Raw genomic sequence first — 54407 nt, forward strand, 5'->3', positions numbered from 1 at the left:
AACACCGGCCGGAATGAAATCGGAATGACTGGCCGGCTTCAAATCGGAATCGATGGCCGGCTTCGTCGGAATACGCATGAAACGGGAGACCGGGAAGCCGGCGATGGTGCTCATGGCGGACGACGGTCGCTATATGGGTGGTGCGTTCGTGACGTTCAAAGCCGACAAACGGCAGGCCCTATGGGACGGTGTTCAGAGCAAGGCAGGCGCTCCGCCACCGAAGGGCTTGGCGAAGGAGAAGGCCGAATGGCTAAAGCCGGGATTGGTAGGGCGGATCAAGTTCCTCAAGGGCGAGGAGAAGCTTCGACACGCGTCGCTGAAGGACTTCTGGGAAGAGTGACTTACGGGTGAGCGGGTGTCGCCGCGTTGCCGGCGCGGATCATCGCCCGTGCGATCGCCAGTTCAGGCTCGACCTTTGCGCTTTCCTTTTGCGTCATGTTGTCCGCAGCGATCAGGCGACGAAGTGACCGCATCATCTCGCCGCGTTGCCACTCAGCCTCCGGCACGCAATCCACAATGGCCTCGACGAACTTCTTGCCTGGGCTTGCATCGTCAAGCCAGACCTCAAGGCCATGGCAGAGTTAGTGAATTACGCCTGACCGAACAAAACCTATCCAAGCACCTTGGCCCGGTGTTCTCGCGCTATGTCGATGGAACAGCCAGCCGATTCTGGCCAGCAACGATACGGCGGAAGAACCACAGAATGGCTGGGCAAATCAGGAGCAAGACGGCACCGAAGTCGAGTGCGGCGCTCGCGGAGCCGATCGAGGCGGAAAGCTTTCCGCCGATCGCCGATCCAACCGGACTCCCGGCATAGAAAGCCGTATAGAATATTCCCATTCCGATCGCCCGCGTTTTCCGCTCGAGCACACGCGCTGGAAGGCTCATGATCGCACCGGCAGGCAGGCCGCAAACGGCCCCGACGGCAATGACGATAGGAAGCACCGGGCCGCTTCGCGACAGGAGAACTGTCAGCAGGGCAAAGGCGATGCACCCCGCGACAATGATGGCTTCGCCACGTTTGGTCTGATCTGTGAGGAAACCACCGAAGGGGACCGAAAGCGCTGCGAGCCAAAGCACGATACTGATCGTTGATCCAGCTGCAGCCATGGACCAGCCTCGCTCAACCAGCATCGATGGTCCGAAACTGAAAATCATCGATAAACCGATATTGTAGAGACACCAGATCGAGCTAGCAGCAATGACTGCATAGACCGTTTCCGAAGTCAGACTGCCTCGCTCGCCTTCCACGGACAGTGCCGCCTCCGGCGAGCGATAGACAAAGGCCATGAGGCCGAAGCCGATCAGTATCCATCCTGCGACGGCTAGGTTGACGAGATGAAGCCCAAACCTCGCTCCGATCCATGGCAGGAGCATGAGCGAGATTGCGATGCCCACCGGCCACGAGTTGACGAAAATGGCCATCGCGGTTGCGATTTCGCGACCGGTGAACCAGTCGGCGACCATCTTGGTCATCAGAACGCTCAAGAGAATGCCGCCAGTGCCCGCAATCAGTCGACCTGCGATCTGCATGCTCCACGATGCCGACGTCGTCATAAGCAATTCGCCAGCCAACATTGCCAGGAGCCCTGCGAGAACCGTCGCCTTGTCGCCATAGCGGCGTCCGATCGTGCCACCGGGCAGGGCAAGCAGGATGCCCGGCGCAAAATAGATTCCAATAAGGATACCGATATCAGCCAAGCTCGCACCGAGGCTTTGGCTAAGCTGTGGCGCCACGGCTCCCACACTTCCGAACTGAAATGCGAAGGCGGCACGAGCGACAAACAAAGCAGCAAGAATGGTCCAGCGGCTTCGCACTTGAATCCTCCCAACACCGCGCGGTGCGGCATCGCATTTTCTATTACATTAGCAGAGTAACATGTAATCTCGCTAGCTGGTAAGTCGTGGACCTCGATAAAGTGCCCTTACAGCGTCCCACGCATAGGCGAAGAATTTGGCGCTCGCGATTTCACAGGTGGAACTGTTGGCGAGACAGTTTGCCGACGATGCGCAGGCCGAGCGCAAGTAAGACAAGAGCACCGGTAAGCCATACCGAGTCTATCATGTGCGATCCCTGCAAGCGGTCAGCTAAACCTGTTGGTTTGTGTCGATATTGACGAAGCCGCACGGAACCAGATGTTGAAGTCGGCAATAAACCGCCGCGAGAGATGGTCAGCGATGGCTACAACCTGATGCTCGACCTTGATCATTGGAACAATATCGATTCAGTGTCAGAGCCAAGCGAGACAATCGACTTCGCCAACTGGTTTGGATCGCGCGGGCGCTTTGGGTTCTTGTCTGTGATGGGCGTGGCACCGGGCAGTAATCGAGCGTGCAAAACTGGTGGTCGTCGAGATTACGGATGGCAATCCCTATCTGCACGGCGACGCGAGTTCGCGCTGGCCGTCCGACGCATTGCGGACCACGGCGCCCGGCATGTTCGGATAGACGTCGACCGATGGCTCGAGGTTGCCAAGAATGTCACGCATCGCCTTGTCCACTGGCGGACGGCTTCCTGCGTGGTAGTGAGATTATAGAGGTTGCACATATCTAGCTCCGCAGGGCTTTGGGCACGCTGAGCGGCCCCAATTCCAGAATTCGCTCGTAGGCGCCCTGGCGCCGCCAGACGCCGAGCGCGCGACCGTCCTCGCGGTCCCTCGCCGGGTCGAACACTATGCCGCCGAAGTGGGCGCGGAAAGCCTCCGCCGCGGCGGGATCGCGAAAGCAATGCAGTCGCCATTCCTCATAGCGGCCGTCTGGCCAGATCGCTTGCACCTTGCGTATCCAATGATCGAAGCCATGATCATCGCAGAACTGGCGGATCAGCGTGTAGTTGCGTGCCGTGCAGAGGTCGTCGGGCAGAGCGATTTGATGAGGCCATTCACGATCGACGATAGTCGGCGGCGGCCGGCCTCTGCTCCGCCTGACCATCAGTGCTGCTTTTGCCGGCCGCGCACCCTCCAGGCTTCCTGCAAATGAATGTCGGTCTGGTCGCGCATCGCATCAGAAAGTGAAATCGCCAAATCCAGATCGTCCGGGTAGATCGCCATAATCCAGGCCGCTGTCAGTTCCGTAATAGCTTGCTTCTGACTGACGTCGGACAAACCGCGCAGTGGCTTGACCATCTTTGCAACAGCGCGGCGGATGTCGGGCATCTCGCGCTTCACTGTGGCGAATATCTCGGGCTGTTCGGCTTCAGTTGCACGCATCGGTTTCATGGGAATGTCTCCGTTTTGCCTGTAGTGAACAAAATAGGAACATCAGAGTCAAGAGCCCCTTGACGTCACAGGAATATGTTCCTCATTTCAGGAGATGCCCGAGCAACCTGAGAAGTGGCCGAGAGGTGCCCCCTGGACTTTGACGCATGCCCATGATGCGGGGCAGGTGGCCGGCATCCGTTGCGCGCGCTGCAATGTCACGCGCTACTACAAGCCGCTCGAGTTGCGGGAGGTGATCGGCAACGTCACGATTGACGAGGTCCGGCAGAAAGTCCGCTGCCAGAGGTGTGGTGCCGCGAGTGGATGAGTGCGCAGCTATTCCACGCTACTGGTGAACAGGCCCACACGATCCGCTTCCGACGCCTTGTCGAAATCCGGTGGGAGAAGCGGGTGATCTGGCGCGATGAGTAGGCGCGGCGGCAGACTACGGCTGAGCTTCGTCCAAAAGCTTCGCGAGAAGGCTGACGAAGGCGATAAACTCCAAGGCGCGTTCTGCATCGTCATTGATGAAGCCGTGTGCTCGGGGGTTCCGCAGACCCGAGACAGCACCACTAAATAGCTGCATGAAGCCTTTCTGTTCGTCTTTGTCGCTCTGATCCTGAAGGGCGTTGAACTTCAGTGCTGGGTTAGAGGGGTTGAACGCCCGCTCCATCAGCGTCGTGCCATCGAACTCGAGCCCGCTGCGGAGACGCACTAACCCGTTGAGTGCCTTCACCGCAGCCTCTACAGCGTTGGCATAGTGGCCATCCTGATAAAGCCGATTTGCCGCGCGCGCGATTTCGGGCTGGAGATCGAGCCCGCCGTAAGCGCGGACCGTCCTTTCTATGCTGCTTTCGCTCTCGTGACCGACTATCCGCTCTTCAAAAATTTCGATGACTGATTTCAGTTTGGAGATACCACCTCGGACTTTCTCATCGACCGTGTCGATGTTGCCCCTCAGCGAGTCGTCCATCCCTGAAAACCAGACATTAAATACCGGCTTGAATGTCTCGATTCTGAATTCTGCATATTCCAGCGTATCGGCTCCAAAAACGTCCCGAAGAGTGGAATTGATCTTGGTTGAAAAACTATCGAGGACATTCCCGCCGTCCTTTTCCGTCAAGCTAAGGAGGTCGAGCGCAGATAGCTCCTGAAGTCGCTTCTTCAGCCTAGGGAGAGCCGCGCGGAGTTGCGCGTCCGATAGGCTCGCTGAGCGTAAAGTTGGTTCCGGTCGGCGGGCCATCCTATTTCCCTTTCAAAACCATCTGGCCGGCCGATCACGCCTTCGCTTTGCTCTTGGCAGCCGTTTTCCTCATCGGCTTGGCCGACGCCTTCCGGCCGAGCCCGGCTGCCTTTGCCAGCGACGACCGCTGGGCCGCGTAGTTCGGCGCGACCGTCGGATAGTCCGACTTCAATCCCCACTTGGCCCGATACTCGTCGGGCGTCAGGCCGTAGTGCACGTCGAGATGACGCTTCAGCGATTTGAACTTTTTCCCGTCCTCGAGGCAAACGATGTAGTCGGGGAACACCGATCGCTTGGGATTGACCGCGGGAGCCTGGGCCGGTGACTCGGGTTCGACCGGTCCGCCGATCTTCGAAAGCGCCGAATTCACGCTTGCGATCAAATCTGGGAGAGAGGCAACCGGCATGGGGTTGTTGCTGACGTAGGCGGACACGATATCCGCAGTGAGCGCGATCAATTGGCTTCGGCTGTTCTCAATCTCTGTCGGCACTCAATTACTCCTATTGGTGGCGGCTATGGCTGAAATCTCTTAGCCAATTTTGGGAGAAATTCCAGCCGCGTAAGAGTTGCGTGGGTGATCGGCACCAACGCGCTACCATACAGGCAAGAGCCGCGAGTGGATGAGCGCGCCGCTATCCATGCCGCGGGCGATCAGGCCGGCACGATCGGCTATCGGCTTTCAGCGTCTAGGGGGGCTAACACAACTCGAGGGGCGAGGGGAGTTGAGGATCGAACGCGACCTTGACGCCAGTGACGAGCATTGCTCCTGGTGAAGGAACGACATGTGAAAGCAGCGGCGAGCGTATCTCGAACTTATCGACGACGTTGAGATCGTGCCAGTCGTAGCCATTTCCGCCTGACCGGTTGATTCACTCACGATGACTCACCCAACATGCAAGCTCATTTGAGACCGCAGGTGGGCGGATGCTGACAAGTCTGGCGCCCGGTCCTACGCATTAGAAATCATGGACCCGCAAGCCTACCCTGCATTCGCATACCTATCATGCTGCGCTCGACGCACTGGAAAGTATCGCCTCGAGTTTTGACGCCGGATCACCTTTCGGCCCACGCATCAAAATCATTCAGGCACTTGGCGAGATCGTCGGTATATGGCCGACGTCCTGATATATCGTGGAGGAGACGGGCCCCTCAATTTGGTCACTGCTTGGATCGGGCGCGATATACATGCACCTATATAATCCTATGGAAAACCAACAATTTCTGTGAAACATGGGTGGTCCCTTCAACCAACCTGAAAGGACAAATTACATTGATGCACCACGAGATGGCAGCCGATATCGCCAGCGACCGGCCGACTGATATCATCAACTCTCAAACCCCGATAAAAATCCTCGTGCTGAATGAAGGTGGCTGTGAAAAGTATGTCTCGTTGGCGGAGCAGGCCGCCGAGATTTTTGCGGACATGCTACGCAAGCCTGAACTTGGCTTGCTGGACGGTCGAGGCAATTGCGGCGAGATTAGTGCTATCGTCCATGGCTGCGCTAGGGCGGCGGGCTATTCCGCCCGGCTGATGGGCGGCAAAGTCTGCCGCCATGACGGAAGCTTCGACTTCGGAGACGGCGGCCATTTTTGGGTTGAGATGCCGGATGGCGTCGTAATCGACGGGGCAGGTAGTGCCAATATTCGGGTTATTCGACCGGAGTTGCTCGGCCAGCGGTTTATCCCGATCCTCGCCCGCATGGGGAAGCGACCTTCCATGAAGACGGCAAAGACGTGGCAGAAGTTCAGCCGAAGCGTTGAGGCTATGGTAAGGCGGAACCGCATTAAAGGGGAGGCCGCATAGTGGCGCCTAACCCTATGATCCGCGAGTTAGGGGCCGCTGCCGCAAACGACAACTATTGGCATGACGCCGCCGACGATTTTGGTGGCGACGGCGAATTGGATATTCTCAAGATTGTCGACACGCTGAACGACGCAGCACGGCTCGCCGGCATTGCTGATCCGATCCGGAGAGAGGCGTTTACCTACGCGGTCGGCGTCGCAGCCGCCTTCTTGCTCGATGACGACGCTTAGCCGCCGGATATTTCGACGTCAACATCCTACCGGCCCGTCAACAGCATAAAGAAACGGACGGGCAGGGATCATTCTGCTCGCCCGTTCTCTTGCGGTATAGTGCCAACCGGCGATGGTCCCGGTCTTGACGTCACCTGTCTCGCGACACCTTCGACACATCGCCGATGTGTCGACGAATCTCATGAGATGGTTGCTGTGAGTTACACCCGCTAGAGCGTTTCAAGATCTGATTGAAATCAGACGGGATTGAACGAAGCCGCTGACGCGGCATTTGGCGGGTCGGTTTGCGGTTGAGGCTTCTGTTTTGAAGGATTGCGGCTGTTGAAGCGCAATCTTGGAACAGGAGCACTGAGATGGCCGAGTTGAGCCCTCTTCGCCGGCGCATGATCGAAGACATGACGATTCGCAATCTTTCGCCTTCTACGCAATGATCCTAGGTGCACGCGGTGGCGGCAGCGGCCGCTATAGGTGCCCCTCATGCGGTGCCGTTGCGCGCGGCGACACCACGCGCAAGGATAGGCGCGAGATGGAGCAAGCCTGAGCACATGATACAGCCGACACCATCCGAAAAGCGGGCGCTGAAGGCGCTTGGTGTATTCATTGTGGGCGTATTGCTTTTTTCTTTCGCGCTGGGGCAAATCACTCGCCCTACTGCTCACATGGCAACGGCCTCAGAGATACAAAAACGTGACGAAGAGCAGGCTGCTCAAACGGAACGACAGAAGCGACACGTCGACCTTTGCAAAAGAGCCTTGCGATGCGCGAACTACGGCAAGACCCGCCAAGCCTGCGCCACCGCTGGAGACTTCCAAAACTGCATCGACGTCAAAATGGGAGATGAGGCTTGGGGGGTAAACTTCGCTTGCGCCAACGATGGCACTGCTCTTGACCCTCCGCCGGACATGCCGACGGTGTGGCAATGCATCGACGTGAGCCTCAAATCGAGCTTGCACATTCAATAGCTAAGCGCCGCCGGCCGTATCGCTGTCTTCATCAAGCGTCGAGACAGGCAGATAGGCGTTGGCAACAAACCACTCGCCTTCGATCGTATGAGAAGATCGGGTTTTAAAAGCCCCATCTCAGGTGCCGGGCTGGTGAGCGGTTCGTCGACTCTAGGGTCAAGCCATACGCTGTTGACGTTCCGGAGCAGGAGTGCGGCTTCTGCTAAGCCCGCGCCGCCTAACTCGTTGTCGGCTATGTGTGGTGCTTGATCGCAGAGAGTTACTACTTGATTGCTTCGCCGTCCATCTGATCGGAAGCAAGGCTGGTTGTCTCAGCCCAGTAGCCAGGGTCGAACGAAGAGACTCACTAGCGTCCTGCCAGTTTGCGTAACTTTAAAGTGGCAAAGGAGCGCCGAATATGTAGTCTGGAAAAAAATGGGGGAGGGCAGCTAGTGGCTCGAATGATCAAAATATCAGCAGCCTCATTGAATATCCGCCTGCATCCGCATAGCCCGGAGATCTATGAGAATTGGATAGGATCAATATTCCAAAGGAGGCTAATCGCTCCAGTCCATGGTGACAGGTATGGAATGATCTCACTTCTGGACCGACGCGAGTCAAATAGCGGAATAATTTCCGGTATTATTACAACGTTTATCAAGCTAGATAGGAGCGGAACATGGTTTAACGCGGAAATTCTTACTGACGCTACAAGAGATCAAGTAGCAACGGTTAATATACCTGAGAACCTATATCCGAATGCTTCGACGTTTTACTTTAGATTTGAGACTAAAAAACACAAAATGTATGTCCAAACCTATTCCAAGGGGAAGACCTTAACTCCAACGTCGGCTCAGCGATTTTTCAGTTCGCTTTCTAGAGACATGGAGATCATGGCTGCGTTCGGAGAAGCGCAAATATCAATCGTGCAGGATGCGGCGTCACTTGATAGAATGTTTTCTATAAGTAGAATAAAACAGATAGATATCACTATATACAAGCCGAATACAGACATATTCGACGATGATTTCGAGAAGAATATCGAGAAGCATCTAGAAGAGACAAAAAGTAAGCAAATTACGGTATCTTATAGGGCCGAAGAAAACAGCTCGATCAAACCCGACGACGATATCAAAAAAATCAGCAAGATTGCGTTAGAAAATGGGTCGGTGAACGTCAAGGGTCGTGATGGAAAGGGCGCTGTGAGTATGAATAGCACGAATTTCCCTGAAGAGTTCCACGACAAATTCGACCCCGATGCTCAAAGCGAACAGGCAGCATTTCTCGGCTTGATTTCGTTGGGCGGTCAAGTGAACAAATAGCGATGTTTGGCCAGTGGCTGACGCTATCCAGGTGGCTAAGGCGGTATTTCCGTTCATATGGCGGAATCCGTGGTGTTCTTGCGTCGCCATTTTTCGGCATCGCCATCCTCATCACCGCACTGGACTATTCGCAATGGCTTATTGAGCCGAGGTGGATTGAGAAAGTAGGAACCCTGATTCCCAACCTCCTTGGATTCAGCCTGGGAACATATGCGATCCTGTTCAGCATATTGAGTGGGCGACTAAAGGGCGCACTACGACAGGTGCAGTCACCCCAGGGGGTTAGTTACCTTGAGGCTATCAACGCCACCTTTTTTCATTTCATCTTCGTGCAGGTGACCTGCTTGACGTGGACGTTCTTATATCAGGGAAGCTGGGCGTCCGACCTGGCGAGAGTATTGGCGAGGTCCTACCCAAGGGTTGAGCTAGGCTTCCTGGCGATTTCTCGTGCGGGGTCGTTTATCGGTTGCTTCCTATTCGTCTATTCGACGTTGCTAATGGTTGCGGCTGCTCTCGCCGTTTATCGGCTAGCCTTAATCAAGGATCCCGGAGAATCGGGCGGTCAGTGAGTCCGGTTCCGGTTCTATGCCCCGGAAAACTGTTCCGGTTGGCATTTTTAAATTCCGACTGATTGCATGATTTTCTTGCGAAAAAGACATCTGGCTGGGGAACCTGGATTCGAACCTGGCCTGGTCGAGCGAGCAGGTGATTCCCACAGCCCAGAAATGCCCATTTCTTAACCCGTCACAATGTTACAAATAGCATTCCATGTGCCGACAATTACATAATAAAATCAAGTATATACAAGACAGCTAATCCAGTTCGATCCTGTGCACACCCACCAAAATCTTCTCATAAAACAAAGAGATCGGCCGTAACCCGAGACGGATCTCAGCCTACTGCGCTGTCTCGCTCAAGCTGGCCTTGAACTTGACCTTCATCGTGATTTGACCGGTCACCGTAATCGCCGAACCGCCATAGCCATCGATATTGCGGTTGCGACCATTGACGTTAGTGGTCAAGCCGGCGATCTCGCATGTGTCGGCGACAGTCTCGACCACCATGGCACAACTGCCAGCCGCGACCTTGTAGAAGGAACGCAACGCGACTTCCTGCTGCCCGGCGGCGTCCTGGTCATCCTTGACCGGAAGGGTCATCGAGAACGAGGACTGGATTCGGGCGGCTCCGTCATCTCCACGAAACGGGCGGACATATTCCTGAGACAAGGCCGGCGAAGCCGCGGCAACGGTCTCGGACCATCTACATCGGCGTCCACGGCACGCTGACGCATTCGCTGCCTACCTTTCAGGATATTGCCACCTTAAACTGAGAGCGTCCTCATCGCTCAGGAGAATCGGCAAGCCCTGGTTGAGAGGATCCACCCGGCTGACATAGTCTTCCGCCCAGGTGATCCATTCCTGAACCGCAGCTTCGTGCTTCGAACCCGGAATGAGCTTGTCTTTCACGGCAACGACGTATGCTCGCAGCCGCCCCGCTTCCTGATGGTCCGATGCTTGCTGTCTGAATATCGCGCCCCTCACTCGATCGATCGCTTCCAGCCGCTGTTGTTCCTCCCTGCGCCTGCTCTCCTCCGCCCATCGGCGATCGCGTTCCTCACGCTCGATACGCTGTTGCTTCAATGCGGCTGCAGCCTGCTCAACTCCCTCCAGGAAGCTGGTCAGGAGATCTTCGATCCGTTGGCGTTTGCCGTCAGCCCATTTCTGACGGATGCCGAGATAGGTCGCGTTTGTGATCGAAAGCTGTAAATGGCCGGACCTCACGCGATCGTGCTCAGGAATGGCGCGGCCGTAGCTCCGGTGGTCGCGAATTTCTCTGGCGGTAGGAATGTGCGTGCTGAGCGTGTATCCTTCGGACAGTTGCAGCTCGACTTTCTCACCGTCGACCGCCGCACCAGCCTTGGTATCGGCTGCGACGTTCCATGACCTCTGGGCGACGGCTGCCTTCAGACTGGCGATGAGATTGGCAGCACGAGGGATGCTATCGCGGCCGATATCGACGCGTATGAGGTCCGATTGTAAACGGACGTCGCCAGCCACCAACGATCGTCTGAGGTCCTTCTGTATCTTGACCGCCACCGGATCAGTTACCTCGACCGGAGCCGCGGCGGGGGTCGGCCTGTCGTCGGTGATCTCGTCGATTGAAGGCCCTTCCTGGTTCAACACCGGCTCCACCTGACTCCCTATCTGCACCAGCTGATTCCGCCTGAACTTGTCAGTCGGCAGCGCTCGACGTTTCGGTGGGCTGCCGTTGGCGATCATTCGCCAATAATGCGGCGGCGGAACCGGTATATCGTTTTCTCGACAGATGGCAGAGATCGTCCCGGCCGAAGCGCCCAGATCGGCGCCGACCTCCTCCGTGGATTTCGTCCAGACGAGGTTGTGGAGAGTGGTGCGGGTAACGGTGGTCATTCGGTTGTGAGCAAATGGTGACGTCGACACTTTCATCGAAGCTGTCACCCCATCCTGTCCAGAGTTCGTGCGACCCCAAAAAGAAATTTCCACCGCAAGGAGCGATCCACGAAGTGCACTCGCCCGCCACGAGCGATCGTGTCGGTCAGCCGCTGCGCCCGCAGCAACGTCACATGCTACTACGAGCCTCGCGAGTTGAGGGAGGTGATCGGGACCGTCACGATCGACGAAGTGAGAACAAGGTTCGCTGCCCTTGTGGAGATTCGATGGGAGCGGCGCGTGACATGGCGGGACGAACCTTACGATCGCCAAATGACGTAGGGTGAACCTCAGTCCAACTAGGTCTCCGCTATAATTGGACATATGCAGCGCCTTCTTACTCCAGCCGAAGCGTCAAAACTTCTCGCGATCAGCCCAAAGCACATGCGTTGGCTCACCGAAGCCGGTCAGTTGCCCTGGGTCAATATTGGTCTCGATGGTAGGCGGCCGACCCGTCGCTACAGGCAAGAAGACCTGCTGCAGTTCATCGAGCGGCGGAGCAGGAACGCGTGTCGGTATATCGAAAACACGGCAAACCAGAATATCACTACGACTTCATCTTTCACGGTCGTCGATTTTCAGGCTCCACGGGCACGAGCAACAAGCGCCAGGCGGAACGCGTCTTAGACGAGAAGCGTCGGGAAGCTCGAGAGCGGTCGAAGCAGGCGGCGGCTTTCACCGCCGAGGGACCAATGTCCCTCGAGATCGCCACCTCTCGTTTTTGGCATGAAGTCGGGCAGCACCTGGCGAATTCCGACAGCTATTTCCGCTTCCTCGGATGGCTCGTGGGCCATTTCGGCAAGCACCTAACGCTCGACCGCATTACGGATTCAAAGGTCGCAGCCATGGTGTCTAAACGTCGGGCGGATGGTGTCAGCAACGCGACCGTCAATCGGACCGCGACCGTCCCGCTGCGCGGGATCATGACTCGGGCGAAGAAAACCTGGAAGGTGCCGGTCGCCGACATCGACTGGAGCCGCCATCTGCTCAAGGAGCCGAAGGAGCGTGTCCGCGAGGCCAGCCTCGACGAGGAAAAGCGCCTGTTGACGGCTATGCGCGATGACTATGCACCCGCAGTCCGTTTCGCGATCCTCACGGGTTGCCGTCGGATGGAGATCGTGGATCTCACCTGGTCGCGGGTTGATTTCTCCGGCAAGACCATCACCGTCCTGGGCAAGGGCAACAAAACCCGGATATTGCCAATGACGGATGCAGTCCACGATCTGCTCTGGCCTCTTCGGGAGCACCATTCCGCGGCCGTCTTCACCTATGCAGCGAAGAGGACGAGCAAGCAGCTTGGCCTTGTTCGGGGCAAGCGCTATCCGATCACGATGGAGGGCTTCAAGACGGCCTGGCGCCGCTCCCGTGCTAAGTCCGGGGTTGAAAACTTCCGCTTTCATGATACGCGCCATACCGCCGCCACGCGAACTCTACGCACCGGAAATATGAAGGTCGTCCAGAGGATGCTCGGCCACGAAGACATCGCCACCACGGCGAAATACGCACATGCGATGATCGAAGATATGCGCGTTGCGATGGAGGCAGCAAATCACACCGGAAGCCACACCGGCGTCGAAGAAACGACTTCTAGCGAATTGAAAAACCAGAGGAAATCGGCCTAAGCAACCTTGACCCCCAGTCAAGTGCGCTACCGGGCTGCGCTACACTCCGGACCGGGTGGCGATGTATCGTGATAAGGCGGTGCGGGTCAACCGAATTCGGTGCCTGGCCGACCAGCCAGGCATGCTCTGTTGCGCGCCAGCGGAAATCGCTAAGGTCTCGCGATCTATCGGGGGCCAGGAGATAGCCTCAGTGTCGTTGGCGAATGGCACGGTGCCAGGAACTCCTTATCACGCGGAGCTTGCTCGCAGCGCGATTGCCCGGGTTCGCCCGCACTGGGCGCGGATGGGCATCACCAGGGTCGCCAATGTCACCGGGCTCGATCGCATAGGCATACCGGTGGTGATGGTGTGTCGCCCCAACGCCCGTTCCCTGGCTGTTTCGCAAGGCAAGGGCATCGACCTGGAATCGGCCATGGCTTCGGGACTCATGGAAGCGGCGGAACTTTACCATGCCGAGCATATCGAGCGCCCCCTGAAGCTCGGCAGCATGGCTGAACTCTCCCGGTCGCACCGATTCGCCGAGATCGAGAGGCTGCCTCGCATCACCGGCAGGGCGTTCACGAGGGACGTTGTGACGCTTTGGATAGAAGGCCGGGAGATGATCTCCGGCGAACCGCGCTGGCTGCCGTTCGAATCGGTGCGGGCCAACTTCACCGTCCCGCCGCCGCCTGGAAGCGGCTTCTTTGACTGCAGCAGCAACGGTCTCGCCTCTGGAAACACGGCCGACGAGGCGATCCATCATGGAATTTGCGAGATCGTCGAACGCGACGCGACTGCTCTCTGGAACCAACTGTCGTCCGCTCGCCGCCGGCGCACCGGTATCGACCTCGGCAGCGCGCCGGACGGCCCGAGCCGTGACGTGTTGAAGAAGCTGGAAAATGCAGACTTCGACGTTGCAGCGTGGGAAACGACCACTGACCTCGGCGTGCCGGCCTTTTTCTGCCTGATTGCCGATCGCCGGGACAGAAACAGCCACTATGGCATAGGCGCGGCTGCGCACCCGGTGCCGGAGACCGCCTTGCTGAAGGCCATCATCGAGGCCGCTCAGGTGCGCACAACCTACGTGTCCGCGGCAAGGGACGATCTGACCGCAGAGGAATATGAAGAGGAATATCGCGAGAAACGCCGCCGCCGCGCGGAAAAATTGCTGGCCGAACGTTCCGCCACGGGGCGAGTTGCCTCTGCGGCGGGGAGGGCGACGCAGGACGTTGCGCAGAATGTGGCATGGCTGATCGAACGGTTGCAGGCGGCAGGTGTCAGCGAGGTCATCACCGTCGATCTGGCCAAGGAGGATATCGGCCTGCCTGTCGTTCGCGTTGTGATACCTGGCCTTGAAGGCCCGGACGATCATGACGCCTATGTGCCGGGTGAGAGAGCTCGCCGCATGGCGCAAGAGGGACAATGAACCCGATCGTCTTCTGCGGGCCGAGTCTGCGCGCGCAAGACATTGCGCCTTACAATGGATTCGAATTCCGCCCACCGGTGCGCCAAGGCGACCTTTATGCCGCCACCCGTGGTGGCCCAGGAGCGATCGGTGTCATCGACGGCTATTTCGATGGTCAGCCAGCGGTCTTGCATAAGGAGATACTCTGGGCCCTGACGCGCGGGATCGCCGTATTTGGCGCGTCAAGCATGGGCGCGCTGCGCGCCGCGGAGTTGCATTCGTTCGGCATGCGCGGCGTCGGGCGCATTTTCGAAGCCTATCGCGACGGCGAGCTCACCGACGACGACGAGGTCGCGCTTATCCATGGCCCGCCGGAGACGGGATACGTCCATCTGAGCGAACCGATGGTCAATATCCGCGCGACGCTCGATCAGGCGGTGGCGCAAAAGGTGATCGACAGGCCAACAGGCGCGCGCTTGGCGGCGTCGTCCAAGGCCAGGTTCTACTGGGATAGAACCTGGCCCGGCGTCCTGGCAGACGTCGGCGATCCCAAAAAGGCGGAGGAACTGGGGCTCTGGCTGCGAACAGGCAAGGTCGACAGGAAGCGCGAAGACGGGTTCGAGCTGCTGAAGGAGATGGATGCGTTTATCCGCAGCGGCGCTGCGCAGGCGCCTCCCGACTTCCATTTCGAATGGACGGAAAACTGGCACAACGCGCCTTGGCGAAACGAAGCAGCTTCGATCGGTGCGAAAGCCACCCCCGAGGAGGATGCCATTCTCGACGAGCTCCGGCTGCGCGGCGACTATGCCCAGTTGCGTCGTGACGCGCTGCTTCGTCTGCTTGCCCGCGGCGAGGAAGCTGCGCCGGATCGCCAGGCGGTCAAGCGCGCGATGGGCGAGTTTCGCTCGCGGCGCGGGCTTATGCGGCAAGCCGACGTCGTCGCCTGGGCACGCGAAAACGGAACGGATCTCGCGGGGATCGAGCGCATGACGGAGGACGATGCGGTTGTCGAGACGCTCGCGCGGGAGCGCGATGCCGAGTTGCATCAAGGCATGCTCGACCGGCTGCGCGAACTCGACCTCTATCCCGGCTATCGAGACAGCGCGCTCGCCAGGCAGCGTCACCCATCGTCATTGTCCGCGCCAATGCCGCGTGCCCTGCTTGCCGCCTGGTTTTTCGAGAGACAACTCAGCCGCCCCGTCCCTCGCGACATTGCCGACTATGCCCTTTCTATCGGATTGCCGGGCACCGACAGCTTCTATGACCTGCTGGCTCATGGATATGCTCTCACGGTCCACCGACACGCGCTCGATGAGTCTGGCCTGACTGACGAAAACGGGCTAACTTGAAACCGCATTCGCCGACGATATCCTACGCAGTATGACGTGCATGCCTTTGTCCATGCGAGGGGGACAAGCGTGACATCTGGAGGGGAAAGCTCCGAATTCGAGAATGGGACGCGCTTCCGGCTGTTTGCCCAGGCGCCGATCCTGAAGGCATTTCATCGGCCCGAAACCGTGATCGTGTCGTCGCCGGCCGGGTCGGTTGGTCCGGGACCAGGCGATGATCACATGTATGTCATCGACCCCATCGGCAAGGCGTTTGCCTATGGTCTTGCGCAAAATCTGCGCGGCGACCCGCTCTATCTGATGCCGCCATGGCGCGGCGACGTTTTTCCGCCGGCGTTTCCCGATGTCGACGGACATTTCGATCACATCGACCCCGAAGAACCGGAATTCGAGGCTGCGCATCTGTTCGGCTCGGTGCGTTTCGCGCTCGACGTATGGGAGAAATACTTCGGTCATCCCATCACCTGGCATTTCCGGCGCGACCTCGACCGCCTGGAACTTGTGATACAGCGCAACCTGCTGGAAAACGCTTTCATGGGTTACGGCTTTTTGGAGGTCGGCATCCACAAGACGACGGATGGCTGGATCGAGCCCTTCACCCTGAACTTCGACGTTGTCGCGCATGAGGTCGGCCATTGCGTCATCTATTCCGTCATCGGCGTGCCCGATCCCGGGACGGCCAGCGCGGAATATTACGGCTTCCACGAATCCTCCGCCGACCTGGCGGCGCTCGTCGCGGCCCTGCATTTCGATTCCGTGATCGACGAGTTGCTGGAAACCAGCCACGGCAATCTTTACACCCGCAATCTCGTTAACCGCATCGCGGAGCTGTCCCGCAACAGCCAGATCAGGCTTGCTGCCAACCCGCTTACGATGCGTGATTTCGTTCACGGTTGGAGTGACGAGCACGCTCTCGCTCAACCGCTCACCGGCGCGATGTTCGACATTTTCGTCGACCTCTTCCACGAGGAGCTCGTGGCGCGGCGCCTGATCACCCAAAACCAAGAAGACCTGTCCGACAAATTGGAGGACAGCCCGGACTATTTTCGCGTCATCCAGCCGATGTTCGATGAAGCCTATGCCGCGTCGCCCTGGGAGTTTCGCGAAGCACTGGTCGCCTCACGCGACGAGCTCGGCATGCTTCTCGCCGAAACCTGGCGCCGGCTTTCGCCGGACGATCTGAGTTATGCCGAAGTGGGCAACACGCTGCGTGCCGTTGACGCACAGGCGGCAGGCGGACGCTGGCGCAAAATCATCGATGTCAATCTCAAACGCCGGGCGATCGATTTTATAAGTGCCGGCCCCAAGATCAAGCCGTTCGGGCCCAAAAGCCACTTCGGTTTGCCGCGGGTATTCGTGCCGGCGCGGCACGGCGCTTGTTGTGCACGGCATCTGCATGTCGCGAGACAGATGGGAACGCGAGACAGACTGGCCAGAAGCAGGGCCGGCGTTCTTTGAGTCAGATGAGGAGGAATGTCCAATGCCTTATGTCGTGACGGAAATCATGGACGACATTGAATTGTTGCAAGCCCATGTAGACAGCATATCCAAAAAGCGAGGCAGGATCGTAAGCGTATTATGGCGTGAAAGTGACCGCGCTTATGTTGTGACGCATGAGCTGGAAGCAGCTGAGAAACAAAACAAAGGGCGAAAGGCTGCATGACGCCAAGAAATCATACTGTTTAACGTCATAAACATGATCCAGAAACCGGAGGGTAGCGGCAATGGTAGAGAGTCTTCTTAGCGTGTCGGGTATTAATCTATTCGGCCATTTTGTGATCGATTTGCAGGTGGTGAACCCACTTCTAAATCCTATCGTAGCGCAGGTAGCGACTGCCAAGAACATACCGGCATTGACTGGCAACAAGGTCGTGAATGGTGTGCGTCTGGCGGATAAGAGCAAGATTGTTGTTTGGAAACAGAAGGTTCTGGATCAGATTGGCGTGTACACGGTAGGCGGCGCGGACGGTCGGTGGACCAAAGATGACACTCCTGTCGGTGCAATAATCCAGGTGACCGGCGGGGATAGCTTCGTCGGCTATTTCATGAAACTTGAGGGCGGGTTCGAATTCATCGGGCGCCGCCCAGGCGCGGCAAACCGAAGCGGGAAGAACAGGCTCCTTGAAGATCAACTGCAAAACGGCAGGTTTGCAAGGATATATGGCTTCAGCTTTGAGGGGAGCTACTACGACCTCCCAAGGCCCATAATATTCCTGGTGCACGGTGATGGGGAGCTTGTCGCGGAGGACCTCGGCACGTTCAGTCCCGCCCGTTCACCCAGTCCGACCGGACTGACAGGCCTCGCGGCCGCTGACTTCGATTTCGCCGATGGTCTGCGCGTTTGGTCGTATGACAAGGCCGACTACACGGTGCGCATGGATGTCGAAACAGGCATGTTCGAGGATGTGCTGCTTGCAGCGATACTCGGCGGCGGACCGGGCGGCATGGATTCTGCCGGAATGAGCGCGCGCGGAATGAGCGCAAGGGGGATGAGCGCAAGGGGGATGAGCGCGCGCGGCATGAGTGCAAGAGGAATGAGCGCCCGCGGCGGCGGCAACAGCGACTGATCCTTATTGAGTGCTTCCGTGGCGCGAGCAGGTGCATACCCGCTCGTGCCAAGGATTTGCGACGCTTGGGATCGGCTTTCGGATCGTCGAGTCGCTCATCGATCGCATCGATGCGGATATAACGGGCCTGATTTATACATTAGTAAGTGCTTAATTATTTAAAATCACGGCAATATTCCCTTGAGCAAGTCTCTCTTTTCTCGTCTGGGTTGGCGGTTTACGCGTGCTATGCTGAATTACGGTGATGCTGCGAACACCGGCGGGGAAGACCATGGTCACCAGCCGATACGAGATGCTTAATCGAAAGCTGTCGGCGATCGTCTACGCGGACGTGCACGGCTATAGCAGGCTCATGGATCAGGATGAGGCAGGGACGGTTGTCCGCCTGACCCGATCACTCAACCTCATACGCGGCCTAGTCAGCGACTACGGCGGTTCAGTTGTCGACACCGCCGGCGACGGCCTTGTGGCACTGTTCCCTGGTGCAGCGCTGGCTTTGCGTTTCGCGATCGAGATGCAGCGGGAAATGTCCAACGAGGCGGTATGGTCAGGCGCCGAGGAACCCATCGCCTATCGAATCGGCATCACGGTTGGAGACACGATCGCCAGCGACGGTGCGATCTATGGCCACGGCATCAATTTGGCCGCGCGGATACAGTCGCTGGCGACGCCGCGCGGCATCTGCATCGCTGAATCCGTTCGCCAGATTATCCGCAGTGAGACCGAATGTTCGTTCCGCTCGCTGGGCAAGCAGAAGCTGAAAAACATTGCTGACGAGGTGGAGGTCTTCGCAGTCGATTTCGAATTGTCGCATGCCGAGCCCAGCATTTCGGCGCTGCCCTTCGCGCCCGCGCCCGAGCGTTTCGTCCCGGAGAGTTCGCTGGCAGTTCTGCCGCTCGAGAACGTTTCTGGCGATCCGGCGGACTTTCACTTGTGCCAAGGTGTCGTGGCCGACCTGATTTCCAATCTGTGCCGGTTCCGCAACCTGATGGTGATCGCGCGGCACTCGACACTGGCCGTTGTGGCGCGGACGCAATCGCTGCGCGAGATCGCCAATCAGCTTGGCGTTCGCTATCTCCTGTCGGGAAGCCTGCGCCGTGCGGGCACTCGTCTGCGGATTGCCATGGACCTGATTGAGGCGCAGACAGAGAATACGATCTGGTCGGAACGCTACGACGGCAGCATCGAGGACATCTTTGCCTTCCAGGACGATGTGACGGCGACGACCGCGTCGCGGCTGGCCGTGCATATCGACATGGCCGAGAAGCGACGGCTGATATCGCAAAACCATCCCAACATTCATGCCTATGGCATGATCTTGCGCGGGCAGGATCTCAGCTTCCGCTTCCGTCCGGAAAGCAATTCGCATGCCCGGCGGCTTTATGAGCAGGCACGCAATCTCGATCCTCGCTATGCCCGCAGCTATGCGGCCCTGTCGCGGACGTTCAACGTCGAATGGCGTTATGCCTGGACCAAGGATCCGGAAGGCGCGCTGAACGAGGCGTTGAACCTGGCAAATCTCGCCGTCCTGCATGACGATCTCGATGCCCGCGGCTATTCCGAGATGGGTTTGGCCCACCTCTACAAAAAGCAACACGATCCGGCGATCGCCGCCTACGAACGGGCCCTGCAACTCAATCCCAACGACGCCGACCTGCTGGCCGAAATGGGCGACTGCCTTGTCTACGTTCGTCAGGCGGAGCGCTCCGTGCAGCTGCTCGAGCGGGCGATGCGGCTGAACCCTTACTATCCCGATGCCTATCTTTGGTATCTTGGCGATGCCTATTTTCAACTGGGCCAATATGAAAAGACGATAGAGACGTTGCAAAAGATGCGGGATGGCTCCGAGGGCCATCGGCTTATGGCAGCGAGCCATGCCCATCTCGGCAACGCCCGGGAAGCGGAAAAGCATGCCCATGCGTTGTTGCAGGTGCACCCGAACTTTACCACCGAGCAGTGGCGCAAAGTGCCCCCGCACAAACATCCGGAGGACACCGAGTTGCTTGTCGATGGCCTGCGAAAAGCCGGGTTAAGGTAGCACGGTCACACGGCTCTCGCGCGCGTCAGGTGGCGCGGCCACCGCCGGAACGAGCGCTTGCTCTAGCCGCAGTTCCCGCTGATGCCGGTACTCCAGCGCGATAGCGCCCCAGATCAGCCCGAGCAGCAGATAGAGGTGGCGCCAGTGGTCGATGTCGATGAAGGTGCCGAGGCCGATATTGCCGAGATAGGCGACATAGGCGCACAGCAGATAGGGCTGCCACGGCCGGTCGCGCAGAAGGATGCGGAAGCCTGCCGCAATCGTCCACAGGGTTAGCGTCAGGAACGAGACGAAGCCCAGCCAGCCATAATCCATCAGCGCCTTCAGCCAGATGTCGTGCGTGTCCTCGCCATAGATCGTGCCGAAGACCAGCGGGCCGATGCCGAACGGATGCTCCATCGCCAGTTGGAAGCCGATCGCGTAGCGGGCAAAGCGGCCGAGCCGGGCGGTGTCGTAGCTCTGCTCGAGCTGCGCGCGCTGGCTGAACATGTCCGACACGCCGGGCAGTTGCAGGATGACGATGACGGCGATGACGAGCAGCGCCATGGCCGCGATCGTCATCACCACGACCCGCAGCCGGAACATGCCGCTGGCGCTTTGCAGGAACAGGCAGGCGGTGAGCAGTACCGCCGACACCGCGAACATGCCCCAGGCGCCGCGCGAGAAGGAAAAGAAGATGCCGGCGGCGATGACGAGCAGCGGCACTGCCAAAAGCGGCATGCGTGATACCGGCCCGGTCAAGAGCCGGTAGAGCAGGTAGGTGCCGGGCAGCACCAGGAATGGCCCGAACACGTTCGGATCCTGGAAGGCGCCGGCGGCGCGATCGTATTTGGTGAACATTTCCGCGCCCGGAAAGGCGTGGAAATAGCCAGCGATGCCGAGCAGCGACGTCGCCACCGCCGACACGACATAAGCGATGAAAATCAGCCGGTAGAGGCTCGGCTGGACCGAGGTCACCGAGGCAAAAAAGACCGCGCTGAAGGCGAGAAACAGCGAGACGGCGAGATAGAGCGGCGTGTTGGCGAGGTCCGCCATCTGCGTCATGGCGACCATGCCGCCGATGTTCATCGCCACCAGCAGCACCAGCAACGGCACGATGGCGCGCGAGATTCTGAGGCCGAACAGCGCCCAGACCGCGATCAGCCCGGCCATGTAGATTTCGTAAGGCGCGGGCTCGCTGATGACGAAGCCGGAGAGCAGGATGCCGATGCCGATCGCGGCCGCCGCGATCAGCGAAATCAGCTTGGCGTTGACCGCTTTAGGCGGCAACTGGTTGACAGCCGTGGGCGGCAACTTGTTGACAGCCTGCGGTTGCAACTCATGGGCGATGGCGCTCAATAGGCGTTTTCCGTGTTGAGCAGGCGGAGCGGCGTCAGGAACAGGATGCGCAGATCGAACAGCATCGACCAGTTCTCGATGTAATAGAGGTCGTATTCGGTGCGCATGCGGATCTTTTCGTTGGTGTCCATCTCGCCGCGCCAGCCATTGATCTGCGCCCAGCCGGTGACGCCTGGCTTGACCTTGTGGCGGGCGAAGTAGCCGTCGACCACCTCGTTGTAGAGCAGGTTGTGCGACTGCGCGGCGATGGCATGCGGGCGCGGCCCGACCAGCGACAGCGAGCCGAGCAGCGAATTGAAGAACTGCGGCAATTCGTCGATCGAGGTCTTGCGGATGAAACGGCCGACGCGGGTGACGCGCGGATCGTTCTTGGTCACCGTCTGCTTGGCGGTCGGGTCGGACCTGTCGGTAAACATCGAGCGGAACTTGTAGACCTCGATGATTTCGTTGTTGAAGCCGTGCCGCTTCTGCTTGAACAGCACCGGCCCCTTGCTGTCGAGCTTGATGGCGATCGCGGTGGCGAGCATCACCGGCGAGAAGACGATGATGCCGATCAGCGAGAAGACGATGTCGAAGACGCGCTTGGCGACCGAATCCCAGTCGTTGATCGGCTTGTCGAAGATGTCGAGCATCGGCACCGAGCCGATATAGGAATAGGCGCGCGGCCGGAACTGCAGCGCGTTCGAATGCGCCGAGAGCCGGATGTCGACCGGCAGCACCCATAACTTCTTCAGAAGCTGCAAGACGCGCGATTCGGCGGTCAGCGGCAGCGATACGATCAGCATGTCGATGCGCGCGATGCGGGCGAATTCGATGAGCTCCGAGATCGTGCCGAGCTTGGGATAGCCGGCGACGATCGGCGGCGAGCGCTTGTCGCTGCGGTCGTCGAAGATGCCGCAGATGCGGATGTCGTTGTAGGGCTGCTTCTCGACCGAGCGGATCAGCTGTTCGGCCGCCTTGCCGCCGCCGACGATCAGCGCGCGGCGCTCCATGCGGCCGTCGCGCGCCCAGCGCCGGATGAGCCTCGACATCACCAGCCTGAGACCGGAGATCAGCAACAAGCCGGCAACGAACCATGTGCCGAACAGCAGGCGCGAATAGTCTCCCGACGTCTTGATGGCGAAGGCGGTGAGCGCCATCAGCGCGAAGCTGCCGGCCCAGACCAGCAGCACGCGGCCGAAATTGGCGAGCGGGCGCATCAGCGCCGCGATCTGGTAGCAGTCGGTCACGTCGAGCAGCACCACGGCCAGGAACGATGTCGCCGCGATCGCCAGAGGATATTGCCAGGCCAGATAATTGAAGAAGCCGACATAGTAGAAATAGACGCCGAGCCCGGACAGGAACAGCAGCGCGAACTCGACCATGCGCAGCACGCCGCTGACCATGATCGGCGACATTGTATCGCGCCGGTATTGCGAGGCGACCTGACGCGCCACATCGTTGATGCCGCCAGGGTTTTCACTCCCGGCGGGAGCGTCGTAATTGCGCACCGCATCAATGGAAAAGCGGCGCGCGGGGTCGATCTCATTCATGGGAACTGTCCGCCAGCTTCGCGCAACTGCATAGCAAAAGAGAGCTAAGAAAGCCTTGAAACAACCAGTGGTTTTGGAGCGGTTGAGGGCGGCCGCGGTTATTTGTTCAACGCGGCGAAATAGGCCTTCTCGATCTCGGACGCCATCACATCGGCTCCGAATCGGGCCTTCAACTCGCCGGTCTGTGGCATCAGTTTCCGATAGGCGTCGAAGTCGACGAGCGCCGTCCCCATCTTGCCGGCAAGTTCGCCGGGATCCGGCCGGATCAGGGCAGGGGAGCCTTCGCCGAAGATTTCCGGAATGCCGCCGACCGCGGTCGCGATCATCGGCATGCCGGCGGCGAGAGCCTCGAGCACGATATAGGGCATCGCCTCCGCGCGGGACGGCACGACGATCAGCTCGGCCAGCGCGAAAGCCTCTCTTGCCGGCATCGGCGGCAGGAAACGGACCTGGCGCTTGAGACCGAGCCGCTCGACCTGCGCGTGGTAGCGCGCCAGGTCGTCGCCATCGCCGACCATCACCGCGCTTAAGGGGCGCCCGAGCTCGTTGCCGGCCAAGGCCAGCGCATCGATGAAGATATCCGGGCCTTTCAGGTCGCGCATCATGCCGATGTATAAGAAATCGGCGGCATTTGCCGCCGTCACCACGGGTTCGAATTCGGCGGCGCGCAGGCCGTTATAGACCAACGCGTTGGGTATGGGTGGTTCGCCGACCTTGCGGCGATAGGTGTTGCGCTCGTAGTCGGAAACGAACAGCAGGCAGTCGGTGAAGAGCGCCATGAAGCGCTCCAGGCCGAAGAACAGCTTTCCTGTCACCGTCGTTTCGTCATAGTGGAGGGAGCCGCCATGCGGCGAATAAAGGCGGGCAACGCGAAACCTTGATACCCGCAACAGTGAGCCGAACAGCCGGGCATAGGCGCCGCCCTTGGCGCCGTGCCCGTGCAGCACGTCCGGCCGCAATTCCTGGATGATTCGGTAGGTGCGCCAGGCCGAGGCGATGTCGCCCGGCCCGACATGGCGCTGCATCGGCGTGCGATGGATGCCGAGCGCCAGGCTGTCCTTCATCGCCTCGAAAAGACGCTCCTCATAGTCGCCGCCGGTGGTCGAGTCGCAGACGATGCCCACCGCATGGCCGGCGGCGACCTGCGCCTCGGTCAGGTCGCGCACATGCCGGAAGATTCCCCCGACAGGTGAGCGAAAGCAGTGGACGATCCTAAGGGTCACCGCCACGACGGCTTTTTCAGAACAGGCGTTCGCGGACGTAGACGGTGTCGCCGGGCAGGAGTGGATCGGATGTCAGCACCCGCCCGGTCATCACCTTGCCGTTGATGTCGCGAGTGATATCGACGCTCTCCTGATTGGCGCGCGGTGTGAAGCCGCCTGCGATCGCGACCGCCTTCTGCACCGTGAGGCCCGGCACGTAGGAATACTGGCCGGCGGCGCCGACTTCGCCCATGACGAAGATCGGCCGGTAGCGGTCGATCTCGACCGAAACGTCGGGATCGCGCAGATAGCCCTGGCGCAACTTGTCGGCGATCTCCTTTTCCAGCTGCTGCGCGGTGTGGCCGCGCGCCGGAATAGCCCCGACAAGCGGGAAGGAGAGATAGCCGGACTGGTCGACGCTGTAGGTGTTGGTCAGGCCGTCCTGCTCGAACACCGTGACGCGGACGCGATCACCGGCGCCGAGTCGGTAGGGCTGGTCGAGCACTTCATGGAAGGCTGCTGGTGTCGGGCGGTAGCTCGAGCAGCCGGTGAGCAGCGACAAGGCAAGCAAAGCGCGAAAGAGGGAAGCAGTGCTTTTCATGACCGGCCAGGAACCTTCATCGCTCTTGCCGCAAGCCGCGGCCAACCCCAGGAAAGTGCGTCCGTTATCATCCTGTTAGGGTTAATGGGCGGTAAAGGAGTGCGGTTCGAGACGGCGCAGATCGGCAAAAAGCCCAATTGTTCTATTGCTTTCGCCCAATCTTCTTTGAGGGTTCTCTAATAAGCTTGCGCTCTGATCTTAACGGGTGAGTTACCATAGTTGTTTACGGTCCATCCTCGACTCATAGTTCGGAGCAGGATGCATGTCCGTTCAGTCCGCGGCCGCAGACGTCGATGTCGACCTGAGACAGCTTTTCGCCAGCCTGGGGCGGAACTGGCTGCGCATCGTTTTTGTCACGCTTCTGGTCACCGGATTGGCCTTTGCTTTCGCCTGGCTCGCGACGCCATACTATAAGGCGACGGCCAAGCTGGAAATCGGCTCGCGCGAATCGGAGTTCACCCGGCCCCCGGGCACGAACGACGACGACAAGCCGATTCTCGACGAGCAGGGGGTGGCCACCCAGGTCCAGATCATTTCCTCTCCCGACATCCTCAAGCAGGTCGCGACCAAGCTCAACCTGGACAAGTTGCCGGAGTTCGACGAGGCGCTGAAGATGTCGGCGCTCGGTCGCATCCTTGTTCTCGTCGGCTTGAAAAGCGATCCCTTCGATATCCCGCCGGATGAGCGCGTGCTGAATGCAATGCACGACAAGCTCAATGTCTTCGCCGTTGAAAAGACGCGCGCGATCGCGATCGAGTTCGCCTCGCAGGATCCCAAGCTTGCCGCTGCGATCGCGAACGGCATTGCCGAGGCCTATATCGCCTCGAAGGGCGACGCCAAGCTCGAATCGAACGCCGCCGCCACCGACTTCCTCGCGCCGGAAATCGCCGACCTGCAGAATCGCGTGAAGGACGCCGAGGCCAAGGTCGCGGCCTTCCGCGGCCAGTCGGACCTTCTGATGGGCGGCAACAATTCGGTGCTTCCGACTCAGCAGCTCTCCGAACTGTCGAGCGAATTGTCGCGAGTGCGCGCCAATCGCGCCGCCGCCGAGGCGAGCGCCGACAGTGTGCGTCGGGCGCTGCAGAATGGCGGTTCGCTGGACAGCGTGCCGGAAGTCCTGTCTTCCGACCTGATCCAGCGCCTGCGCGAGCGCCAGGTGGAGCTCAGGTCCAACATCGCCGATCTTTCCACGACCCTGCTCGACAACCATCCGCGCATCCGGGCGCTCAAGTCGCAGCTTGCCGACCTCGACGGCCAGATTCGCAACGAGGCCCAAAAGATCATCCGGGGATTGTCGGCGCAGGCCCAGACGGCCAAGGCCCGCGAGGATCAGCTGGTTGCCGACGTCAACACCCTGAAGGCCGCCTCCGCGCGCGCCGGCGAGCAGCAGGTCCAGCTGGACGCCTTGCAGCGCGACGCGAATGTTCAGCGCCAACAGCTTGAATCCTATATGGCAAGCTACAATGCGGCGGCCTCGCGCACGGATCGCAAATACCTGCCTGTCGCGGCGAGCCTGATCGCGAAAGCCCAAGTGCCGTCGCAGCCCTATTTTCCAAAGATCGGGCCGATCACCGGTGCCGCCGCCGCTGCTTCGCTGCTGCTGATGGCGATCGGCACGCTGCTCGGCGAACTGTTCTCCGGCCGCGCCATGAGTCCGGCTCCGGGTGCGCGCTTTGAGAATATAGAGCAGGTGGCGATGCCTGCCGCGCGCACCGAGCCGTTGGTCGCTGAAGCCGAGGATAATGGCGGCCCCTTTGCTCCCTACGAAGAGGTCGTGGCCAGTGAGCCTATGGTTGAGACGCCGCCTCAGAGGGCGGCAGCCATCAAGGCGAGTGAGGCAGCGCCCGTTGAGGTAACACCCAGCAGCGCAGCGGTTGCGCAACCCGAACCGCCCCCGTCGAAGCTCGGCGAGATTGATGTCGACAAGGCGGCGGAGAAGCTGATCGCTTCCGGCGCGGCGCGCGCGATCTTCGTGTCACCCGAGGGCGACGAGGCGGCCGCGTCCGCCGTGCTGGTGGCGCGCGAAGTCTCCGATGCCGGCCTGCGCGTGCTGCTGCTCGATCTTACCGCATCGGGTGCGGCGTCGCGGCCGATGCTGGACTCAAGCCTGTTTCCAGGCGTCACCAATCTTCTGGCCTCCGAGGCGCAGTTCAGCGATGTCATCCATCCCGATCTCTATTCGGATGCGCATGTCATCCCGGTTGGCACCGCCGATCCGGTCCGCGCCATGCGCGCCGCCGACCGGCTGCCGATCATCATGCAGTCGCTCACCACGGCCTATGACCTCGTCGTGGTCGAATGCGGTCCGGCCGACGCGCAAGGCATCGGCCGCCTGGTCGGCGACGGCACCGAGGTCTTCCTGTCGATGCTGGAGGCCGACGACCAGGTGACGCAAGCTGCGGTGAAGCTGATCGAAAACGGCTATCCGGACCTGACGCTGGTCACCCCGGTCGGCCACGAGCCGCCGGGAACGCCGGTGCCGGGTCGCCGTTCGGCTGCATAGGGCTGAACCAGGACATTTCTCGGCAGTTCCTGCACTTTACATCGGCAGCAGAGCACCTAGTTTTAGGGTTTCGCGCCGCGCTTTCGTGCGTGGATGATCGAGAGCGGGACCGTGAGCTCTAGGCTGGTCCCTCCAAAACTTCCAAAGGATGGCTGCTATGACACAGGCCAAGAATGGCGACACTGTACGCATTAACTATACCGGACGTCTGGCCGACGGCACCCAATTCGATTCTTCCGGCAGTGAGCCGCTGCAATTCACACTGGGTGACGGACAGGTGATTCCCGGTCTCGAAACCCATGTCGAGGGCATGGAGGTCGGCACCCAAAGCACCGTCACCGTCCCCGCCGGCGAGGCCTATGGCCCCCATCGCCCCGAAGCGGTCGTAACCATCGACCGCGCCAGCGTGCCGGAAAACATCAACGTCGATATTGGCACCCAATTGCAGGCCCGCACCCGCGAAGGACGCGCCATGCAGGTAACGGTCGTCGGCGTGGACGACGCCAGCGTCAAGCTCGACGGCAATCATCCGCTGGCCGGAAAGGACCTTGTATTCGACGTTGAACTGGTCGAGATCGTTCAGGCGGCGTAGCTGGAACTCGAAGGACCACTCAGGATCGTGGTCAAGAGCGCTACCTCCTTCAGAGGAGGGGCAGATCGCGAATTTCAAGGCGCGCGATCGATCAGGGCGTTGGATCCTTCCTGCGCGGCGCAATGCGCGCAGCAATAGATGATATCGCCCTGCTCGACGCCATGCCCGATGATCCGTGCACTGCAATGAGGGCATGTCGGCGCGAGCTTCTGGATCGCACACTCGAAGCTGTCAAACGTGTAAGTCTGCTCGCCCAGGCTCACTTGGAATGCCTTGTCGTAGTCATTGCCGCACTGGTCGCACTTGGCCATGGCCGTTCTCCTTCTGAGTGCGGAAACCTCTCGGCTGGCGATAGGTTCCGCTCAAGGCCATTTGAAGGTCTCAACCTCGACCTGCTCGACGATTTCAGTCGGGAACTCGACGGCGATTGCGCGACGTGCCGACAGGCTTTCCGGAGCTAATGCATGTCGCCCAGAAGTGTGCAGCGGTTCTGGGACAACGACATGAATCGAAACAAGCGCGTCGCCTGAATCCGTTTCAGCGCGATACGCTTTAACTGTCGTCCTCGGCAGCGGCAGGCGCTGCCGCCTGGCCGGCCGCCTTCCGGCGCAGCATCTTGGTCAGCTTCCAGACCGTCGGGTTGTTCTTGATGAAGGCCTTGGCGCGTGCGCCTTGCCGCAAGGTCGTTGCCAGCGCGCGGCCTTTCAGCGTCAGCGGCGCAAGCACCTCGAAATGCTGGATCTCGACGTCGCACCAGAGCCGCTTGTAGGGCTCATCGCCGACCGAGAAGTCGTACAAGTCGAAGCCGAGCTCGCAGGCTTCCTGGATATTGTCGAAGAACAGGAAGTCGCCGGGGCTGGTGAAAGCGAGGTCGTCCTCGGCGATGGCGCCGAACTCGCAGATCAGTCGCCTGCCTGAGCGGCTGGAGCCGGTTACCGCGCGCAGCTTTCCAGCCACCTCCAGGCCGTGCAGCAGGAAGGACGGTTTTTCCTCGGTCAGCGCACCGGCAAACAGCGCCCGGAAGAAGTCGCGTACTCGGCTGTCGCCGAACACGTTGGCGATGCCCATCTTGGCGAAACGCGACTCTTTCATCTCGAGGAAGGCGTCGAGCAGCCTGTCGACCTCCTCGCAGGTGCGGGCCTCGATGCGGCGGAAGGTGCCGACGGCCTCGAACTTGCGCGTCTGCGAGCGGTGCTTCTTGCGCTTGCGCTTGCCGCTTGCGCGCGACAGCAACGCCTCGAACCCGCCGTCGAGATCGACCGCGAGTGCAAGATTCGGACTTGGGAAATTGGGCAGCGCGGCGAGCGGGTTGGCGACGCCATCGAGGTCCGGCAGCAGCCTTTCCAGCGAGATCAGGTCGATGTCCGGCCGCGCCCTGGCGATTGCCTGGAGCATCGAGCGGATCGCCGGGCCGTCGATGGCAGGCAGGAACCGCGGGTCAGCGGCGGCGAAATTGCCGTTGGCGTGGCGTCCGCCGGCGAAGCGGGCAAGCTTGAATGGGCCACGGCGCACCACCTCCAGTGCCAGCGAAAGTGCGGGACGACCTTCAACGCTTAGCGTTCCGATGGCGATGTCCGCGCCGGTTGCCGTCGCCCAGTTGCCCACCCAGGCCGCGCTTTGTGCCGGTGCAAACAGCGCCGAGGCGCAGAAGTGCGCGTAGTCGGCAAGGCCGGTGCCGTCGCACGCGGTCGCGGTCCACCGGCCTTGATCGGCTCGCATGGGGCGCACGGAAGCTTCGTTGGCCGCGACCCGGTTGCCGTCAAATGACGCGGCGGCGTCAACCATCCCTCAATCCTTAAGACGTATTGGTTGCAACCTGGGGTTCGCATAGGCGCAACTCGTGCTTGGAATGAGCCTAGGCGAAAAAGGTGAAGGAATGATCGACGGGGGCGAGGCTATCCGGAAACTGGCGTTGAACCTTGCCCGCTACTCCGGCCTTGCGCCTCTGGCGCGGCCGTTTGTCGGCGGCATTGGCGCCATCTTGATGCTGCACCGCGTCACCGCGACTCCGGAGAAGCCCAACAGCTTCAATCGCCATCTGAACATCGCCCCTGCCTTCCTCGACCGGCTGATCGCCGACATGAAGGGACGGGGCTATGCCTTTGTGTCCCTTGATGAAGCGCTCGAACGCATCAAGGTCGGCGGCAAAGGCGGCCAGTTCGCCACGATCACCGCCGACGACGCCTATCGCGACAATATGACCGAGGCGCTGCCGGTGCTGGAAAAGCACGGGGCGCCGATCACCATCTATGTCGCGCCCGGTTTGATCGACGGTGCCGCCGACCTCTGGTGGGACGTGATCGAGGACATCGTCGACACCAGTTCGCGCCTGACGCTGAACATAGCGGGCAAGTCGACTGTCATCGATTGCTCGACGCCTGGCAGAAAGATCCAGGCTGTTGCGCGCCTGAACGCCTGGCTGACCTTGGAAGTCTCCGAGGAAGAGCAAGGCGCCGCGCTGCGCGGGCTGGCTCGTTCGAACGGGTTCGAATTTGGCTCAGGCCGCCCATGCACCTTGATGAACTGGGATGAGCTTCGCACCATGGTCGCGCACCCCCTGGTGACCATCGGCGCGCACACCGTCAATCATAGGAACCTGAAGCGGCTGCCCGAGGCCGACGCGCGCCATGAGATCGGCGACGTCCGCCGCATTCTCGCGGAAAAGCTCGGCGAGGAGCCGCGCCATCTGGCCTACCCATATGGCTATGCCAGCGCGGTCGGCTGCCGCGAGGTGGGTTTCGCCCGCGACGCCGGCTATGTTTCGGCGGTGACCACAAGGCATGGGGTGCTGCGTGCCGAGCATGCCGGCTTCCTTCATGCGCTGCCGCGCATCTCCGTCAATGGCCGCTATCAGAGCGTAGCCCATATCCGAACGATGCTGTCCGGCATCACGACGCCGCTCGCCAATGCCGGCAAGATGGTTGTCACGATTTAACTGGCATCAACACCGCGCATCACATTCGCGTTTTGAGCTTGCCTGACGCCAGCCAGGGTCAGACCTTCGGGCGCGGCTCGATGATCAGCCATTTGATGATGGCCATGGCCGGCAATACCCAGAGAAATCCGCTGAGCAGGAAGAACAGGAGATGCGCCGTGGGTCCGTATTCGGCAAGCCTGGTGACCGCGACGGCGGAGGCGATCAGCGCGTAGATGATGACCAGCGCCACCAGCAGTATGGTTCCGATCAGCTTTTTCAGGCGAATGGGCATATCGCGGTCTCGTTGATCAGCCCCGCTTAGGCCGATTGGAGCCCGCGCGCAACCGTCGCGGCCCGGCGCGACGGCGTGCCGCGCTGTGCAGTCTTGCCACAAGGCGAGCCTTGGTCCACCAATCGCGCGTTTCAACCGCCGGGAATGCGAAATGGCTGCCATCACCGCGGCTCCGTATGCCGCACGCGACCGCGACCTGCACAACCGCGCCTTGGTGCGCGGCTGGCTGTACGTCGTGGTGCTTGTGCTGTTCGCGCTGGTGCTGGTCGGCGGCGCGACGCGGCTGACCGAGTCCGGTCTGTCGATCACCGAATGGCAGCCGATTCATGGCGTCATCCCGCCGCTGAATGCTGCCGAATGGCAGGAAGAGTTCCTGCGCTACCAGCAGATCCCGCAATATGCCGAGCTCAACAAGGGCATGAGCATCGAGGCCTTCAAGTCGATCTTCTGGTGGGAATGGGCGCATCGCATTCTTGCGCGCAGCGTCGGCGCCGTCTTTGCCTTGCCGCTCCTGTTTTTCTGGGCGACGCGGCGTATCGAGCGCGGCCTCGGGCCGAAGCTCGTCGGTATCCTCCTGCTTGGCGGCCTGCAGGGCGCCATCGGCTGGTGGATGGTTGCTTCGGGTCTGGTCGACCGCGTGTCGGTCAGCCAGTACAGGCTGGCGACACATCTGACCCTTGCCGCGTTGATCTTCACCGCGACCATGGTGGTGGCGCGCGGCCTGGCGCCGCATTCCGAGCCGGCCGCCGACCGTTCGACACAACGGCTCGCCGGCTTCGTCGTGCTCCTGGCTCTGATCCAGATCTACCTTGGAGGATTGGTCGCCGGCCTCGACGCCGGCATGTCCTACAACACCTGGCCGCTGATGGACGGCAAGCTGATCCCGTCCGATCTCTTGCTGCTCGAGCCCGCCTGGCGCAATTTCTTCGAGAACCCGAAGACAGTGCAGTTCGTGCATCGCATCGGCGCCTACACGGTGTTCTTCGTGGCGCTATGGCAGATGATCGCCACATGGCGGCGTTTGCCGGGCACCACACATGCGCGCCGCGCCACGTTGCTGTTCCTGCTTGTCGTGGTGCAGGCTTCGATCGGCATCGGCACGCTGTTGATGCAGGTGCCGCTGCATATGGCGCTTACCCATCAGGGCTTTGCGCTGGTCCTGCTCGGCTTCGCCGCTGCCCATTGGCGCGGCACCAAGGGCGCTTATCCGCTGCCGACCGAGGTCAAGGTCAAAAGCTAAGGCGGACCCTGCGAACGGCGCCAGCAACGGCCAACTCCCGGTTCTCGTCGACCGCGTTTTTGTCCTCGCGATGCCACGCGGCCGACAGGCAGCCATAGGCGATGGCATGGTCGAGGATGGCGCGTGGCGGCTGTCCAAGCGTCTTGCCGAACACTTCGGCCATATGCGCGATCCGGCGCGGATCGAGGCAGAGATCGTCACGGTCGAGCGGATTGTAGAACATATTCGCCGCGTCGAAGCCGGGATCGCCGATGACGCCCTTGGGGTCGATCGCCAGCCAGCCGCGCGGCCCGAACAGGATGTTGTCGTGGTGCAGGTCGCCATGCAGTGGCCTGACGTCATGCGGGTCAAAAAGCAGGCGCTCGGCAATGTCCGCGGCGTCGACATAGAGGCTGTGTCGCCCGGCATCCCGATCGGCCTTGGCCGCTCGAAACAAGCTGACATAGCGTTCCCGCAGCGGCTGCAGGTCCGGCGGGGCAGGGTGCTGCGAGGGCGAGAAGAGTTTTGCCATCACCCCGGCCGCGATCGCGGTCGCCGCATCGTCGCCGTGCTCGGCGAGATGCCCGGAAAGCAGCTTGTCGCCGGCATATTCGAGCAGCATGCGGTTGCCGTCACGGCGGAGCAGGCGGACCGCGCCTTCGCCGCGCCGCCACACGAGGTAGTGCTCGCTGCGCAGCTCGTCCGCGACGTCGTCAAAGGGTTTCAGATCCTTGACGATTGCCGGCGAACCATCCTCTCGCGTCACTTTCCAGATCCGGCTCGAAAATGTCTCGGCAATGAACTCGGGAGCGCTGATCTTCCAGCACTCAGGAAACGCCTGCATTGTCGCTTAGAGCATGATGCCGAAAAGTGTGAAGCGGTTTTCGGACGACATCATGCCCTACTTCCTTGATTTAGAGACGGATGATTTCAGGTCGATTCGACCTGAAATCATCTCTAGTGCTTGATGCCGAGCATGAGGTCCAGGTTCTGCACGGCGGCGCCGGAAGCGCCCTTGCCGAGATTGTCATAGACGGCGAGCAACAGCGCCTGCGCCCGCTCGTCATTGGCGAACACATAGACCTTCATCCGGTTGGTGCCGTTATAGACCTCCGGATCGATTTCCGGCATGCGCTCCATATGCGTGTAAGGCGCGACCTCGACTACGCCGCCATCGATCGACGCATAGTGATCCGCGATCGCCGCGTGGAGTTCGGCGCCTGTCGGCACGCGATCGAGACCGCCGAGCTGCAGCGGCACCACCGTGATCATGCCTTGCGCGAAATTTCCCACTGCCGGCTGCATGATCGGGTCGTGCGACAGCTTCGCGTAGGTGCGGAGTTCCGGTACATGCTTGTGCTGCAGCGTCAGCCCATAGGGAAGGAATTCGGGCGCGTCCTCGCCCTTGCCGACATAGTCCTCGATCATCGGCCGGCCGCCGCCGGAATAGCCGGAAATGCCGTTGACGGTGACCGGGAAGTCGGGCGGTAGCAGGCCGGCCGCAACCAGCGGCCGCAACGTCGCGATCGGCCCTTGCGGCCAGCAGCCCGGGTTGGCGATGCGTTTCGCATCGGCGATCTTCTTCGCCTGGTCCTTGTCCATTTCGGCGAAGCCATACTCCCAGCCCGCGGCGACGCGATGAGCGGTCGAGGCGTCGATCACCTTGGTCGTGTCGTTCTCGATCAGCGACACGCTTTCCTTCGCCGCCGCATCCGGCAGGCAGAGGATCGCGACATCGGCCGCGTTGAGGAATTCGGCACGGGCGGCAGCTTCCTTGCGGCGCTCGCTCGGGATGGAAATGATCTCCAGGTCGCCGCGGTCGGCCAGCAGTGCCCTGATCTGCAGCCCTGTCGTGCCATGCTCGCCGTCAATGAAGATCTTCGGTTTCATATCTGCCAGATTCCCTGCGATTCCAATGTTATATGCCGTGCGCCTGATTTACCGCTGCATTATTGCCGTTGCTTAATTCGTAAAGCCTTGCCTTTCGCTCCGCCAGCAGGCCGAGATATTGCATGGCGATGATCGATCCGGCTATCGCCGTTATATCGGCATGATCGTAGGCCGGCGCAACCTCGACAATGTCGGCGCCGACAATGTCGATCTGGCCGAGTTGGCGCAGCGTCGACAGCATCTTGGCCGAAGACGGGCCGCCGGCGACCGGCGTGCCGGTGCCGGGCGCGAAAGCCGGATCGAGGCAGTCTATGTCGAAGGTAAGATAAGTCTTCTTGCCGCCGGTGCGCTCGACGATCGCATAGGCGATATCGGAGGCGCGCATTTCCTCGACCTCGTGGCCGTAGAGGATTTTTATGCCGAACGTGTCGGGCGCATGGGTGCGGATGCCGATCTGGATCGAGCGGTCCGGATCGATGATCCCCTCATTCACCGCGCGGGCAACGAAGGAGCCGTGATCGATGCGCTTGCCGTCATCCGGCCAGGTGTCCTGATGCGCGTCGAACTGCACCAGCGCCAGCGGCCCGTGGATGGCGGCATGCGCCTTGAGCAGCGGCCAGGTGACGAAATGATCGCCGCCGAGCGTCAGCAGGAACGCGCCTGATTTCAGGATCTTGGCTGCCTCGCGTTCGATCGTGCCGGGGGTCTTCTGGTGGTTGCCGCTGTCGAGCAGGCAATCGCCATAGTCGACCACCGAGAGGTGCTCGAACAGGTCCCGCGAGAACGGATATTGCGGATCGTTGTCGAGGATCGCCGAGGCGCGGCGAATCGCCTGCGGCCCGAAGCGGGCGCCCGGCCGGTTGGTGACGGCGGCGTCGAAAGGAATGCCCCACACGACGGCATCCGCGCCCTTCACGTCCTTCGTGTATTTGCGCCGCATGAACGACAGCGCCCCGGCATAGGTTGGCTCGAACGACGCGCCCGTCTTGGAGCGGGCGGTGAAGGCGTGGTCGATCTCTTTGTTCGCCATTACGGATCCTCGGTTCTCATCGGGGCAGCCACCACTACAGAACCGGCACGCAACATGCCAGTCACAGCTTGCGGAAACGGGGCGGCGCTCGGCGAGTGCCACGGCAACACAGGATCTGTATCATTATGGCTGAGACCGCTTTGCTCAACCTTGTACCGGCACCCGCGGCGACCCGTGTCGGCACGGCGGCCGGCGAGCGCTTCCTGGTGCTGGATTCCTGGCGCGGTATCTGCGCGCTGCTGGTGGCGCTGTTCCACTTCCCCACCACCTCGATGGTTTCGCAGAGCGCCTTTGTCGGCGGCTCCTATCTGTTCGTCGATTTCTTCTTCGTGCTCTCCGGCTTCGTCATCGCCAGCGCCTATGGCAGCCGGCTGAATGAGCAGGACGATCTTGCCCGGTTCGCGCTGGTGCGCTTCGGCCGTATCTATCCGCTGCATGTTCTGATGCTTGCCGCTTTCGCCGGCTTCGAGGCGCTGCGCCTGGTCCTGCCGGCCTTGCACGGAACGGGTCCCGCACCCTTCACCGCCGGTTTCGACCTGAAAAGCCTCGTCGCCAACCTCTTCCTCTTGCAGGGCATGGGCGTCGAGGATCATCTGAGCTGGAATGCGCCAAGCTGGAGCATTTCGGCCGAGTTCTTCACCTATCTGCTCTTTGCCGCCGTCGTCTTCACCGCCGGCCAGCGTGCCTGGATATGGTTCGTCGCCGCAGCCGTTACGGCGCCCCTTTTCCTGCTTGCGCTGTCGACGCGTCATATGGACGTGTCCTTCGATTTCGGCTTCATCCGCTGCCTCTACGGCTTCTCGCTCGGCGCGCTGCTCGCATGGTTTCAACACGATTCCATTGCAGAGGCGCGACAGGCGCTTAGCGGCGGGGCAGGGCGCCTCGCCTGGACGCTGGCCGAGCTTGCGATGATCGCGGTGATCGCGCTGTTCGTCTCGGTGGCGGGAGATAACGACACCGGCATTGCGGCGCCGGTTGTCTTCGCGCTGGCGCTCTATCTTTTCGCCCATGAAGGCGGATGGGTCAGCGCACTGCTGCGCAGCCGGCCGATGCTGTTGCTCGGCTCGCTCTCCTATTCGATCTACATGGTTCACATCTTCGTCCAGGCCCGCATGATCAATGTCGGCGGTCTGATCGAACGCAGGCTCGGGCTCGGCATCGTCGGCGACTTGATGCTGCGTGGCGACCACGCGACCGGCTTCGGCACCGGCTCGCCATGGATCGGTTTCGCGGCTTTGATCGCCATGTTGATCGCCGTCATCGTCGCGTCCTGGTTCACTTGGCGCTTCGTCGAAATGCCAGCGCTGGCCTGGTTCCGCCGTCTTTCCAAGCGGATTTGACCCGAGCAATTCCAGGAAAGTGTGAAGCGGTTAGGCTCGGCGACTTCGCCGTAGCCCTTCCGTCCGGAATTGCGCCAAAAACAAGGAGGTTGAGCGGCTCGCCGTTTCCGCGAAACCGTGAGCCGCTCTAACCGCTAGCCGGCTTCGTTCACCTGCCTGTCATGGGCGTCGCTTAACCGGGTCACGACCCGGAACGGAGCGATTCCCGATGCGAACACTCTGGCTGAGCCTTCTTCTGTCCGCCGCGCTTGCCGCAGTCTCTGGCCAAAGCTTTGCCGGCGAGACGCGCGCCGCCCAAATCCTCGACCGCTTCGAACACGCCAACCAGTGGCGCGACCATGTGATGATCGCCGCGCACCGCGCCGGCAGCATGCAGGCCGGCAAGACGCTTTACGCCGAGAATTCGCTCGCCGCGGTTGAGGGCTCGATCGCGATCGGCGCCGAGATCGTCGAGGTCGACATCAGGCGTTCGAAGGACGGCGAGCTCGTCGTCATGCATGACAGCTGGCTCGACCGCACGACGACCTGCAAGGGCGAGGTGGTGAACTATACGCTTGCCGCGCTGAAGAAGTGCCGGCTGGTGATCGAGGGCAAGGGCGCTGTCACCAGTGAGACGGTTTCGACATTGCGCGAGATGCTGCTCACCACCAGGGACAGGATCCTGATCAACCTCGACAACAAACTCGAGGTGACCGACCTGCCCGGCATGATCGCGGAGGCGCGCGATCTCGGCATGGCCGATCAGGTGATCGTCAAGGAGAACCTGTGGAACCGGCAGCGCATCGACGCTGCGAGGGCCGCGCTCACCCGGGCGGGCGGTGGCTTCCAGTTCATGCCGATCCTCGCTGACGACGCGGTGCATGACACTGCTTTTGCCCAGGAAGTAGGCCGGGCATTCTCCGTCCGCGCGGTCGAACTGATCAACTGGCGCAACGGCGCCGAGACGCCGACCGTGAATGGCGGCCAGCTGTTCACCACCCGCATGCGCGCGGAAGCGGTGCGCGGCGACTGGCATCTCTGGGCTGACACCTACGCCATCGTCAACAAGCCGGGCGGCTTCCTCGCCGGCGGTCGCGGCGATGAGCTCGCCGTCGCCGCCGGCCTGCCGCGCGAAGCCTGGGGTTTCTGGGTCGACCGTGGCGCCACCATCATCCAGACCGATGAGCCCAAGGCGGCGATCGACTGGCTGAGAGCGAATGGTTTTCGCGTGCCATACACGACGGACATCAAGCAAGCTGAGCCGGCGCATACGGCGAGCATCAATTAGTCTGGAGTCAGCGCTTCACCCCACCCGGCGCTTCGCCTACCTCCCCATCAAGGGGAGGTAGGAGGTCGCAGCTATTCGCCAACAACCGAAGACTGCAAAGGTTGTGGCAAGCCGCATGGTTGCGAAAGACAGGCGCGGTGCCCTACCTCCCCTTGATGGGGAGGTCGCGCCGCAGGCGCGGGCGGGGTGATGGCGCCGACCTCAAGCTGCTTTCGCGACTCCATCCAACTCCCGCAACACCTCCCCAGACAGCTCCAGCTCCGCCGCCGCCAGGTTCTCCCGCAGATGCTCCACCGACGACGTGCCCGGGATCAGCAGCACATTGGGTGAACGCTGCAGAAGCCACGCCAGCGCCACCTGCATCGGCGTCGCGCCAAGCCGTTTCGCCACACCCGACAGCGCCGAGGACTGCAGCGGGCTGAACCCGCCGAGCGGGAAGAACGGCACATAGGCAGTGCCGTCGCGGGCGAGCTCGTCGATCAGCGCGTCATCGTCCCGGTGCGCCAGATTGTACTGGTTCTGCACGCAGACGATGTCGCAGATCCCTCGGCCTTCCGCGATCTGTGCACGGGTGACGTTGCTGAGGCCGATATGGCGCACCAGGCCCTTGCGTTGCAATTCGGTAAGCGCGGTCAGCGGCGCCTCGATCGAGCCTTCCGCTGGGCCATGCGCATCGAACATGAGGCGCAGATTGACCACGTCCAGCACCTCGAGCCCGAGGTTGCGAAGGTTGTCATGCACGGCTTGCTCGAGCTCCTTCGGCGCGAAGGCCGGCAGCCAGGACGCATCGTCGCCGCGGCGGGCGCCGATCTTGGTGACGATGACGAGGTCGTCGGGATAGGGCGCCAGCGCCTCACGGATCAGCCTGTTGGTCACATGCGGGCCATAGAAATCGCTTGTGTCGATATGGTTCACGCCTTGCGCCACCGCTTCGCGCAGCACGGCGATGGCCGCGTCGTGGTCCTTCGGCGGACCGGACACGCCTTTGCCCGCAAGCTGCATGGCGCCGTAGCCGAGACGCCGGACCGAATGGTCGCCGAGTTTGTAAGTGCCGGATTTGTCTACGCTGGACATTGTGGTTCTCCTTCGCTGTCGGCGAGGGAGATAGGCCATGGCCGCTGTCATGATAATTGGGTATAGTCGAAACGGCTTGTGCGGATTTTCGAACAATGGCGGCTGAACTCAACGATCTCCAGGCGTTCATGGCCGTGGCACGCGCCGGCGGCTTTCGCGAGGGCGCCCGCGCCACGGCCGGCAGCGCGTCCGCGCTCAGCGAAGCCATCCGCCGTCTGGAGACCCAGCTCGGCGTCAGGCTCTTCAACCGCACGACGCGCAGCGTCGCTTTGACCGAGGCTGGTGCCGGCCTGCTGGCGCGGCTCGGCCCGGCTTTGGGCGAGGTCGAGGCGGCGCTGGACGTGGTAAACGGCTTTCGCGACCGGCCCGCCGGAACCTTGCGCCTCAACGTGCCGATAAGCGCTTCGCGCCTGGTGCTGCCCAAGATCGTCCCCGGATTTCTTGCGGCCTATCCTGCCATTCGCCTCGAGGTGATTGCCGAGGAGAACTTTATCGATCTGCTGGTGGCCGGCTGCGATGCGGGCATCCGCTATGACGAGCGGCTGGAGCAGGACATGATCGCGGTGCCGATCGGACCGCGCACGCAGCGCTTCACCACCTCCGCCGCGCCGGCCTACCTTGACCGGCACGGTCGGCCGCAGCATCCCCGTGACCTGCTTGGCCATGCCTGCGTGCGCGGCCGCTTCCCGAGCGGGGTCATGACGCCCTGGGAGTTCGAGCGGGATGGTGAGGTGGTGCGGGTCGATCCCACGGGGCCATTGGTCGTCAGCATCGGTGGCGGCGTCGACCTCGCCGTCGACGCGGCAATTGCTGGCGTCGGCATCCTCTGGCTTTTCGAGGACTGGGTGCGCCCGTATTTCGAGACCGGCGTTCTGGAACCCGTGCTGGAGCCGTGGTGGCAAAGCTTCTCGGGGCCGTTTCTCTACTATCCCGGGCGCCGGCTGGTGCCCGCGCCGCTGCGCGCCTTCATAGACTATATCAAGGCACCGACTGGGCACTGGTAGCAGAAACACTGGTAGCAGAAACAAAAAAGGCCGCCCGGAGGCGGCCTTTCGAAAGCTTGGAACCCGTAAAGCTTAGCGCTTGGAGAACTGGAAGCTGCGGCGGGCCTTCGCCTTGCCGTACTTCTTGCGCTCGACCACGCGGCTGTCGCGGGTAAGGAAGCCGCCCTTCTTGAGCACCGGGCGCAGGCCCGGCTCGTAGTAGGTCAGCGCCTTGGAGATGCCGTGACGCACAGCACCGGCCTGGCCGGAGAGGCCGCCGCCGATGACGGTGGCGATGATGTCGTACTGGCCGGCGCGGTTGGCCGCGACGATCGGCTGGTTGAGGATCATCTGCAGCACCGGACGCGCGAAATAGCTCGCGAATTCCTTGTCGTTGACAGTGATTTTGCCGGAGCCCGGCTTCACCCAGACGCGCGCGATGGCGTTCTTGCGCTTGCCGGTGGCATAGGCGCGGCCCGACTTGTCGAGCTTCTGGACATGCACGGGCGCGGCCGGCTGCGCGGCGACGGTCCCGAGTTCTGCGAGCGAGGAAAGCTCAGCCATTACGAAGCCCTCTTGTTCTTGGAGTTCAGCTTGGCTACGTCGAGCGTGACGGGCTGCTGGGCGGTGTGCGGATGCTCAGTGCCTGCGTAGACGCGGAGATTCTTCATCTGGCGACGGCCAAGCGGACCACGCGGGATCATGCGCTCGACGGCCTTCTCGACGACGCGCTCGGGGAAACGACCCTCGAGCAGCTGGCGCGCGGTGCGCTCCTTGATGCCGCCGGGGTGGCCGGTGTGCCAGTAATAGATCTTGTCGGTGTACTTCTTGCCCGTGAACACCACCTTGTCGGCGTTGATGACGATGACATTGTCGCCATCATCGACATGCGGGGTGAAGGTGGGCTTGTGCTTGCCGCGCAGATGGTTGGCGATGACAGTGGCCAGACGACCGACGACGAGACCTTCGGCGTCGATCAGCACCCACTTCTTCACCACATCCGCAGGCTTCTGCGAAAAGGTAGCCATGGTTTTGCTCTCAGGTTGACCCTTCCCGTCCGCCAGGGGCAGGAAAGGCGTTTCTTGTTGCTTGGATTGGCGGAGCGCCGCCCGCCAATAACAAAACGGCGGCCGTTAAGGGCCGCTGCTTCGAGACGGCTTATAGGCGAGGGTGCCGGACGCGTCAAGGCAATCGAAAACGAACTTGGCGAATAAAATAAAGTAAAAACAATAGCTTGATAAGGTGGTATTATTTTACCGCATCACTCTCGCGCTTCCGCGGGATTGAATAGGTTCCGGTGGCGTGCGCTACGGTCTGGCCGTCCTGTCCAGCGACGATGTCGATGTCGAACACCATCAGGCTTTTGCCGAGCTTCAGGATCCGGCAATGGCCGTCGATCGGCCCTGCCTCCGCCTTGCGCATGAAGTTGATGTCGAGGTTGACCGTCACGGAAAGCGCGTCCGGCCCGGCGTGGCTGAGTACGCAGACATAGCCGCCGATGTCGGCCAGCGTGAAAAGGGCCGGGCCCGAGACCGTGCCACCGGGACGCAGATGCCGTTCATCGGCATTGAGCCGCACCGTGCAGCCACCGGGAAACACTTCGATCGCCTCGTAGGAGGTGAAGTTGTCGTTGAGCTGCGGATAGACGCTTGCCATCAGCGCATTGACTTCGGCCGCGTTGAGCATTGGCTTCAGATTGCTTTGGGCGGGCATGGGCGGCATCCTATATGAGATGGCAAGCTCCGGGCGACAGGCCTGGACCAAGCAGTGCAACGGAGAAAACACGCCTCGCGGCTGTTCTTCAACCGGCAGCGTGCTAGTTCTGTTGCTCCATGGGCTGCGGGAGCAAATCGAGAGGTTTTGCGAAATGGCTGAAGTCGTTGCCATCAAGCCCGCCGTCGCCGACGGCCCCGTTCTTGTCAGCCAGGACAAGGGCGTTTTGCGCCTCACGCTTGCCAGTCCGCCGGCCAATGCGCTCTCGCTGGCGACGATGGCAGCGCTGCAGGCCGAGTTCGATCGCGTGAAGGCCGACAAATCCGTGCGCGTCATCATCCTGGCGGCGTCCGGCAAGGTGTTCTGCGCCGGCCACGACCTCAAGGAAATGACGGCGCACCGTGCTGAAGCGGATCGCGGCAAAGCCTTCTTCGAAAAGACCTTCGCGGCCTGCGCGAAATTGATGCAGACAATCGTGCGCCATCCGAAGCCGGTGATCGCCGAGGTCGATGGTCTCGCCACCGCCGCCGGCTTGCAACTGGTCGCCAGCTGCGACCTTGCCATCGCTTCACATGAAGCGACCTTCTGCACGCCTGGCGTCAATATCGGCCTGTTCTGCTCGACTCCCATGGTGGCGCTGTCGCGCAACGTCTCGCGCAAGCAGGCGATGGAAATGCTTTTGACCGGCGAGACGATCGACGCCGCGACCGCCAAGGATTTCGGCCTGATCAATCGCATCGTGCCGCGCGAATATCTGAATCAGATTGTCAACAAATACGCGCAAACCATTGCATCCAAATCGTCTTTGGTCGTCAGGACCGGCAAGGAAGCTTTCTACGCCCAAGCCGAAATGGGGCTAGCCGACGCTTATGCCCATACCGGCCGCGTGATGGTCGAGAACATGCTGGCGCGAGACGCGGAGGAAGGCATCGGCGCCTTCATCGGCAAGCGCAAGCCGGAATGGACCGACGAGTAGCCGGGTTGAATGAAGCCGCGCCATTCCATCGCTGAAGGTTCGACGTGGCTGCCCGCAAGCAACTGACGCGGCTGAAGGCGCCCTATCTCAAGCGCATCCTGCTTGAGCCGTCGCGCGTCGCGGACTGGGAAAAGTATCCCTGGAGCCTGCCGATCTTCCAGACCCGCGAATTCGAGTTCGAATTCACGAGCGCCATCACCATCATTGTTGGCGAGAACGGCACCGGTAAATCGACATTGCTCGAGGCCATCGGCGCGCTGGCCGGCTATGACGAGGCCGGCGGCGGCAAAGGCTACCGCCCGGTCGACCATTCCATTGCCATCGACAAAAGCGGCGCGTCCCTCGCTGACACGCTGCGCGGTCATTGGCTGCCGAAAGTCACCGCCGGTTGGTTCTTCCGGGCTGAATCCTTCTATTCCGTCGCACGCTATCTCGACCGGGCGGCGCTCGAGGATCCGTTCAAGCCACCGCCGCCCGATTTCCTGTCCTGGTCGCATGGCGAGGGATTTATCCGCTTCTTCGAGGAGCGCTGCCGCCGGCAAGGCATCTACATCCTCGACGAGCCCGAAAGCGCGCTGTCGCCGACGCGCCAGATCGAGCTGCTGAAGCTGCTCCGGCGCATGGAGCGCTCCGGCACCGCGCAGGTGATCATGGCAACGCACTCGCCGCTGCTGATGGCTTGCCCGCACGCGCGGCTCTTCCGCATCAGCCGCTCCGGGCTCGACCTGATCGATTTTCAGGACACCGATCATTTTCGCATGATGCGCGACTTCTGCAGCGATCCGGCTGTCTTTCTCGCCGAAGCGCTGTATGAGGACGAGCCATGAATCACGAGACCTACGACAACGTCTATATCGCCGACATCCTGAACGCGGTGAAGACCGTCGCGATGGTCGGCGCATCGCCCAACGACGTACGGCCGAGCTACTTCGTGCTGAAATATCTTTTGGCCAAGGGCTTTTCGGTGTTTCCGATCAACCCTGGCCATGCCGGCAAGGAGATCCTGGGCCGCACGGTCTATGCCAGCCTGGCCGACCTGCCGCAGCCGGTCGACATGGTCGATGTTTTTCGCGCCTCGTCGGCGGTGCCGGGGATCGTCGACCAGGTGCTCAAGCTCGATCCGTTGCCCAAGGTTCTCTGGATGCAGCTTGGCGTGCGCCATGACGAGGCGGCTGCCCGCGCCGAGGCGGCCGGCATCAGGGTGGTGATGAACCGCTGCCCGAAGATCGAATATGGCAAGCTGTCCGGCGAGATCGGCTGGACCGGCGTCAACTCCGGCGTTCTGTCGTCGAAGAAGCCGATAATGCGACAGGGCTTCCAGAGCTTCGGCGTACGGCAGAAATAGGCGCGCGGTAACTCACGCAAAATTATTCCGGGACGAAATGGATTTTCCCGGGCGTTCGTCGCAGATCGTGCCCCGAAAGGTATTTTCTTCTTTGCATTCCAACTCGGGCTTCGCCAAGAATGCCCGGCAATTTTTTGAAAGATTTGAGAGGGAGGTCTCGATGACCCGTACGCCCGGTTTCAACACTTTAGCCGTTCATGCCGGCGCCAAGCCCGATCCGGCAACCGGCGCCCGCGCCACACCGATCTACCAGACCACCTCCTTTGTCTTCGATGATGCCGACCATGCTGCCTCGCTGTTCGGGCTGAAGGCCTTCGGCAACATCTACACCCGCATCATGAATCCGACGCAGGCGGTGCTCGAGGAGCGCCTGGCAGCGCTGGAAGGCGGCACCGCGGCGCTTGCCGTCGCTTCGGGCCATGCCGCTCAGGTGCTGGTCTTCCACAATCTGATGCAGCCCGGCGACAATTTCGTCGCCGCCAACAAGCTTTATGGCGGCTCGATCAACCAGTTCGGCCATGCCTTCAAGAATTTCGGCTGGGAGGTCCGCTGGGCCGAAGCGAACGATCCGGCGACCTTCGAAAGCCAGATCGACGACAAGACCAAGGCGATCTTCATCGAAAGTCTTGCCAATCCCGGCGGCATCTTCGTCGACATCGAGAAGATCGGCGACATCGCCCGCAGGCACGGCCTGCCGCTGATCGTCGACAACACGCTGGCCTCGCCCTACCTGGTGCGGCCGATCGAGCACGGCGCCGATATCGTCGTGCATTCGCTGACCAAGTTCATTGGCGGGCACGGCAATTCCATCGGCGGCGCCATTGTCGATGGCGGCACCTTCGACTGGTCGAAGTCCGGCAAATATCCGATGCTGTCGCAGCCGCGCCCCGAATATGGCGGCCTTGTGCTGCACGAGACCTTCGGCAATTTTGCCTTCGCCATTGCCGCGCGCGTGCTTGGCCTGCGCGACATCGGCCCGGCGATCTCGCCCTTCAACGCCTTCCTGATCCTGACCGGCCTGGAGACGCTGCCGCTGCGCATGCAGCGTCATTGCGACAACGCGGCGAGCGTAGCCGGCTGGCTCTCCGACCATCCCAAGGTTGCCTGGGTGAACTATCCCGGACTGCCGAGCGACAAGAACAACGCGCTGCAGAAGAAATATTCGCCGCAGGGCGCCGGCGCCGTGTTCACCTTCGGCCTCAAGGGCGGCTACGAGGCCGGCGTCAAGTTCGTCGAGGCGCTGGAACTGTTCTCGCATCTCGCCAATGTCGGCGACACCAAGTCGCTGGTCATCCATCCGGCCTCGACCACGCACCGCCAGCTTTCCGACGAGCAGAAGGTCAAGGCCGGCGCCGGGCCGGACACGGTGCGGCTGTCGATCGGCATCGAGGACGTCAACGACATCGTCGCCGATCTCGATCAGGCGCTCGGCAAGGTCTGATATGTCCGCCTTTCTTGTGGTCGATGTCGACAGCGTCGAACCGGAGGCCGGCGCGCCGGCCCCGGACCGGGTGATCTCGGGCGATCCGAAATTCCGCACCTGGAATGTCGAGGAACGCGACGGCGGCCTCTATGCCGGCATCTGGGAAGCGACACCGGGCAAATGGCGCATCGCCTATGACGAATGGGAATTCTGCCACATCCTGGCCGGCGTTTCGGTCATCACCGAGGACGACGGTGAGGCGCGCACCGTGCGGGCCAGCGACAGTTTCGTGCTGCGACCGGGTTTCAAAGGGACCTGGGAAGTGCTCGAGACCACGCGCAAGGAATATGTGATCCGGCTTTGAATCGGGCCTCTGATCATTCCCGCCGCACATTGTCACCTTGGGAGATTGGCCAGAACGCCCATCGCCTCGTCATTCTATGGCGAAGCAAGGAGCGAAGCGACGCGCGCAGACCATAGAATCCATGCCGTGACGTCGAGGCGCGTGCCACGGCGCAGAATTCTGCTCCGCTTGCATCCTTCGCCGAAGTCACGGAATGGATCCTCGGGTCTTCACTCCGCTTCGCGTCGCTGCGCCCAAGGATGACGAAGCCGCGTAGGCCTCGGCTCAAAACTGGACGGCAACCCGCTCCACCCCGTGGAAATGATAGCTGTCGCGGAAGCGCGGCGTCTCAGCCAGGCGCAGCTTCGGCAGCCGCTCGAACAAGGCCTTCAGCGACACCTGCAATTCCAGCCGCGCCAGCGGCGCGCCGATGCAGAAATGGATGCCGGCACCGAAAGAGACATTCTTCTGGTCCATGCGGGCCGGGTTGAATGTACCGGGCTTGGCAAAGGCCAAGGGGTCGTGATTGCCCATGCCGAGCAGCAGCGCGACCGTCTCGCCCGGCTTGACCAGGATACCCGGCGCCGCTTCGACTTCCTCATAGGCATAGCGCAGGAACATATGCAGCGGCGCGTCGAAGCGCAGGCATTCCTCAACGGTTGCGGCGTTTCTCTCCGGCGTTTCGAAGAAGCGGCGCGGGTCGCCGCCTTGCGCGAGGATCGAGCGCACCGCGTTGCCGGTCTGGTGCACGGTCGCTTCATGGCCGGCATTGAGCAGCAGGATGGCCGACGAAACCAGCTCGTCTTCCGAAAGCTTCTGGCCATTGTCCCGCGCCTCGATCAGCAGCGAAAGCAGATCGTCGCCCGGCTTCTTCCGCCGTTCGGCGACGTAGCCGCGCAGGAAAGTCGCGAAATCGCGCGCGGCGCGGTTGGCCGTGTCCTCGGTTTCGCGCGTCCGGCCGTGCATGTACATGGCGACCATCTGATGCGACCAGTCGAGCAGTTGCGGCCCCATCTCGACCGGAATACCGAGCATCTCGGCGATGATGGTGATCGGCAAGGGCGAGGCGTAAGCGGGCAGGAGGTCGACGCCGTTTGGCGCGAACCTGTCGATCAGCTCGTTGGCCAATGCCGCGATGCGCGGCCGCAGCCGTTCGACCTGGCGTGAAACGAAGGCGCGGTTGACCAGAGTCCGCAGCCGCGTATGCACCGGCGGCTCCAGCTCCAGCATGGAATTGGCCTCGATCGCATCAAAGGCCACGAGATGCGAGCGGTCGTCGCCCACGCCGCGGCTGTCGGGAATCCCGGCCGGGTTCTGGCGGCCGAAGCGGCGGTCGCGCAGCAAGCGGCTGACGTCGTCGAAGCCACCGAAACACCAGAAGCCATAGTCTTCCCAGAAGAAGGCGTTCACGGCGCCATGCAGGAAGGCGTAGGCCTCATAAGGGTTCTGCACGAAGGCCGGCTCGTGCGGGTCGAGACGCAGGCGGCGGCTGGCGGGGTCGAAGTCGAGATAGGCTGGCATCATGATTGACCAATACCGCGCCTTGTCAGCCGATGCCACGCAGCCAGCATTTTGAAAATGTGCGGTTCTGAGGTGTTTCGACTGGCTAGTTCGAAGTCCACAGCCCAATAGGAGCGATAAGTGGAACCGCTAATGTCCGGCTTTCAGGACGCTCGCCACCTTCGCGGCGATTGCCGCGTCGAGTGCCGGCCAGTTCGCGAGCAGTTCGCGTGGAAAGCGGTAGGTGAGGCTGAGGTCGTCGCCGACCTGGATGTCGCGTTCGCAGGGCGCTAGCGATTCCTCCGCGCTCGGCCCGCTCAGGCAGCGGGCGACGAACGGATCCTTGCCGGGACGCTCAGCGACGGCCAGCACCTCGTTCAGATAGCCTGATTTTTCCGCGAAGGCGTAAACCGTCGTGCCGCCCGGACCGGGTGTGCCCGGCTTTTCGATCAGGGCGCTGTAGATCGGCGCAAATCGGCCGCTCATGTCACGCGACATCATCCGCGGCTCGAACGACAGGAAAATGATCTTCCTGGTCGTCGAGTGATTGAAGTCGTCGCGCGCGGCCGTGCTGTAGCCATCCATCTCGGGATAGCGCAGATAGAGATCGAGACGCGAGGCGATGCCGTCGTGCCTCGCCTGGTCGAAGCGGATGAAATTTGCCGGCACGCTGATCAGATTGTTGCCCATGACGATCTGGCGCACCGTCGCGTCGTCGGTATAGCCGGCCATGGCGATCGACCGGCCGAGCCATTTGCCGCCAACGCTGATGGCAACCGACAGCAGCGCCAGCGCCGCGAAGGCATAGAAGACCCGCTTCATCAGCGTCGAATCGACAACCTCGAAGTCCGGGCTCTCGGCGACGGTTGCCTCTCTCATTTGCAATTCCCCGATCCGCCACCTGTCCTTCGGCGGCACAGCCTGCGCGGCACGGCTCTTGCAGCGCGTTGGCACGACTGTGCGTTTTCATGGTAAACGGTTGGTAAACATGGGTCCCGTTGTGCTTGTTCTTTATGCTTTTGCGGTCGGTCTCACCGCTTGCGGGCTGGTCGGGTCGGCCATGGAACTGCTGTCCGGCCGACGCCTGGCCTTTGCCGAACCCCATGTTTCGCCGGTCCATATCGTGCGTTCGCTCGCGGCAACGGCTTGCGCCGGGCCGTTCATGCTCACCAACGAGGCCTTGGCCGCCCGGCGCGAGGGCCGCATCGGCACGATGGCGCTATTGTCCTGCGGTTGCACGGCCATTGCCTGGGCGCTGGCCCTAGGCGTCGTGCTCATCGCCATTGCATCGTGGGCGACCGCCAACTTAGGGTCTTTCGAATTCTCTGGTTGAGACGATTCGGAGGCGAAAAATGCCGATCTATGCGATCGATGGGAAGGCGCCCGAGTTCGAGGACGCCGATACGAACTGGATTGCGCCCGACGCCACGCTGATCGGCAATATCAGGATCGGCCGCCACGCCGGCTTCTGGTTCGGCGTCGTCATCCGCGGCGATGGCGAGCTGATTACGATCGGCGCCGACACCAATTTGCAGGAGCATACAATCATGCACACCGATCCGGGCTTTCCGCTGACCATCGGCGAAGGCTGCACGATCGGCCACAGGGCACTGCTGCATGGCTGCACTATCGGCGACAACAGCTTGGTCGGCATGGGTGCCATCGTGCTGAACGGCGCCAGGATCGGCAACAACTCGCTGGTGGGCGCCGGCGCCCTGGTGACAGAAAACAAGGTTTTTCCGGACAATTCGCTGATCGTCGGCTCGCCCGCCAAGGTGGTAAGGACGCTCGACGACGCGGCGATCGAGCGCCTGCGCGTCTCGGCCGCCCACTATGTGGCCAACGCCAAGCGCTTCAAGGCCAAGCTGAAGGCAGTGTAGTGGCGGCGAGCCGCTTCGCGCACCATTAAACGCGGCGGTTGTTCATCGCTTCGCGCAGCAGGGAAGCGCCGCCTTCGAAGCCTGCCTGCTCCGCGCCTTCCAGTGCCGTTTCGTAATCGTCGATCCGGGTCCTCAGCGAAGGGTCCGCGCCTGAGAGGAGCAGCAGGCGGATCGCTTCAGCGTCACGCCGGGCTACCGCGTAGTGAAGTGGCGTCCAGTCGTTCACACCGCGCATATCAGGGTTGGCGCCATGCGCGAGCAGGATATGGATGACGTCCAGCCGGTCCGGCCGGTCCGTCGACAACGCCGCAATGATCGAGGGAAACCCGGCGTGATCCTCATAATTCGGGCTCGACCCGGCACCGAGCAGGGCGGTGACGAACGCGGCCGGGCTCCAATAGATGGCATATTCCAGCGGATGGCCGAGGCCGAGCTCGAACGGCATCCTCTCGTCGAACCAGCGCGCCGAGCCGCCGAGCGCTTTGCCAAGGGTCTCGAAATCACCTGCTTTGAAGGCGTCGTCGATCGCCTTGGACAGCTTGGCGCGCTCGCAGCGGTCTTCAGGGATCTCTAACATGATGGCTTACTCGGATCTGCCTCTTCCTTTCTTTTCGGCGGGCTTGACCCGTATCCGCATGGACCCGCCTTTGGGATTTTCGATGTCGAAGGCGGCCGTTTTCCTTACCAGGTCGCTCAGTTTGCTGAAGCCGTAGGTTCGCGGGTCGAAATCGGAAAAGAGATTCGAGAGTTGCTTGCCGAAAGTGCCCAGGAGCACCCAGCCATCCTCGCTCTCCATCTGGCCAATGACCTTCTTCAGAATGGGCGTAGCGGCCCGCGGCGCCTGAAGCGGTTTCGTCGCCGGAGCGGCATCTTGAGCATTCCCCGCGCCATGGAGAAGGTTCTCGGTATAGACGAAACGGCGACATGCCTGCCGGAAGCTCTCCGGGGTCTTTTGCTCCCCAAATCCGAACACGTCGACGCCTTGCTCGCGTATGCGCGCAGCAAGTCGAGTGAAGTCGCTGTCGGAAGAAACCAGGCAGAAACCGTCGAAGCGGCCGCTATGAAGCAAATCCATCGCGTCGATCACCAGCGTGATATCCGAGGCGTTCTTGCCGGTGATGTAGGCGAACTGCTGCTGCGGAATGATCGCGTGCTTCGATAGAACCTCTGCCCAGCCCTTCGACCGGGCGTTCGAGAAATCACCATAGATGCGCCGGACGCTTGCCTCGCCGATCTTCGCGATCTCCTCGAACAGTCCGTCGGCAATCTTCGCGGAGGCGTTGTCGGCGTCGATGAGAACCGCAAGGCGAGGTGATCGGGGTTCGGTCGGCATGCAGAACGTCCCAAGGCTGGTGCGCGATGGAGTTTCGGACCGGACAAAACCGGAAACGAGTTTCACGCTGTTTCTGTTGTAGCAGAAGGCGCCCCAAACAGGCCACCGTAACGGTATCACCAGAAACGGCGGAGCCGGCCCCGGGGACAGGGGCCGGCTCCTAAAACCCGGTCGTTGGGGACGGGGAGGGTGGGGACTCGACCGGGTTTTCTCGTTAAGCGCGCCGCATCATTGCGCCGCGCTTGACCGCTTTGTGCACGTCGTTGCCCTAAACCGCTGTGCGCTGCCGGGCGACATGCTCCGCGTCCTAGCGGACGCTGGCGACGGCGTCGTCGCGGCCGTCGTTGATGGTGACCCAAACACCCGAATTCTCGGTCGATTGACGCTTGAGATAGGTGTAGACCGTGTCGTTCCAGGCGAGCACCTTCGGCTCGAGATTGTCGAGGATGAATTCGCCGAGGCTGGTGCGCACGGTCAGCACGGCATGGCCATCGCCATTCGGCTGGCGCACCACCGTCATCAGCAAATTCCCCGCCGGTACGCCCACGGCCATCAGCGCGCGGCGCTTCTCCAGCGCATAGTCTTCGCAATCGCCAACGCTGTTGTCGGGATAGGCCCAGTATTCCTCGACACCGTAGATTTCCATATCGGTGCGCGGCTTGACGCGGGTGTTGACCGAATTGTTGACGTTGACGATGGTCGCCCAAAGCTTGCGCGTCAGCTCGACCGGCGGGCCCTTCGGCGTCCGCTCGTTGCATTCGACCGGAATGCGCTGGCAGAAATCATAGTGACCGACCGGCTGGGTGGTGCGGCCACCCGTATGCATGAAAACCGGTCCCGCGCTTGCCGTTCCCCACGCGGAAAGCTGCATCGCCATTGCCAAGAGCAACAGCTTGCCCCTCGTCATTTTCATTATGGTAGTCTCCCCGTTTGAGAAGACTGTGCCACGATGGGATTTATTTGAGGCAAAAACCCGAAGTAGACATTGAGTAAAACGCCAGTAGAATAAACATAAAATTTGAACTATCGCGATCCCGGATTATTCAGATTTTGCTCGGCTCGCGTGAGATCCTGATGGCGCGCTAGTGCATGTCGTCCAGAAGTGCGCAGCGGTTCTGGGACAACGACATGCATCAAAACAACACTTAAAAGCGCGTCGCCTGAATCCGTTTCAGCGCGACGCGCTTTGGGCGGTCTGCGTCGGGTCTGCAAAAAGGCCAGGCAACAAAAAACCGGCCGTTTGCGGCCGGTTCGCTCTGCGCTTGCGGTGCGGTCGCGTCAGGACCGCGGCGCGTTGAATTCCTGATCCAGGGTTTCCGGCCGCTGGATGACGGCGAACTCTATGGCGACGCCGTCCTCGAAATGGCGCACCACCTGGCCGCGCATGGTTCCGAGCATGACCTGGATGCCGATCGCCGGCTTGACGTCGATCTCGACCGCTGCGCCGGAAAGCGACAGGTCGATGATACGGCACTGATACTGGCGCCCGTCGGTGAGCTGCAGGACGCTCATCGGATTGCGTGGCGCCACGCGCTCATGGCGACGATCCTCGGGCAGGTCGAGTTCATGCTTGTTGGCGAGCCAGGTCAGCTGCGCGGCAAGCTTGTCCTTCTTGCGATCGGAGGCAATGACGGTCATGGCGAAGCCGTCCTGCGAGGTGCGCGTCACGACGCCTTCGACACGGCCGATATGGTCGATATAGGCGATGACCTTCTCGCCCGGCATGCCGATACGGTCAGTACGCAGCGCAACATTGCCGGGTGACATGTCGATCACCTGGCACGGATGCTCGGTGCGGTCTTCCAGCATGAAGCGTCCGTAAATCTTGACCCGGACACGCTGAAAGTTGCGCCGCTCAGCTCGTGACGGTGCATATTCTACCGCCGCTGACCTCATGACTGCCTGCACCTCATTGGCATTCCGCGCGACGATGCGAGGAATTTCATCCAAAAACTACAGCGAAGCAGGTTAACAAACGGGAAAAATCGGCCACGAAAGCCTAAGCCCTGGGGCTGCTAGAAGGCGGAAAAACCAACGCGAGCGAGGCAGAAACCGTACGCGGCGGAGCTTATTCGTGACGCCCGCCGTCGAGGACGACGAGATGGCGGATGCGGCGCACGCGGCCGAGCGCCGAAATGGTTTCCGGGGGATCGAATTCGGACGGAACGAGCGAGGGTACCTCGATCGCCGGCCGGTTCTTCAGGAACATCGGCTCCTTCTCGGGATCTATCACCCGGATCGTGTCGATGAGCGCATCGGCGAGCGGGTCGGCGCCCAACCAGAACGGCTTGTCGGCGGTGCTGATGATGCCGAGGCAGCGCGGGTTCGCGGCGCCCCCGTCCAGCGGCAGCGCCAGAAGCTCGAATTTGTTGGAACGGCCGTTGCGGCTGAAACCCTCGTAAGTCATGAGCAGGACCGATTTCTGATCGAAGACGCCCTGCATGAGTCGCGACACCAGCCGCTGGTCCTTCTCGCGCCAGAGCGAAGGAAAGGAGAAGCCTTTGAGCTCGCGCCCGTAATAGGCGCAGAGCCTTGTGCCGGCCAGCCGGAACACCGCTTCGCCACGGGTGTCGCGCTCGAGGATGAAGGTGTCGGCCAAAAGCGATTTGATGTCCGCCGGCTCCACTTCCGATCGCTTCGGAGCAAGGCGACCATCACGCAACTGGTTCCAATATTGGAACAGCGCGATTGATCCTTTTTCTTTCATTTCCATTCCGCTCCGCACAATCTGTCTTTTGATGTCCCATCGGCGAACAGACAGGGTGCCCTCCGATGACCTTCATGCGGTGCGGAGCAGGATGCGTGCCAGCATCGTTAACGTTTGTTCACCCTTCGGGGTCGTTAAGGTTAACAAGTGGTTTACATTGCGCGCCACGGAAGCGTGTGGCACATCAAAACCACTCCAAAACGGTCGTTTCAGCAGCGATCGGCAGCACTTTCAGTCAAGGGTTTATGGGAGCAGGGGGCTCGACCGGCCGTTCAGGGAAATCCTGAACGGCCTTCTTTTTGATTCGCGCCTGTTCTGATTCGCCCTTTTTTGCCCTGGAGCTGTGGCGATTGGCTGTTTGTGATTCTAGCGGCCGTGATCTACATGCTCGCCGAAACCAGAGTCCCAGACCCGCAAAGGCGCATGAGCGAACCTGTAAGCCCCGCTGAAACCGAACCAAGGCCGGAAGAGGCGCCCGAGCCGCCTCGTCGCGAGCCGGTGTTCAACCTGCCGCCCGCGGTGCTGGCGGTGATCGGCATATGCGTGGCGGTCCATCTGGTGCGCGCCTATCTGCTCACCGATGACCAGGACTTCGCCCTGCTCGTTCGGGCAGCGTTCGTCCCCATTCGCTATTCCGGCCGATACGACCTTGATTTCTATTCCTTTTCCAGCCCTTTCACCTACGCGTTCCTGCATGGCGGCGTGGCTCATCTGTTGATCAACATGGTGTGGCTTGCCGCGTTTGGTTCGCCTTTGGCCAACCGATTTGGCACGCTTCGTTTCGCATTGTTCTTCGCGGTAACAGGCCTCGCCTCGGTCGCACTCTTCTGGGCGCTCCATCCGCTTGGCGAGATGCCGCTGGTCGGCGCGTCGGGCGCGATCTCCGGCATGATGGGAGCGGCGGCACGCTATGGTTTTCGCGTCGACCGCTCGACCGGCGAAGCAGCTTTCGCCGGCGAGGTTCTGCCGATCGCGGCGGTGTTGCGCTCGCGCGGCGTCATGACATTTCTGGGCGTCTGGATGATCATAAATCTGGCCACCGGCTTGCTCGGCTTCGCGCCGGGCATCGACGGCCAGATCGCCTGGGAAGCCCATATTGGCGGCTTCGTCGCCGGCTTTTTCGGACTGCGTTTTTTCGATCGTCCATTGCCTGCGGTCTGAGACCCGCTTCCACTTGAAATGCAACCAATCACGGCGCACCATGTTGCCATGCATGTCGCCCAAAAGCGCGTAGCGCTTTTG

At 61.2% G+C, this 54407-nt stretch carries 58 protein-coding genes and 2 pseudogenes; 30 read left to right on the top strand and 30 right to left on the bottom strand.

Annotated features, from left to right (window positions below):
- Positions 1–103 precede the first annotated feature (103 nt).
- A complete protein-coding gene (locus tag AC0L2L_RS21670) occupies positions 104–340 on the top strand; it encodes a hypothetical protein (RefSeq protein WP_473581031.1) in 237 nt (78 codons plus the stop codon).
- Position 341: 1 nt separating this feature from the next.
- Here AC0L2L_RS21670 and AC0L2L_RS21675 read toward each other — a convergent pair whose 3' ends face one another.
- The 7 genes and pseudogenes from AC0L2L_RS21675 to AC0L2L_RS21705 all read right to left on the bottom strand — a co-directional run bounded on the left by AC0L2L_RS21675 (position 342) and on the right by AC0L2L_RS21705 (position 4897).
- Positions 342–473, bottom strand: a complete 132-nt coding sequence (locus AC0L2L_RS21675) for a hypothetical protein (protein ID WP_473581032.1) — start codon at positions 471–473, stop codon at positions 342–344.
- 169 nt (positions 474–642) lie between these two features.
- Positions 643–1818: an MFS transporter gene (locus tag AC0L2L_RS21680; RefSeq protein WP_473581034.1), complete on the bottom strand. Its 1176-nt coding sequence runs from the start codon at positions 1816–1818 to the stop codon at positions 643–645.
- A gap of 566 nt (positions 1819–2384) precedes the next feature.
- A pseudogene (locus AC0L2L_RS21685) lies at positions 2385–2548 on the bottom strand (SOS response-associated peptidase); the annotation flags it as partial.
- Positions 2549–2550: 2 nt separating this feature from the next.
- Positions 2551–2931: a hypothetical protein gene (locus AC0L2L_RS21690; RefSeq protein WP_473581036.1), complete on the bottom strand. Its 381-nt coding sequence runs from the start codon at positions 2929–2931 to the stop codon at positions 2551–2553.
- Positions 2931–3218, bottom strand: coding sequence for a hypothetical protein (locus tag AC0L2L_RS21695; RefSeq protein ID WP_027170521.1), 288 nt, complete (start codon positions 3216–3218; stop codon positions 2931–2933). The genes AC0L2L_RS21690 and AC0L2L_RS21695 overlap by 1 nt, the downstream gene beginning before the upstream one ends.
- Positions 3219–3642: 424 nt before the next feature.
- Positions 3643–4320, bottom strand: coding sequence for a TIGR02391 family protein (locus tag AC0L2L_RS21700; RefSeq protein ID WP_473581038.1), 678 nt, complete (start codon positions 4318–4320; stop codon positions 3643–3645).
- A gap of 154 nt (positions 4321–4474) precedes the next feature.
- The gene (locus AC0L2L_RS21705; RefSeq protein ID WP_473581040.1) at positions 4475–4897 is read right to left on the bottom strand and encodes a Ros/MucR family transcriptional regulator; all 423 of its coding nucleotides are present in this window, start codon (positions 4895–4897) and stop codon (positions 4475–4477) included.
- A gap of 777 nt (positions 4898–5674) precedes the next feature.
- Between AC0L2L_RS21705 and AC0L2L_RS21710 the strand changes: the two genes are divergently transcribed.
- From AC0L2L_RS21710 to AC0L2L_RS21735, 6 genes and pseudogenes are all read left to right on the top strand, one after another.
- Entirely contained in the window at positions 5675–6244 is a 570-nt protein-coding gene (locus AC0L2L_RS21710; protein ID WP_473581042.1) for a transglutaminase domain-containing protein, read from the top strand.
- A gap of 14 nt (positions 6245–6258) precedes the next feature.
- On the top strand, positions 6259–6474 hold the full coding sequence (locus tag AC0L2L_RS21715) for a hypothetical protein (RefSeq protein WP_473581044.1): 216 nt from the start codon (positions 6259–6261) through the stop codon (positions 6472–6474).
- A 353-nt stretch (positions 6475–6827) separates the two neighbouring features.
- Positions 6828–6902, top strand: a pseudogene (locus AC0L2L_RS21720) (site-specific integrase); the annotation flags it as partial.
- A gap of 117 nt (positions 6903–7019) precedes the next feature.
- Complete coding sequence (locus tag AC0L2L_RS21725; protein WP_473581046.1) at positions 7020–7436, top strand: hypothetical protein; 417 nt, start codon at positions 7020–7022, stop codon at positions 7434–7436.
- A 440-nt stretch (positions 7437–7876) separates the two neighbouring features.
- Complete coding sequence (locus AC0L2L_RS21730; RefSeq protein WP_473581275.1) at positions 7877–8737, top strand: DUF4747 family protein; 861 nt, start codon at positions 7877–7879, stop codon at positions 8735–8737.
- A gap of 2 nt (positions 8738–8739) precedes the next feature.
- On the top strand, positions 8740–9306 hold the full coding sequence (locus AC0L2L_RS21735; protein ID WP_473581048.1) for a hypothetical protein: 567 nt from the start codon (positions 8740–8742) through the stop codon (positions 9304–9306).
- A gap of 327 nt (positions 9307–9633) precedes the next feature.
- On the opposite strand, the gene AC0L2L_RS21740 is transcribed toward AC0L2L_RS21735, so the two are convergent.
- A complete protein-coding gene (locus tag AC0L2L_RS21740; protein WP_473581049.1) occupies positions 9634–9894 on the bottom strand; it encodes a hypothetical protein in 261 nt (86 codons plus the stop codon).
- 141 nt (positions 9895–10035) lie between these two features.
- Positions 10036–11202 (bottom strand): hypothetical protein, encoded by a 1167-nt coding sequence (locus tag AC0L2L_RS21745; RefSeq protein ID WP_473581051.1) that lies wholly within the window; start codon positions 11200–11202, stop codon positions 10036–10038.
- Between the two features lie 327 nt (positions 11203–11529).
- Here AC0L2L_RS21745 and AC0L2L_RS21750 point away from each other — a divergent pair, with 327 nt between their 5' ends.
- The 8 genes from AC0L2L_RS21750 to AC0L2L_RS21785 all read left to right on the top strand — a co-directional run bounded on the left by AC0L2L_RS21750 (position 11530) and on the right by AC0L2L_RS21785 (position 20165).
- Positions 11530–11832 (top strand): helix-turn-helix domain-containing protein, encoded by a 303-nt coding sequence (locus tag AC0L2L_RS21750; RefSeq protein ID WP_473581052.1) that lies wholly within the window; start codon positions 11530–11532, stop codon positions 11830–11832.
- Positions 11715–12827 carry a tyrosine-type recombinase/integrase gene (locus AC0L2L_RS21755; protein ID WP_473581054.1) on the top strand — a complete coding sequence of 371 codons (1113 nt, stop codon included), beginning with the start codon at positions 11715–11717 and terminating at the stop codon, positions 12825–12827. Before AC0L2L_RS21750 ends, AC0L2L_RS21755 begins: the two co-directional genes overlap by 118 nt.
- Before the next feature lie 190 nt (positions 12828–13017).
- On the top strand, positions 13018–14232 hold the full coding sequence (locus AC0L2L_RS21760) for a YcaO-like family protein (RefSeq protein ID WP_473581056.1): 1215 nt from the start codon (positions 13018–13020) through the stop codon (positions 14230–14232).
- A complete protein-coding gene (locus AC0L2L_RS21765; RefSeq protein ID WP_473581058.1) occupies positions 14229–15560 on the top strand; it encodes a TfuA-like protein in 1332 nt (443 codons plus the stop codon). The genes AC0L2L_RS21760 and AC0L2L_RS21765 overlap by 4 nt, the downstream gene beginning before the upstream one ends.
- A gap of 69 nt (positions 15561–15629) precedes the next feature.
- A complete protein-coding gene (locus AC0L2L_RS21770; RefSeq protein WP_473581060.1) occupies positions 15630–17018 on the top strand; it encodes a gluzincin family metallopeptidase in 1389 nt (462 codons plus the stop codon).
- A 22-nt stretch (positions 17019–17040) separates the two neighbouring features.
- Positions 17041–17223, top strand: a complete 183-nt coding sequence (locus AC0L2L_RS21775; RefSeq protein WP_473581062.1) for a hypothetical protein — start codon at positions 17041–17043, stop codon at positions 17221–17223.
- A gap of 61 nt (positions 17224–17284) precedes the next feature.
- The gene (locus tag AC0L2L_RS21780; RefSeq protein WP_473581064.1) at positions 17285–18127 is read left to right on the top strand and encodes a hypothetical protein; all 843 of its coding nucleotides are present in this window, start codon (positions 17285–17287) and stop codon (positions 18125–18127) included.
- Positions 18128–18398: 271 nt separating this feature from the next.
- A complete protein-coding gene (locus AC0L2L_RS21785; RefSeq protein WP_473581066.1) occupies positions 18399–20165 on the top strand; it encodes a tetratricopeptide repeat protein in 1767 nt (588 codons plus the stop codon).
- On the opposite strand, the gene AC0L2L_RS21790 is transcribed toward AC0L2L_RS21785, so the two are convergent.
- The 4 genes from AC0L2L_RS21790 to AC0L2L_RS21805 all read right to left on the bottom strand — a co-directional run bounded on the left by AC0L2L_RS21790 (position 20157) and on the right by AC0L2L_RS21805 (position 24838).
- The gene (locus tag AC0L2L_RS21790; RefSeq protein WP_473581278.1) at positions 20157–21494 is read right to left on the bottom strand and encodes an O-antigen ligase family protein; all 1338 of its coding nucleotides are present in this window, start codon (positions 21492–21494) and stop codon (positions 20157–20159) included. The genes AC0L2L_RS21785 and AC0L2L_RS21790 overlap by 9 nt on opposite strands.
- A 5-nt stretch (positions 21495–21499) precedes the next feature.
- On the bottom strand, positions 21500–23035 hold the full coding sequence (locus tag AC0L2L_RS21795; protein ID WP_473581067.1) for an undecaprenyl-phosphate glucose phosphotransferase: 1536 nt from the start codon (positions 23033–23035) through the stop codon (positions 21500–21502).
- Between the two features lie 98 nt (positions 23036–23133).
- Entirely contained in the window at positions 23134–24264 is a 1131-nt protein-coding gene (locus tag AC0L2L_RS21800) for a glycosyltransferase (protein ID WP_473581069.1), read from the bottom strand.
- Positions 24265–24274: 10 nt separating this feature from the next.
- A complete protein-coding gene (locus AC0L2L_RS21805) occupies positions 24275–24838 on the bottom strand; it encodes a polysaccharide biosynthesis/export family protein (RefSeq protein ID WP_027170468.1) in 564 nt (187 codons plus the stop codon).
- 262 nt (positions 24839–25100) lie between these two features.
- Here AC0L2L_RS21805 and AC0L2L_RS21810 point away from each other — a divergent pair, with 262 nt between their 5' ends.
- Together AC0L2L_RS21810 and AC0L2L_RS21815 are read left to right on the top strand one after the other, a co-directional pair.
- A complete protein-coding gene (locus tag AC0L2L_RS21810; RefSeq protein ID WP_473581071.1) occupies positions 25101–27341 on the top strand; it encodes a GumC family protein in 2241 nt (746 codons plus the stop codon).
- A gap of 157 nt (positions 27342–27498) precedes the next feature.
- Complete coding sequence (locus AC0L2L_RS21815; RefSeq protein ID WP_473581073.1) at positions 27499–27933, top strand: FKBP-type peptidyl-prolyl cis-trans isomerase; 435 nt, start codon at positions 27499–27501, stop codon at positions 27931–27933.
- 74 nt (positions 27934–28007) lie between these two features.
- On the opposite strand, the gene AC0L2L_RS21820 is transcribed toward AC0L2L_RS21815, so the two are convergent.
- Together AC0L2L_RS21820 and AC0L2L_RS21825 are read right to left on the bottom strand one after the other, a co-directional pair.
- On the bottom strand, positions 28008–28244 hold the full coding sequence (locus AC0L2L_RS21820; protein ID WP_473581075.1) for a hypothetical protein: 237 nt from the start codon (positions 28242–28244) through the stop codon (positions 28008–28010).
- Between the two features lie 241 nt (positions 28245–28485).
- Entirely contained in the window at positions 28486–29718 is a 1233-nt protein-coding gene (locus AC0L2L_RS21825) for a GNAT family N-acetyltransferase (RefSeq protein ID WP_473581077.1), read from the bottom strand.
- A 91-nt stretch (positions 29719–29809) separates the two neighbouring features.
- On the opposite strand from AC0L2L_RS21825, the gene AC0L2L_RS21830 reads away from it, so the two are divergent.
- A complete protein-coding gene (locus AC0L2L_RS21830) occupies positions 29810–30868 on the top strand; it encodes a polysaccharide deacetylase family protein (RefSeq protein WP_473581079.1) in 1059 nt (352 codons plus the stop codon).
- A gap of 58 nt (positions 30869–30926) precedes the next feature.
- Here the strand turns inward: AC0L2L_RS21830 and AC0L2L_RS21835 are convergent, their stop codons facing one another.
- On the bottom strand, positions 30927–31142 hold the full coding sequence (locus tag AC0L2L_RS21835) for a DUF2842 domain-containing protein (RefSeq protein WP_027170462.1): 216 nt from the start codon (positions 31140–31142) through the stop codon (positions 30927–30929).
- Positions 31143–31293: 151 nt separating this feature from the next.
- Between AC0L2L_RS21835 and AC0L2L_RS21840 the strand changes: the two genes are divergently transcribed.
- Positions 31294–32382, top strand: coding sequence for a COX15/CtaA family protein (locus tag AC0L2L_RS21840; protein WP_473581081.1), 1089 nt, complete (start codon positions 31294–31296; stop codon positions 32380–32382).
- On the opposite strand, the gene AC0L2L_RS21845 is transcribed toward AC0L2L_RS21840, so the two are convergent.
- The 3 genes from AC0L2L_RS21845 to speB form a co-directional block, all read right to left on the bottom strand.
- Positions 32372–33205, bottom strand: a complete 834-nt coding sequence (locus AC0L2L_RS21845) for an aminoglycoside phosphotransferase family protein (RefSeq protein WP_473581083.1) — start codon at positions 33203–33205, stop codon at positions 32372–32374. The two genes, AC0L2L_RS21840 and AC0L2L_RS21845, sit on opposite strands and share 11 nt — an antisense overlap.
- Before the next feature lie 113 nt (positions 33206–33318).
- Positions 33319–34251 carry an N-acetyl-gamma-glutamyl-phosphate reductase gene (gene argC / locus AC0L2L_RS21850; RefSeq protein WP_473581085.1) on the bottom strand — a complete coding sequence of 311 codons (933 nt, stop codon included), beginning with the start codon at positions 34249–34251 and terminating at the stop codon, positions 33319–33321.
- 28 nt (positions 34252–34279) lie between these two features.
- Positions 34280–35281, bottom strand: a complete 1002-nt coding sequence (gene speB, locus AC0L2L_RS21855) for an agmatinase (RefSeq protein WP_473581087.1) — start codon at positions 35279–35281, stop codon at positions 34280–34282.
- 125 nt (positions 35282–35406) lie between these two features.
- Between speB and AC0L2L_RS21860 the strand changes: the two genes are divergently transcribed.
- Positions 35407–36621, top strand: coding sequence for an acyltransferase family protein (locus AC0L2L_RS21860; RefSeq protein WP_473581089.1), 1215 nt, complete (start codon positions 35407–35409; stop codon positions 36619–36621).
- A gap of 208 nt (positions 36622–36829) precedes the next feature.
- Positions 36830–37888 (top strand): glycerophosphodiester phosphodiesterase family protein, encoded by a 1059-nt coding sequence (locus AC0L2L_RS21865; protein ID WP_473581091.1) that lies wholly within the window; start codon positions 36830–36832, stop codon positions 37886–37888.
- A 201-nt stretch (positions 37889–38089) separates the two neighbouring features.
- On the opposite strand, the gene AC0L2L_RS21870 is transcribed toward AC0L2L_RS21865, so the two are convergent.
- Positions 38090–38962 carry an aldo/keto reductase family oxidoreductase gene (locus AC0L2L_RS21870; RefSeq protein WP_473581093.1) on the bottom strand — a complete coding sequence of 291 codons (873 nt, stop codon included), beginning with the start codon at positions 38960–38962 and terminating at the stop codon, positions 38090–38092.
- Positions 38963–39057: 95 nt separating this feature from the next.
- Here AC0L2L_RS21870 and AC0L2L_RS21875 point away from each other — a divergent pair, with 95 nt between their 5' ends.
- On the top strand, positions 39058–39966 hold the full coding sequence (locus tag AC0L2L_RS21875; protein ID WP_473581095.1) for a LysR family transcriptional regulator: 909 nt from the start codon (positions 39058–39060) through the stop codon (positions 39964–39966).
- 72 nt (positions 39967–40038) lie between these two features.
- Here the strand turns inward: AC0L2L_RS21875 and rpsI are convergent, their stop codons facing one another.
- The 3 genes from rpsI to AC0L2L_RS21890 form a co-directional block, all read right to left on the bottom strand.
- The gene (rpsI, locus tag AC0L2L_RS21880; protein WP_036260393.1) at positions 40039–40509 is read right to left on the bottom strand and encodes a 30S ribosomal protein S9; all 471 of its coding nucleotides are present in this window, start codon (positions 40507–40509) and stop codon (positions 40039–40041) included.
- Positions 40509–40973 (bottom strand): 50S ribosomal protein L13, encoded by a 465-nt coding sequence (rplM, locus tag AC0L2L_RS21885; protein ID WP_473581097.1) that lies wholly within the window; start codon positions 40971–40973, stop codon positions 40509–40511. The genes rpsI and rplM overlap by 1 nt, the downstream gene beginning before the upstream one ends.
- 220 nt (positions 40974–41193) lie before the next feature.
- Positions 41194–41658, bottom strand: a complete 465-nt coding sequence (locus tag AC0L2L_RS21890; protein ID WP_473581099.1) for a PaaI family thioesterase — start codon at positions 41656–41658, stop codon at positions 41194–41196.
- A gap of 154 nt (positions 41659–41812) precedes the next feature.
- Between AC0L2L_RS21890 and AC0L2L_RS21895 the strand changes: the two genes are divergently transcribed.
- The 5 genes from AC0L2L_RS21895 to AC0L2L_RS21915 all read left to right on the top strand — a co-directional run bounded on the left by AC0L2L_RS21895 (position 41813) and on the right by AC0L2L_RS21915 (position 45766).
- The gene (locus tag AC0L2L_RS21895) at positions 41813–42634 is read left to right on the top strand and encodes an enoyl-CoA hydratase (RefSeq protein ID WP_473581101.1); all 822 of its coding nucleotides are present in this window, start codon (positions 41813–41815) and stop codon (positions 42632–42634) included.
- 44 nt (positions 42635–42678) lie between these two features.
- Positions 42679–43461, top strand: coding sequence for an AAA family ATPase (locus AC0L2L_RS21900; RefSeq protein ID WP_473581102.1), 783 nt, complete (start codon positions 42679–42681; stop codon positions 43459–43461).
- Positions 43458–43979: a CoA-binding protein gene (locus AC0L2L_RS21905; protein WP_473581103.1), complete on the top strand. Its 522-nt coding sequence runs from the start codon at positions 43458–43460 to the stop codon at positions 43977–43979. Before AC0L2L_RS21900 ends, AC0L2L_RS21905 begins: the two co-directional genes overlap by 4 nt.
- Positions 43980–44139: 160 nt before the next feature.
- Positions 44140–45420 carry an O-acetylhomoserine aminocarboxypropyltransferase gene (locus AC0L2L_RS21910; protein ID WP_473581105.1) on the top strand — a complete coding sequence of 427 codons (1281 nt, stop codon included), beginning with the start codon at positions 44140–44142 and terminating at the stop codon, positions 45418–45420.
- A 1-nt stretch (position 45421) separates the two neighbouring features.
- Positions 45422–45766: a cupin domain-containing protein gene (locus tag AC0L2L_RS21915; RefSeq protein WP_473581107.1), complete on the top strand. Its 345-nt coding sequence runs from the start codon at positions 45422–45424 to the stop codon at positions 45764–45766.
- Positions 45767–46030: 264 nt separating this feature from the next.
- Here AC0L2L_RS21915 and AC0L2L_RS21920 read toward each other — a convergent pair whose 3' ends face one another.
- Both AC0L2L_RS21920 and AC0L2L_RS21925 read right to left on the bottom strand, forming a co-directional pair.
- Positions 46031–47269 (bottom strand): cytochrome P450, encoded by a 1239-nt coding sequence (locus AC0L2L_RS21920; protein ID WP_473581109.1) that lies wholly within the window; start codon positions 47267–47269, stop codon positions 46031–46033.
- Positions 47270–47395: 126 nt separating this feature from the next.
- A complete protein-coding gene (locus tag AC0L2L_RS21925; protein ID WP_473581111.1) occupies positions 47396–48124 on the bottom strand; it encodes a hypothetical protein in 729 nt (242 codons plus the stop codon).
- A gap of 109 nt (positions 48125–48233) precedes the next feature.
- Here AC0L2L_RS21925 and AC0L2L_RS21930 point away from each other — a divergent pair, with 109 nt between their 5' ends.
- Positions 48234–48578 carry a DUF6949 family protein gene (locus AC0L2L_RS21930; protein WP_473581279.1) on the top strand — a complete coding sequence of 115 codons (345 nt, stop codon included), beginning with the start codon at positions 48234–48236 and terminating at the stop codon, positions 48576–48578.
- 19 nt (positions 48579–48597) lie between these two features.
- Entirely contained in the window at positions 48598–49125 is a 528-nt protein-coding gene (locus AC0L2L_RS21935; RefSeq protein WP_473581113.1) for a gamma carbonic anhydrase family protein, read from the top strand.
- A gap of 25 nt (positions 49126–49150) precedes the next feature.
- Here the strand turns inward: AC0L2L_RS21935 and AC0L2L_RS21940 are convergent, their stop codons facing one another.
- The 5 genes from AC0L2L_RS21940 to AC0L2L_RS21960 form a co-directional block, all read right to left on the bottom strand.
- Positions 49151–49702, bottom strand: a complete 552-nt coding sequence (locus tag AC0L2L_RS21940; RefSeq protein WP_473581115.1) for an ankyrin repeat domain-containing protein — start codon at positions 49700–49702, stop codon at positions 49151–49153.
- A 6-nt stretch (positions 49703–49708) separates the two neighbouring features.
- The gene (locus AC0L2L_RS21945; protein ID WP_473581117.1) at positions 49709–50458 is read right to left on the bottom strand and encodes an NYN domain-containing protein; all 750 of its coding nucleotides are present in this window, start codon (positions 50456–50458) and stop codon (positions 49709–49711) included.
- Between the two features lie 307 nt (positions 50459–50765).
- The gene (locus AC0L2L_RS21950; protein WP_473581119.1) at positions 50766–51371 is read right to left on the bottom strand and encodes a transglutaminase-like cysteine peptidase; all 606 of its coding nucleotides are present in this window, start codon (positions 51369–51371) and stop codon (positions 50766–50768) included.
- A gap of 365 nt (positions 51372–51736) precedes the next feature.
- The gene (locus tag AC0L2L_RS21955; RefSeq protein ID WP_027170437.1) at positions 51737–52354 is read right to left on the bottom strand and encodes a PilZ domain-containing protein; all 618 of its coding nucleotides are present in this window, start codon (positions 52352–52354) and stop codon (positions 51737–51739) included.
- A gap of 172 nt (positions 52355–52526) precedes the next feature.
- Entirely contained in the window at positions 52527–53165 is a 639-nt protein-coding gene (locus tag AC0L2L_RS21960) for a PAS domain-containing protein (RefSeq protein ID WP_473581121.1), read from the bottom strand.
- A gap of 423 nt (positions 53166–53588) precedes the next feature.
- On the opposite strand from AC0L2L_RS21960, the gene AC0L2L_RS21965 reads away from it, so the two are divergent.
- A complete protein-coding gene (locus AC0L2L_RS21965) occupies positions 53589–54326 on the top strand; it encodes a rhomboid family intramembrane serine protease (RefSeq protein WP_473581122.1) in 738 nt (245 codons plus the stop codon).
- The last annotated feature ends 81 nt before the right edge of the window (positions 54327–54407 follow it).

The organism is Mesorhizobium sp. WSM4832 (genome assembly GCF_055811115.1).

What these genes read in the sequence shown, in the direction of transcription:
- AC0L2L_RS21795 (WP_473581067.1), bottom strand. Translation starts at nt 23,035, where the DNA reads ATGAATGAGATCGACCCCGCGCGCCGCTTTTCCATTGATGCGGTGCGC.
- AC0L2L_RS21965 (WP_473581122.1), top strand. Translation starts at nt 53,589, where the DNA reads ATGAGCGAACCTGTAAGCCCCGCTGAAACCGAACCAAGGCCGGAAGAG.
- AC0L2L_RS21910 (WP_473581105.1), top strand. Translation starts at nt 44,140, where the DNA reads ATGACCCGTACGCCCGGTTTCAACACTTTAGCCGTTCATGCCGGCGCC.
- AC0L2L_RS21750 (WP_473581052.1), top strand. Translation starts at nt 11,530, where the DNA reads ATGCAGCGCCTTCTTACTCCAGCCGAAGCGTCAAAACTTCTCGCGATC.
- AC0L2L_RS21870 (WP_473581093.1), bottom strand. Translation starts at nt 38,962, where the DNA reads ATGTCCAGCGTAGACAAATCCGGCACTTACAAACTCGGCGACCATTCG.
- AC0L2L_RS21930 (WP_473581279.1), top strand. Translation starts at nt 48,234, where the DNA reads ATGGGTCCCGTTGTGCTTGTTCTTTATGCTTTTGCGGTCGGTCTCACC.
- AC0L2L_RS21890 (WP_473581099.1), bottom strand. Translation starts at nt 41,658, where the DNA reads ATGCCCGCCCAAAGCAATCTGAAGCCAATGCTCAACGCGGCCGAAGTC.
- AC0L2L_RS21825 (WP_473581077.1), bottom strand. Translation starts at nt 29,718, where the DNA reads ATGGTTGACGCCGCCGCGTCATTTGACGGCAACCGGGTCGCGGCCAAC.
- speB (WP_473581087.1), bottom strand. Translation starts at nt 35,281, where the DNA reads ATGGCGAACAAAGAGATCGACCACGCCTTCACCGCCCGCTCCAAGACG.
- AC0L2L_RS21775 (WP_473581062.1), top strand. Translation starts at nt 17,041, where the DNA reads ATGCCTTATGTCGTGACGGAAATCATGGACGACATTGAATTGTTGCAA.
- AC0L2L_RS21745 (WP_473581051.1), bottom strand. Translation starts at nt 11,202, where the DNA reads ATGAAAGTGTCGACGTCACCATTTGCTCACAACCGAATGACCACCGTT.
- AC0L2L_RS21860 (WP_473581089.1), top strand. Translation starts at nt 35,407, where the DNA reads ATGGCTGAGACCGCTTTGCTCAACCTTGTACCGGCACCCGCGGCGACC.
- AC0L2L_RS21740 (WP_473581049.1), bottom strand. Translation starts at nt 9,894, where the DNA reads ATGACCCTTCCGGTCAAGGATGACCAGGACGCCGCCGGGCAGCAGGAA.
- AC0L2L_RS21695 (WP_027170521.1), bottom strand. Translation starts at nt 3,218, where the DNA reads ATGAAACCGATGCGTGCAACTGAAGCCGAACAGCCCGAGATATTCGCC.
- AC0L2L_RS21945 (WP_473581117.1), bottom strand. Translation starts at nt 50,458, where the DNA reads ATGCCGACCGAACCCCGATCACCTCGCCTTGCGGTTCTCATCGACGCC.
- AC0L2L_RS21865 (WP_473581091.1), top strand. Translation starts at nt 36,830, where the DNA reads ATGCGAACACTCTGGCTGAGCCTTCTTCTGTCCGCCGCGCTTGCCGCA.
- AC0L2L_RS21960 (WP_473581121.1), bottom strand. Translation starts at nt 53,165, where the DNA reads ATGAAAGAAAAAGGATCAATCGCGCTGTTCCAATATTGGAACCAGTTG.
- AC0L2L_RS21845 (WP_473581083.1), bottom strand. Translation starts at nt 33,205, where the DNA reads ATGCAGGCGTTTCCTGAGTGCTGGAAGATCAGCGCTCCCGAGTTCATT.
- AC0L2L_RS21905 (WP_473581103.1), top strand. Translation starts at nt 43,458, where the DNA reads ATGAATCACGAGACCTACGACAACGTCTATATCGCCGACATCCTGAAC.
- AC0L2L_RS21950 (WP_473581119.1), bottom strand. Translation starts at nt 51,371, where the DNA reads ATGAAAATGACGAGGGGCAAGCTGTTGCTCTTGGCAATGGCGATGCAG.
- AC0L2L_RS21780 (WP_473581064.1), top strand. Translation starts at nt 17,285, where the DNA reads ATGGTAGAGAGTCTTCTTAGCGTGTCGGGTATTAATCTATTCGGCCAT.
- AC0L2L_RS21730 (WP_473581275.1), top strand. Translation starts at nt 7,877, where the DNA reads ATGATCAAAATATCAGCAGCCTCATTGAATATCCGCCTGCATCCGCAT.
- AC0L2L_RS21895 (WP_473581101.1), top strand. Translation starts at nt 41,813, where the DNA reads ATGGCTGAAGTCGTTGCCATCAAGCCCGCCGTCGCCGACGGCCCCGTT.
- AC0L2L_RS21815 (WP_473581073.1), top strand. Translation starts at nt 27,499, where the DNA reads ATGACACAGGCCAAGAATGGCGACACTGTACGCATTAACTATACCGGA.
- AC0L2L_RS21840 (WP_473581081.1), top strand. Translation starts at nt 31,294, where the DNA reads ATGGCTGCCATCACCGCGGCTCCGTATGCCGCACGCGACCGCGACCTG.
- AC0L2L_RS21785 (WP_473581066.1), top strand. Translation starts at nt 18,399, where the DNA reads ATGGTCACCAGCCGATACGAGATGCTTAATCGAAAGCTGTCGGCGATC.
- AC0L2L_RS21715 (WP_473581044.1), top strand. Translation starts at nt 6,259, where the DNA reads ATGATCCGCGAGTTAGGGGCCGCTGCCGCAAACGACAACTATTGGCAT.
- AC0L2L_RS21915 (WP_473581107.1), top strand. Translation starts at nt 45,422, where the DNA reads ATGTCCGCCTTTCTTGTGGTCGATGTCGACAGCGTCGAACCGGAGGCC.
- AC0L2L_RS21940 (WP_473581115.1), bottom strand. Translation starts at nt 49,702, where the DNA reads ATGTTAGAGATCCCTGAAGACCGCTGCGAGCGCGCCAAGCTGTCCAAG.
- AC0L2L_RS21690 (WP_473581036.1), bottom strand. Translation starts at nt 2,931, where the DNA reads ATGGTCAGGCGGAGCAGAGGCCGGCCGCCGCCGACTATCGTCGATCGT.
- AC0L2L_RS21735 (WP_473581048.1), top strand. Translation starts at nt 8,740, where the DNA reads ATGTTTGGCCAGTGGCTGACGCTATCCAGGTGGCTAAGGCGGTATTTC.
- AC0L2L_RS21955 (WP_027170437.1), bottom strand. Translation starts at nt 52,354, where the DNA reads ATGAGGTCAGCGGCGGTAGAATATGCACCGTCACGAGCTGAGCGGCGC.
- AC0L2L_RS21810 (WP_473581071.1), top strand. Translation starts at nt 25,101, where the DNA reads ATGTCCGTTCAGTCCGCGGCCGCAGACGTCGATGTCGACCTGAGACAG.
- AC0L2L_RS21925 (WP_473581111.1), bottom strand. Translation starts at nt 48,124, where the DNA reads ATGAGAGAGGCAACCGTCGCCGAGAGCCCGGACTTCGAGGTTGTCGAT.
- AC0L2L_RS21670 (WP_473581031.1), top strand. Translation starts at nt 104, where the DNA reads ATGGTGCTCATGGCGGACGACGGTCGCTATATGGGTGGTGCGTTCGTG.
- AC0L2L_RS21875 (WP_473581095.1), top strand. Translation starts at nt 39,058, where the DNA reads ATGGCGGCTGAACTCAACGATCTCCAGGCGTTCATGGCCGTGGCACGC.
- AC0L2L_RS21830 (WP_473581079.1), top strand. Translation starts at nt 29,810, where the DNA reads ATGATCGACGGGGGCGAGGCTATCCGGAAACTGGCGTTGAACCTTGCC.
- AC0L2L_RS21725 (WP_473581046.1), top strand. Translation starts at nt 7,020, where the DNA reads ATGATACAGCCGACACCATCCGAAAAGCGGGCGCTGAAGGCGCTTGGT.
- AC0L2L_RS21805 (WP_027170468.1), bottom strand. Translation starts at nt 24,838, where the DNA reads ATGAAAAGCACTGCTTCCCTCTTTCGCGCTTTGCTTGCCTTGTCGCTG.
- AC0L2L_RS21765 (WP_473581058.1), top strand. Translation starts at nt 14,229, where the DNA reads ATGAACCCGATCGTCTTCTGCGGGCCGAGTCTGCGCGCGCAAGACATT.
- AC0L2L_RS21835 (WP_027170462.1), bottom strand. Translation starts at nt 31,142, where the DNA reads ATGCCCATTCGCCTGAAAAAGCTGATCGGAACCATACTGCTGGTGGCG.
- rplM (WP_473581097.1), bottom strand. Translation starts at nt 40,973, where the DNA reads ATGGCTACCTTTTCGCAGAAGCCTGCGGATGTGGTGAAGAAGTGGGTG.
- AC0L2L_RS21675 (WP_473581032.1), bottom strand. Translation starts at nt 473, where the DNA reads ATGCGGTCACTTCGTCGCCTGATCGCTGCGGACAACATGACGCAAAAG.
- AC0L2L_RS21820 (WP_473581075.1), bottom strand. Translation starts at nt 28,244, where the DNA reads ATGGCCAAGTGCGACCAGTGCGGCAATGACTACGACAAGGCATTCCAA.
- AC0L2L_RS21920 (WP_473581109.1), bottom strand. Translation starts at nt 47,269, where the DNA reads ATGATGCCAGCCTATCTCGACTTCGACCCCGCCAGCCGCCGCCTGCGT.
- AC0L2L_RS21935 (WP_473581113.1), top strand. Translation starts at nt 48,598, where the DNA reads ATGCCGATCTATGCGATCGATGGGAAGGCGCCCGAGTTCGAGGACGCC.
- argC (WP_473581085.1), bottom strand. Translation starts at nt 34,251, where the DNA reads ATGAAACCGAAGATCTTCATTGACGGCGAGCATGGCACGACAGGGCTG.
- rpsI (WP_036260393.1), bottom strand. Translation starts at nt 40,509, where the DNA reads ATGGCTGAGCTTTCCTCGCTCGCAGAACTCGGGACCGTCGCCGCGCAG.